Consider the following 54988-nt stretch of genomic DNA (forward strand, 5'->3'; position numbering starts at 1 on the left):
GGCTAGGGGTGGGAGTGGGGAGTTGCGCCTACTGTCCCAGGCGAACCGGAAACGCAGCGTGATGCCGGTACTCGCCCGGGTGACCGGGCAATCCCCGGCTTGCCGGCAAACCACCAGCAGATCAAATCATCAAGAGAATGGACTTCCTCTTCAGCGTGCCCAGGAGGCGACCAGGCCCTAAACTAGCCCCATGATTCGCTGGATGCTGGTGATTTTCCTGGCGCTGATCTTCATCAGCTGGTTCACGCCCTTGCTGCACAAGCTGGGCTTTGGCAAACTGCCGGGCGACTTGCGGTTCAGGTTGTTCGGGCGCGAATGGTTCATTCCGTTGACGACCACCATCGTCCTGAGCCTGGTGGCCAGCCTCATCAGCCAGTTGATTTGAACGGCCTGCCATGAACAGCCCTTCACCGGCACCCCCCTCTTTCCCCGGACCCGACATTCGCCTGCCTGCCGGTGCAGCCCCGGTGGCCTGCGTGGACATCGGTGGCACCAAGGTGTCGGTCGCCGTGGTTGATCAGCGCGGCATCGTTGGCCGGCGGGTGGAGCCGACAGCCAAGCAGGGCGCTTGCGATGCGCTGGCGCGGCAGGTGCTGCGGATGATAGAAGAAAGCAGCGCGACGGCGCAGATCCGCCGCGAGGACCTGGCGGCCGTTGGCGTGGCGTCCTGCGGGCCCTTTGTGCTGAACGATGGCCAGGTCGAACTCGCGGCGCCCAACATCTGCGGCGGCCTGGCCGGCGCGGCGCGCGGGTTGCCCAACCAATGGACCACGGCCTTGCTCGAAGCGCCGCTGCGCGAGGTGTTCGCCCAGGTGCGGGTCGAAAATGACGGCCTGGCTGCGCTCAAGGCCGAGCGCCGCTGGGGCGCGCTGCAGGGCATGGCCGATTGCGCTTACGTGACCTGGAGCACCGGCATTGGGGTTGGCCTGTGTGTCGACGGGCAGATGCTGCGCGGAAAAAATGGCAACGCCGGCCATGCCGGCCACATGTTCGTCAGCGACAACAACGACGCGCTGTGCGGCTGCGGCAACATCGGCGATGTCGAGGCCCTGGTGGCGGGCAATGCGATGCCGCGGCGTTTTGGCGCGCTCGGGTATGCCGACGCTGCTTCCATTTTGATAGCTGCTCGCGAAGGAGAGACGGGCGCTGCGACCATTATTGATGACATTTGCCGGGTGATGGGCCGGGCCCTGTACAACCTGGTCGTGACGCTGGACCTGCAGCGTATCAGCATCGGCGGCAGCGTGTTCTGGCACCACCGCGATTACCTGCTGCCGCGCCTGCAGGCCCACATCAGCGGCAGGCTGCCGGCGCTGACGGACGGGTTTGTGCTGGTGCCGGCCGGCCTGCAGGACCGGGTGGGCGACTACGCGGCGCTGGCGCTGGTGGTCTGAAACCGCTCGGGTTTCAGGGGATCAGCGTCCAGGGCTGGCCGCATTTGCGGCACTTGACGAGAATCTGGCCGCTGCGACGGTCTTCCTCGACAACATCGAGCCGGCCGTATTCGGCGCATTTCGGGCAATTGGCCTGGTCGGCCACGGTTTCGGCATGCAGCAGCAGGTACAGGTAGCGGCGCAAGGCCCACAGTCCCACCGCGCCGCTGATGATGAACAGGGCCACGTCCACCAGCTTTTCGGTGAGGGTGCCGCCCTGAAAAAGCTCCAGCGTGGCCATCAGGGCAATCGTGCACAGCAGGGCCAGCAGCATGTGGGCATGGCTGGACAGCAGCTCGCGTTCATACCATTTGCGAAAGCCGACCTTGCGGATGCCGTCGGCCAGGGAGCGGTTGAGGTAATTGCGTTTGACCATGTCAGTTCAATTCGTGACTGAATGGTTGCACATTTCCGGCTTGTCTGCCAGAAGCGCGCCAGAAGGCGATGGTTCTAGTCGGGGGTGGTGCCGGACAGGGTTTGCAGAAAGGTCTGGCGCCACCAGTGGACGTCCTGGCTGCGGATGCGCTCGAGCAGCGCCTGGTGCCGCCGCTGGCGCTCGTGCAGCGGCATCTGCAGTGCCAGCTGGATGCTCTCGGCCGTGCCGTGGGTGTCGTAGGGGTTGACCAGCAGCGCTTCCTTGAGCTGTTCGGCCGCGCCGGCAAAACGTGACAGCACCAGCACGCCGGGGTCGGCCGGATCCTGCGCCGCGATGAACTCCTTGGCGACCAGGTTCATGCCGTCGCGCAGCGGCGTGACCAGGGCCACGCTGGCCACGCGGTACAGGCCGGGCAGGCGCTTGCGCGCCACGTTGCGGTGGATGTAGCGCACCGGCATCCAGTCCAGCTCGCCGTAGTCGCCGTTGATGGCGCCGCACAAGCTCTCCAGCTCCTGGCGCAGGCCGCTGTAGGTGTCGAGGGCCTCGCGGCTGGGCGAGACAATCTGGATCAGCGTCGCGCTGTTGAGGTTTTCCGGGTACAGCTTCAGCAACTGCCTGAAGGCACGCAGGCGCTGCGGCAGGCCCTTGGAGTAGTCCAGCCGCTCCACCCCCAGCAGCAGGCGGCGCCGCGAGTACTCCACCTTCATGCGCTCATACATCTCGCGCGCTTCCTTGCCATGCGTCAGGGCCGCAAATTCATCGACATCGATGCCAATGGGAAAGGCCTGGGCGTGCACCGTGCGTCCGAAGGCGCGGAACTGGTGCCGGTCCAGGGCTTCTGCGCCCGCCTCCTGGCCGACATAACGCGAGAAGTGGTCCACATCCGCCTGGCTCTGGAAGCCCACCAGGTCATAGGCAAACAGCGAGCGGATCAGCCATTCATGCTGGGGCACGGCCGCGAGGATCAGCGGCGGTGGCAGCGGGATGTGCAGGAAGAAGCCGATGCGGTTCTTGCAGCCCATTGCACGCAGCTCGGCTGCCAGCGGGATCAGGTGGTAGTCGTGCACCCAGATGGTGTCGTCGGGCCGCAGCAGCGGCATCAGCTTGCGCGCCAGCATCTGGTTGACGCGGCGGTAGCCGCCGATGAAGCCGGCATCGAAGTCGGCCAGGTCGAGCCGGTAATGAAACACCGGCCAGAGCACGCCGTTGCTGTAGCCCAGGTAATAACTGTCGTGGTCTTCGCGGCACAGATCCACCGTGGTCAGCGTCACATTGCCGGCCTGCTGGGTGTGTATCTCGCCTTCACCGGGGGGGCCGCCTTCGACAATGGTCCCGCTCCAGCCGAACCACAGGCCACCGTTGGCGGCCAGCGCATCGCCCAAAGCCACCGCCAGCCCGCCCGCCGCCGCGGCCTTGCGCGGGTCGGCGACACGATTGGAAACGACGACCAGCCGGCTCATGATGAGGCCCCCACGCTTTTCACTTTGTGTAATGCGCTGCCCCCCGGGGGGGCCGCTGCGCCTGCGGCCCGGCAAAGCCGGTTCCGCGGCCCCTGCTTGAATGAAGAGCCCCTACGTTGGTTTTCGCCGACGGGCGTGTTCATACTTGACTGTCCCAGGGCGCCGACAGGCGTACGGCCGCGTTGATGAGGCCGACCATGGAGTAGGTCTGCGGGAAGTTGCCCCACATCTCGCCGGTCACCGGGTGGGTGTCCTCGGACAGCAGGCCGAGGTGGTTGCGCGCTGCCAGCATGGTCTCGAAGATCTCGCGCGCCTGTTCCTTGCGGCCAATGCGCGCCAGCGCGTCGATGCGCCAGAAGGTGCAGATGTTGAAGGCGGTTTCGGGCTTGCCGAAGTCATCGGAGGCTTCATAACGGCGCATGTAGGGGCCGTCGCACAGGTGTTTTTCCAGCGCGTCCACCGTCGCGACAAAACGCGGGTCTTTCGGGTCGATGAAGCCGACCTCGATCATCAGCAGCACGCTGGCGTCCAGGTCGCGCCCGCCGAAACTCTCGGCAAAGGCCTGGCGTTCCTCGCTCCAGGATTCGCGCAGGATGCGCTCGCGCATGACGTTGGCATGGCCGTGCCAGTAGCTGGCGCGGTCCGGCTGTTTCAGGGTGACGGCGATCTTGCCGAGACGGTCACAGGCCGCCCAGCACATCAGGGCCGAGGAGGTATGCACCCGGGCCCGCGTGCGCAGCTCCCACATGCCGGCGTCGGGCTGGTCGTAGTTGCGCACGGCCTGCTCGCCGACCGCCTCCAGTCGCAGGAATTCGGCCTCGCCGGCGCGGTGCAGCAGCCGGTGGTCGTGAAAGGCCTGGGCCGCGCCCAGCACCACGTTGCCGTAGACGTCGTGCTGGAAATGCTCCTGCGCCTGGTTGCCCACGCGCACCGGTCCCATGCCGCGGTAGCCGCCCAGGTGGCTGTACACCGCCTCGGGCAGCTCGCGCTCCAGGCCGATGCCGTACAGCGGCTGGATGTGGCCGCCACCGGCCTGCACCACCACGTTGCTGAGCCAGCGCAGGTAGTCTTCCATGGTGCCGACTTCGGACAGGCTGTTGAGCGCGCGCACCACAAAAAAGGCGTCACGCAGCCAGCAGTAGCGGTAGTCCCAGTTGCGCCCGCTGTTGGGCGCCTCGGGAATGCTGGTGGTCATGGCCGCCACGATGGCGCCGGTGTCTTCAAACAGCGAGAGCTTGAGCGTGATGGCGGCGCGTATCACGGCGTCCTGCCACTGCAGCGGAATGTGCAGGCGCTGGCTCCACTCGCGCCAGTAGGAGAGGGTTTCTTCCTCGAACAGGCGCGCGGTGTCGGCAATGCCGTCGGTCAGCGACTCGTCGGCGCCCAGCAGGAAGTTGTATTCGCGTGTCAGCACAAAGGGCTGCCGGGACTGCAGGTGCGCCAGCGGCGCGTCGGTGTTGAGCCGCAGGGTCAGCGCATCGCCGACATAACGCAGATGGTTGCTGCCCTGGGTCACGACCGGCTGGCTGCGGCCCCAGTCGTAACGCAGATCCAGCGAGACCCGGATACGCGGTGCGCCCTGAAGTGGCCGCACGCGCCGTACCATGGTCATGGGCTTGAAAAAACGGGAGCGCCGGTAAAAACGCGGTGCAAAGTCGGTGATTTCTATGCCCTGGCCGCTGTCGTCAAACAGCTGCGTGCGCAGCACGGCGGTGTTCGGTTCGTACCACTGTTTGCTGTGCGAAAAATTCTCAATCTCGATGGCAAAGGCGCTGCCGGTGTCGCCTGGCTCCAGCAAGGCGTTGAACACCGGGTCGCCGTCGAAACGCGGCAGGCAGCACCAGACGATGCGGCCCCGGGCATCCACCAGCGCGCTGAAGGCGCAGTTGCCGATCACGCCCAGCGACAGCGAGGGCGGCGCGGGCGCAGCGAAGCTGGAGGCAGGCGGCAGGGTGCTCATGCATGCCGCCGTTCAGGTCCGCTTTCGCGCGAGGGCGCCCGTGCCGACAGCAGCCATTGGGCCAGTTGCGCCACGCTGTCGCAGCGATGTTTCGCCAGCGTGGGTCCGGGGCCGACCTTGATCGCGTGGCCGCCCATGCGCAGCACCTGTTCGAAGCCGTCCTCGTCGGTGACGTCGTCGCCGGCAAACACCGGAACCCGGCCGGCAAACGGTGCTTCGCCCATGAAGGCCGCGATGGCCGTGCCCTTGCTGACCCCGGCCGGTTTCAGGTCGAGCACACATTTGCCGTGCATCAGTTGCAGCCCCGGGCTGCGCGCCACGGCCTCGCCCATCACCCGCAGGCACAGGTCTTCCAGGTCGGGGGCGTGCCGGTAGTGCAGGCTCAGCGCCAGGTTTTTCTGTTCGAGCTGCAGGCCGGGATGCTGCTGCAGCAGCCCTTCGGCGGCTTGCAGCGCAGCGCGCAGATCGATGGCCGGCGCGCTGATCAGGAGACCTGCGGCATTGCGGCGCTGCCCGCCATGTTCGACCGCTGCCGGCAACTGCAGCGGCGCCAGAAAACCGTCGAGGTCGCTCAGGCGGCGACCCGATACCAGCGCCAGCGCGCCGCCGAGTTGTCCATACAGCGCAGCCAGCGTGCTGGTCAGGGTGGGCGCAATGACCACGGCTTCGGGCCGGGCGGCCAGCTCAACCAGGGTTCCGTCAAAGTCCAGAAAAAGCGCCGTATCCTGCGCGATACGGGGGAGCGTGTCGTAAGGCATGTGCATCTCTTTCCACCTTAGCAGAATTTTTCTGCGACACCTGTAGGCCGGATTCCCTTTTGGAACAGGCCGCCGCAGGGTCGCCTGCGGTCGTCAGGCGGACGGGGCGACCGCATCGACGTGCGCCGCCGCAGTGTCGATCCACGCCTGGACGGCGTGTACCCGGGCGGCATGGATCATGTCGCCGATTTTGGGACCGCTCAGGCCTGCCGCCTGGGCTGCTTCTGCGATCGACGCCGTCACCACCGCTTGCGCCGCCTGCAAGGCCTGCGCCAGCCGCTGCCGCTGCGGGTAGGCCGTGTTCTGAAAGCCCAGGCGGCCGCGCGCATCACATTCGCAGGCCAGCAGGATGTCGTCAAAACGGTGCGGCTTGCGAAATGCGTCGCAACGTTCAAGCAGCCGCACCAGGGCGGCCGCACCGAATTCGGCGCTGCGGTGGATGTTGCCGTGTTCGCGCGCCACCACCTCGGCCAGTTCCCGGCAGTCGGTGGGCACGCGCAGCCGCGCACATACATCTTTGAGCAGGCGCACGCCGCGCTCCTCGTGGCCGATGTGTCTGGGCAGCAGCTCGACCGCTGTGCTGCCCTTGCCGAGGTCATGGCCGAGGCAGGCGAAACGCACGGGCAGGCTGGCCTGCAGCCGCGCCGACATGTCCAGCACCATCATCAGGTGCACCCCGGTGTCCACTTCGGGGTGGTACTCGGGACGTTGCGGCACGCCCCAGAGTTTTTCGACCTCGGGCAGCAGGTGCTGCAGTGCCCCGCATTCCCGCAGCACGTCAAACATGCGGGAGGGCGTGCGTTCCATCAGGCCGCGCGCCAGCTCCTGCCAGACACGTTCGGCCACCAGGGCATCGACCTCGCCATGGTTGACCATCTCCCGCATCAACGCCATGGTTTCTGGCGCCACGGTGAAATCGTCAAAACGTGCGGCAAAACGCGCCAGCCGCAGGATGCGCACCGGGTCCTCGCGGAAGGCGTCGGTGACGTGGCGCAGCACCTTGTCCCGGATGTCCCTTTGTCCGCCGTAAGGATCGATGAGGGCTGCAAAATCAGCTTCAAATCCGGCCCCATCCCTTTGGGGGCGGGCGGGAGCTGCTATTGAATTGATGGTCAGGTCGCGGCGTGCGAGATCTTCTTCCAAGGTCACGTCCGGCGCGGCGTGGATGGCAAAGCCGCGGTAGCCGCGCGCCGTGTTGCGTTCGGTGCGGGCCAGCGCATACTCTTCGCGCGTCTGCGGATGCAGGAAGACCGGGAAATCCTTGCCTACCGGCAGGTAGCCCAGGGCCGTCAATTCGTCGGGCGTTGCACCGACCACCACCCAGTCATGGTCCTGCACCGGCAGGCCCAGCAAGGCATCGCGCACCGCACCACCGACCATGAAAATTTCCATGGGGGCAGTTTAGCGGGTGGGTTGGCGCCACCCCGAAATGGGGATCAGGAAAAGACAGGGCGGAAAAAACTGCGCTCGTAGCTCAGAATGCAGCGCGTTTCTTCGGCGTACCGGAAGGCGGCCTGGCAGTCGGGATCGTCAAAAGACCGCTGCCGGTAGCTTTCGTAGGAGGCCAGACTGTCGAACGTGAACATGGCCAGTGCGATGTTGCTGGCACCTTCGCCGGGCATGAAGTAGCCGTGGTGTTTTCCGCCAAACTTTTCCACCAGTGGAATCCACAGCTTGCCGTAATGCTCGAATTCCTTGAGCCGGCGGGTGTCGAGGACGTAACGCAGGTAAATCGTGACCATGGTGCTTCTGGCCATGATCAGCGCGACAACCGGTACGGTTCCTCGAATTCCCGAAAGTCGTTCTCCGCGAGGGCGTCGTCCACCCAGGCCTTGACCCCGGGCAACGCGCTCAGGCGTTCGATGTAGGCGCTGATTTCCTGCGGCACCGGCAGGACATACCGGCTCAGGCGCATGGCGACCGGCGCGAAATAGGCGTCGGCAATGCTGAAGCGGCCGAACAGCAGAGGCCCCTGGTAGCTTGCCAGCAATTCCCCCCACATGGCCACGATGCGCGCGACATCGGCGCGCACCGCCGGTTTGTCGCGCCAGATCAGCCGGCCGGTGTCGCTCAGGTTGGCCTCGATGTTCATGGGGCAGGCGCTGCGCAGGGCGCCAAAGCCGCTGTGCATTTCGGCGCAGATGCTGCGTGCGCGTGCGCGCGCCTTGACGTCGGCGGGCCAGAGCTGTTTGTCCGGGTATTGTTCCGCCAGGTACTCGGCGATCGCCAGCGTGTCCCAGACCGCCAGGTTACCGTCCAGCAACACCGGCACCTTGCCGACGGGGGTGACGCTACGGATGGCCTGCTTGAAGGTGGACACGGCCTCGAACGAGTCGAAGCGGACCTTGACCTCCTCAAACGGAATGCCGGCCTGTTTGAGCAGCACCCAGGGGCGCATGGACCAGGACGAGTAATTTTTGTTGCCGATGTAGAGTTTGAGCATGGAGTCATCCAGGATGAAAAGGCATCATGCTACCGGGAGGACGCGGCTGCATTGATGCCAAAAGACCGCACCATTGATGCGGCCCGGGACCAGGAGCAAGTTCTAAAACCTAGAATCGTCCCGCGGTCTTGCGTTTGAGGGTCAGGTGGCTGCGCGGGCCCCAGCCGCCGCTGAGCGGGCCGAGATAAGTCGGCGCCACCGCTTCCACGGCCGCCGGCGTGATGCCCAGGGCTTCAAGCCCCGGCAGGTTGCCGCTGGCAATGTTGGGCAAACTCATGGAGTCCAGGTTGTCGCGGCTCATCAGGGGCTCGCCGGGCATCAGCTCCATCAGGCGCGCCTGCAGGCGGCCGAGTGCCGCCGGCAGCGGGATCACCGGGCGGCCGCGCCCCTCGTTGACGCCGCTCAACCGGCCGGCCAACTCGACGAGTTGCCGGAGCGTGAAGATGCCCGGACCGCAGGCCTCGAACGTCTGGTCGACCGTGGCATGGGTGTGGGCATCCTGCAGGCAATGCACGATGGCGCTGGCCACATCCTCGACCCACACCGGCTGGAACAGCGCGTGGCTGGCCGCCAGCGGAATGACCGGAAAGATTTTCTGCAGCCGCGCGAAAGTGTTGAGGAAGCGGTCGTCGGCGCCGAACATCACGCTGGGCCGCAGCACCGTCAACTCGAGGGCGGCCTGGTGCAGCGCCACCTCGCCGTGCCCCTTGCTGCGCAGGTACATGGACGGCGCCACATCCGGGTTGCGCATGTCGGCGCCCAGCGCACTGACGTGGACCAGGCGCTGCACACCCGTCGCGGCACAGGCGCGCGCCAGCTTTTCGGGCAACTGCACATGGGTCCGCTGGAAAGCCTCCTGCGTGCCGTGCAGAATGGCAATCAGGTTGACCACCGCGTCGTGCCCCGCCACCAGCCGGGTCAGGGCCGCCTCGTCATGCACATTGGCCTGCACCACATCCAGGGCGGGGAGCATCTGGATGTCCCTGGCGTTCGCTTCATGCCGGGTCGGCACGGTCGCCCGCCACTGCAGCTGCGTGAGTTTCTCGCAGACATGGCGGCCCACAAAACCGGTACCGCCCAGAATCAGTATTTTCTTCATAAGTTTGATTAGACGCTTTCACACGAGGAGATGCAAAACGCCCGCGCAAAAAGAGCCGGCATGTAGGCCCCGGCCTGAACCAGCCCCGGCCTCATGGCCTACACCGCTTTTTACAGGGCCTCAGGATAATCGACGAATGAATATTTTTGAAGCCCTGCGCACCAGCCACGACACCCAGCGCGAGTTGGCTAACAACCTCATCAAGACCTCCGGCGACAGCAAGGAACGCGACCTGCTGTTCAAGGAGCTGAAAACCGAACTGGCCGCCCACGCGGCGGCGGAAGAGCGGTTTTTTTACGTGCCGCTGATCGCCCATGACATGACGCAGGAGCCCTCGCGCCATGGCATTGCCGAGCACCACGAGATGGACGAGCTGGTCGAAAAACTGCAGGCCACGGACTTCAGTTCCCCGGTCTGGCTGGCCATTGCCAAGGAGCTGCACCACAAGGTCTTCCATCACCTGAAGGATGAAGAGCAGGGCATTTTCCAGCTCGCCGGCAAGGTGCTCAGCGAAGCCGAGAAGCTGTCGCTGGCCAGGGATTACGAAGGTGAATTTGTGTCGCAGCGCCTGAAAGCCTGACCCGGCAACTCAATGCTTCTTGGGGGATGGCGGTTCGTCCCCGGCCAACAAGGGCACAGGCTTTTCGCCGGACCTGACCACCAAGGGCACCACCGCCAGCACGGCCAGGGCCAGCACGGTGCCGAGCACGGCGGTGGATTCGCGTCCCATGCCGGCGGCCACGCCGACCGCCGCCGTCAGCCACAGCCCGGCGGCGGTGGTCAGCCCCTTCACGTCATCGAGCCGATCCCCTTTGAGAATGGTGCCCGCGCAGAGAAACCCCACGCCTGCGGTGATGCCCTGGATGACCCGGCTCAGGTCGTCGGCCGCCATGCCGGCTTGTTGTGACACCAGCACAAACAGGGCGGCGCCCATCGCCACCAGCATGTGGGTGCGCACACCCGCCGCCTTGCCCTGGTGCTCGCGCTCCCAGCCGAGCAGGCCGCCCAGCAGGGCCGCCACCAGCAGGCGCAGGACGGCGCGTGTCACGTGGGTCGGGTCGGTCAGGTCCGAGAATTCGGCAGCAATGGTGTTGCCGACTTGTTGCCACCATGGGTTCATCTAGGGCTCTCCTTGTTGGGATGAGCTGCCAATGTAGCCCGGCCGGGGTGGCCAGGAAATAGGCCAAAACCTACAAACGGCCCCTCATCCGCCGGGCCGGGTGGTTCAGGGCATCTTCTCGTCGGGCGGTGGTGCCGAGGCGTCGCGTGGCCCCACGCTGCCCAGCCTGGCCTTGAGCGACTGCGGCTGCCCGCTCAGCAGCGCCGCGTAGTTGGTGGTGTTGGACAGCACTTTCTTCACATAGTCGCGGGTTTCGCCAAAGGGCACGTTTTCGGCCCAGATCGCCGCCTCCAGCACCGGGCCGTTGCGCCAGTTGCGGGGCCGGCCGGGGCCGGCGTTGTAGGCCGCGGCGGCCAGCGCCATGGAACCGCCAAAGTCGTCGAGCGCGCGCTTGAGGTAAGCCGTGCCGATCACTATGTTGGTGTCGCGGTCGTTGATCTGGCCCGCAGTGAACCCCGTCAGGCCGATATAACGAGCCGTCTCGCGCGCGGTGGCGGGCATCACCTGCATCAGGCCCGACGCGCCAACGCCGGAGCGCGCATCCATGATGAAGCGCGACTCCTGGCGGATCAGGCCATACACATAGGCCGGGTCCAGGTTGATCTCGCGGCTGCGCTGGGTCACCGCGTCGCGAAACGGCGTGGGAAAGCGCTGTTCGAAGGCCATCACGGTCTGGGTGCGTTCGCTGGTGTTGATGCAGCGGTCCCAGATGGCGCGGTCGCAGGCGAACTGGGCGGCGGCCAGCAGCTCGCGCTCGCCCATGCCGCCGCGCTGGTGCAGGTTGGTGCTGTAGTTCCATTCGCGCACACCCTCGCTGCGCAGGCCGAGGGCGATCGCATACGCGGCGCGGTTCAGTCCGGGGTTGAGGCGCGCTGTTTCCTTTTCCTCCGGCGTCAGAGGGGCCGGCCGCGGCGGAACGGTGATTTTCTGGCCCAGTTCTTCGAGCGCCAGCTGTTCGTAAAACCCGCGCACCGAGGCGATCGATTGCAGCAGTGCCAGGGCTTCCGCCCGCTGTGGCGGCATCGGGGCACTGGCGACGGCGGCCGGCGCGTTGCTGAGCAGGGCGCGCGCTTTCCAGTAGACCCAGGTCGGGTCCTTGCGTGCGCCTTCGCTCATGGCGTTGATGGCGCCCAGCACCAGCGGCCAGCGTGGTGTGCTGCCCGCGCGCAGGGCGGCGCGGGCCTTCCAGCCCAGCATGTCGTCGCTCAGGTCGGTGTCCTTGCTGACCTTGGCGAAGTAGCCGAGCGCATCGCTGCTGAGCCGCGTCGCCGCCTGCTTGCCGATGGCGCCCCAGACCCAGTTGCGTTCTTCGCTTGTCAGCTGCAGGCCCCATTTGTCCTCGACGAAGCGAGCGGCACCGTCGGCATCGCTGGTGGCGAGCTTGACCAGGGCCAGCACGATGATTTCCTTGCGCACCTGCCGGATGGCAATCACCTTGCTGGCCAGGAATTTGGCCGGACTGCTGTTGAGTTCGGTCACCAGCCCCAGGGCTTCCGGCGCGATGATCTCCACCGCATCGCGGGCGGCACGCGGCCGGTTCGCCTCCATCGCCAGCCTGGCCTTGATCCACACGTCATGCGTGGTCAGGCTCTTGTTGCCGACCAGCCGCGAGGCCGCCGACGTGCAGCCGTCACTGGCCTCGCGCTGGGCGTACCAGTTCTTGCGGACTTCGTCGGCGTCGCGCGGGGCTGCGGCCGGGTTCGTCAGGCCGTCGACCAGCAGCGCGTAGCAGCGCACGTCCTTGTCGTCGCCCATGCGGTAGTTCGGGTATTCGGCGGCAAAGGCGGCCCAGTCGCGGCGCTGGCCCAGCAGCAGCAGCCAGTCGTTGCGCAGTCGGTCCTCCTGGTAGCTGCCGGCGTAACGCGCGAGGAAATCCTGCACCTCACGCGTGCTGGCTTCGTCCAGCCGCGCGCGCAGCTCCCAGTAGGCGGCCCAGGGCTCCAGCGCATGGCCCTGGGCCTGCGGCAGCAGCTGCGCCAGCCTGGCTTTATCGCCGCGCTTGAAAGCCTTGTTCATCTCCTGCAGCACATCGTCACCGCGGGAGGGCGTGCTGCCAGGGTTGGTTTGTGCCCAGGCCGGCGCCAGCAGCAGACAGGACGACAGGCCGGAAATCAGGGCCTTCAGAATAAATTTGGATAGCATCGGGTCATTATGGACAAATTAACTGCGCGAAGAGACTTGATCGAACAACGCCTGAACCTGCCCGACCGGCTCCAGCGCGCCGATCTGCTGCAACGGGTCATGCGGATATGGCTGGTGGGCCGCGAAGACGCAGTGATTGGGGCCTACTGGCCGATCAAGGGAGAGTTTGATCCGCTACCCGCGCTGTACCGCTGGCAGGAAGACGCCATTTTAAGCCAGGAATCCGAAGGAAATCAAGGTTTGGCCCTTGAGGGACGGGCGGAGGCAGCTACTGAAAACATAGCAAACCGGTCGCCGCGCAAGATCGGCCTGCCGGTGGTGAACAAGGTCCACAAAACCCTGACCTTCCATGCCTGGTACCCCGGCTGCCCGATGGAGGAAGACGCCTACGGCATTCCCAAACCAAAGGGCACCGAGATCATCGTGCCGACGCTGCTGTTTGTGCCCTGCGTCGGTTACGGGCCGGGCGGCTTTCGCCTCGGTTACGGCGGTGGTTTCTACGACCGCACGCTGGCGACGCTGCAGCCCAAACCCTTCACCGTGGGTCTGGGTTACAGCCACGGCTGGCTGCCCGACCTGGCGCCCGAACCGCACGATGTGGCGCTTGATGCGATCCTCAATGACAAAGGAGTGGTCTGGCCGGTGTGATGTGGCCCCCACGGTCGTTCACTGCGTGTAACTCCCTGCCCCACTAGGGGGCCGCTGCGCCTGCGGGCCGACGAAGCCGGTTCCGCGGCCCTTGGTGGGTTAAAGAGCCCCCGGGCGCTGGTTGCGCGTAGCGCTCAATCGATGTTGTCCACCGTGTCCGGGTCCGGCACGTCGCCGATCGCCTGGCGCGTCAGCGCACTCTGGGCCATCAGCCAGTCGCGGAAAGCCCTGACCTCGGGACGCAAGGCGCTGCGCGTGCCCACGATCAGCCAGTAGGCCATCGGCGACTCCAGCCGCAGATGCGGCAGGGGCTCGATCAGGTCGCCTGAGGCCAGGCTTTCGGCGATCAGCGGCAGGCGCGCCAGCACAATGCCCTGGCCGGTCAGGGCGGCCTGCACCATCTGGTAGGCATAGTTGAAGTAGAGCCAGCGCTTGCCCTCCAGCTTGGTGGTGCCGTGCACTTCGAGCCAGCGCCGCCAAGTTAGCCACTCCATGTGGGTGGAATGCGAATCGCCGGCCTCGATCAGCGCAAAGTTCACCAGGTCTTCGGGTTTTTTCAGGCGCGGGCCGCTTTTGAGCAGCCAGGGGCTGGCCACCGGCGTCAGCTGTTCACCGAACAGCCGCATCGCCCCGGCCGGCATGGAGGCCGCCGGGCCATAACGCAAGGCCATGTCCAGGTCCGAGGTGTCCAGCTCAATGGCGACGTCGGACGCATCAATGCGGATGTCCATGTCGGGGTTGTCGTACTGGAAGGCTTCGAGCCGCGGGATCAGCCACATCGAGGCGAACGACGCGAACGTGGTGAGGGACACACTTTTGCGGCCCGCGCTCTGGCGGATCTGCCGCACCGCGCCGTCGATGCGTTCGAGTGAAGGCGATACGGCACGCAGCAGCACGCCGCCGGCGCCTGTGAGCTCCACGGACCGGGTGTGGCGGTGAAACAGGCTCAGGCCGACTTCTTCTTCGAGCGCCTGGATCTGCCGGCTCACGGCCGACTGGGTCAGGGCCAGTTCCTCGGAGGCGGCGCGAAAGTTCAGGTGCCGGGCGACGGCCTCGAAGGCGCGAAGCTGGCCCGCCGAGATGGGGCGGGTGCGCAAATGGGTTTTTGAATGCAGCACGGGGGGTATCCGGTGATTGATGCGTTTCAGGAATGAATAGCGTAGCGCGAATTCATTGGACTGCCAAGGGCCGGGGCGCGATCATTCCTTCCCATCAACGAGTTTTGTCTTTCAGGAGAACAGCATGAACCACCTTCACCACCATGAGCTGCAATTATTCGCCGGCACAGACGCGGTGTCGGGCTGCTGGAAACTGGGCGACGGCCGGGCCTTGACCCTGCGGCCCACGCGGCCCGGGGTGTTGCGCATTGCGCATGGCCTGGTGTGGATCACCTTCGACCATGCGCAGCTGGACGACGGCGTTCGCGGCGGCGACCATGTCCTGGGCGCGGGAGACAGCCTCCAGTTGCTGCCCGGTCAGGCGCTGGTGATGGAGTCGTGGGACGCCGCGCAGAACACGGCAGCCTACTTCAGCTGGGATCCGCTGCCGGCCACGGCGGGGCTGGCCATCGCCGAGCGGCGGGCCAGGGCGCTTGCCCGCAACCCGCAGTGGCGCGCCGGTGTGCTTCAGCCGCTGCGTGATTTGCGGCTGGCTGCGGGCCTGGCCGCCACCGCGTCGGGCCGCCTGCTGGCCGGCCTGGCGGGCGCCTTGACGGCCACCTTGCTTGCGGTGGTGCCGCGTTTTGCTATTGATTTGGTAGCTGGTCGCGCCCGTACCGCCTTGGCTGCACGTGCTTTTAATGCGAAATCCAGCGAGAGCCGGGCCCACTGCGCCATCAGCTGAGGCGATTCCATCGCGTCTGCGGGCGCGCTGTAGTAATTCAGTTTCATGGCCTTGCCTTTGGCCTGGTAGACAAAAGGCGCACAGCCCGCGGCTTCGAAAAGGCCGCGGGTCTCGTCGTCGGCCTTGAGCCAGAGGGTGTCCCCCCGGCCGAGGTCGGCCAGCAGCGCGATGTTGAGCCCCCCGGTGCTGATGCCAAAGCCGCCAAACATGCGGCGTGCCGTGCACGGCCCGACGCTGGCGAGCAGCTCGCAGCAGTAGTGGGCAAAGGACAGGTCGGCAGGCATGACGCTACTTTAGCGCGACCTGCGTGCTTCACAATAGCGCATGGCCCGTCCCAAATCCGCTACCCACGAGCTCCAGCGCGAGGCCATCCTCGACGTGGCCGCCCAGTGTTTTGCACAGCGCAGCTACATGGCCGCCAGCATGAACGACATCGCCGCGGCCTGCGGCACCTCCAAGGCCAGGCTGTACCACTACTACGGCAGCAAGGAAGCCATCCTGTTTGACCTGCTGGACCGCTACACCCAGCACCTGCTGGCCATCATTGGCCAGACCGAGGCCAGCGCCCAGCGCAAGAACCTGGACGACCGCGCCGCCCTGCACGAACTGATCCGCAACTTCCTGGACCAGTACGAGACCTCGGCCACCCGCCACAGCGCCTTGCTGGGCGACACCAAGTTTCTCGGGGACGTGCAGCGCGAGCTGATCCTGGACCGGCAGCGCGACGTGGTCTCGGCCATGACGCGTTTTCTCAAGCGCGCTTACCCGCAGCGCATCACGCCCGCCAACCAGACGGCCGTGACCATGATGCTGTTCGGCATGATCAACTGGACCTTCACCTGGATGCGCCCCGACGGGCCCATGAGTTACCGCGACTATGCCCAGGAGGTGGTCGCCATGCTCGAACGCGGACTGTCCTGACTGTCGCAGCACAAGGGTGAGGGTCAAGGGTTGAAGGGTTGAAGGGTTTTGGGGTTTTGGGGTTTTACTATTCGTAATAAGTTACGTATAGTAAAATTACAACGATTCAGGCCGTGCTGTCGGCCCTTCCCCAACGGAGACTTTCCCCCATGTCCAAAGCCTTTGCCTCGCAGTCCGACCTCACGGACAAAAAAATCACCTTCGAGCAGCTCAGCGCCCACTGCTGGGCCTACACCGCCGAGGGCGACCCGAATTCCGGCGTGATCATTGGCGACAAGTTCATCATGGTCAGCGATGCGACGGCCACCCCGGCCATGGCGCAGGACCTGATTGCGCGCATCCGCGCCATCAGCGACAAGCCCATCAAGTACGTGCTGCTGACGCATTACCACGCAGTGCGGGTGCTGGGCGCCAGCGCCTATATCGCTGAAGGCGCGACCGAAGTCATCGCCAGCCAGGGCACCTACGAGCTGATCGTGGAGCGCGGCGCCCAGGACATGCAAAGCGAGATGGAGCGTTTCCCGCGCCTGTTCCGCAATGCCGAAAGCGTGCCCGGCCTGACCTGGCCGACCATGGTGATTGCCGGCGGCAACCCGGTCAAGGGCGAAGTCCCCGGCAAGCTGGTGATCGACCTCGGCGGCGTGCGGGTACAGATCTGGCATCCGGGCCCGGGCCACACGCGCGGCGACACGATTGCCTGGGTGGAGGAAGAAAAAGTGCTGTTCTCCGGCGACCTGGTGGAGTACAACGCCGGCGTTTACACCGGTGATGCCCAGCTCGAAGAGTGGCCCGCCACGCTGGAAGCGCTGCGCGCGCTCCGGGCCCAAGCCATCGTGCCCGGCCGCGGCGAGGCGATGAAAGGTGCTGCCGAGGTGAACAAGGCCATCGACTACACCAAACAGTGGGTCGAAACCCTGTTTCGTTGCGGCAAGGAAGCGGCTGCCGCGAAGATGGACCTGAAGGCGGCGATGGATCACACCCGCAAGAGCATGGACCCGATTTTTGGCCAGGTCTTCATTTACGAACACTGCCTGCCGTTCGACGTGAGCCGGGCTTACGACGAAGCCAGCGGGATCAAGAATCCGCGCATCTGGACGGCCGAGCGTGACAAGGACATGTGGGCCGCGCTGCAAGCCTGACACCGCACTGATTCCACTTTCACGCGGCGGTGTCAGGCGTCCAGGTCCAGGGTTGAAAGCAGGGCCAGGAAGGCGGTGATGGCGTCCTGGCCGGTCAGTGCTTCCAGCCGGCCCAGTGCATCGTCATCGTCCAGCGTGGTGTAACCCATGCTGAAGCGCCGGAACCTGCGTCCGGCCAGAGACCCTTGGTGCACGACCCGCAGGTTGATGTGACGCGTATCCTGCCGGATGCGCTCCAGTTGCGCCAGAACATCTTTTTGGCTGCCTTCCATCTGCTCGCAAAAACGCATGCCGTCAAAGATGAGCAGGCCGGTGATACCCATCCAGGGGTTGTGCAGGCGGGCTTTTCCGACAATGTCCGCCACGACGCTGGTGGGCGCGTCGGAGGCGAGGGTGCTGACGTAGATGACTTCGTGCAGGTCGGCGGTGTGATCGGTGTGAGGCATGGCTGCATGCGAATATAGCGGTATGCCGTGGTTGCGGCAATGTGACCAGCCGCCTGCGGTTTCAGCCGTCCAGATCCAGTGTCGATACCAGCGCCAGAAACTGTGCCAGTGCCGCTTCGGCGCCGACGTCCCGCAGCCGGGCCAGCACATCCACGTCCTCGACGGCGGTGTAACCGAGGCCAAAATGTCTGAAGCGGCGCTGTGCGAGCGGGCCGTGGTGCAGGATGTCGACGTCGACATGCCGCGGATCGTGGCGGATGCGTTCGGTCAGCGCGAGCACCGCCTTGCGGGGCCCCTCGATGTGCTGGCAAAACTGCATGCCGTCAAACACCAGCAGACCGGTGATGCCTGAGGTTTGGTTCGCCCGGCGTGCCCTGGCGGCGATGTCTGCGACGGTCTTGAGCGGTGCGCCAGGCGCGAGGGTGCTGAGGTACAGCACTTCATGCAATTCGGGTACTTTGTTCATGGATGGCGTGTAATGTAGCCAGCGGCCCCGGGCGCCACAATGTCAAAAGACACTGGGTTTCGGTATTAAAATTTTTCGGTGCACTTCATCCCCCTGTCGGGCGCCAGCCCCTGTCCCCACCGCTGCGCCAATTGCGGGCTGCGCGCCACCCAGGCCTTCACGCCGGTGTCGCCGCAGGAGCTGGCTTTTTTCGAGTCATTCCGAAGCGGTGCGGCCGTTGCCCTGGCCGGCAGCGCCATCATTTCGGAGCAGAACCCCAACGGCAAGCTGTTCACCCTGTATGCCGGCTGGGCCTTTCGCTACAAAACCCTGAGTGACGGGCGGCGGCAGATTCTCAACTTCCTGCTGCCCGGCGACTTCATCGGCCTGCAGCAGGAGTTTGCCGACGGGGCCTCGCATGGTGTGGAGGCGCTGACGGATACGGCCCTGTGCGTGTTTCCCAGAGACGGTTTGTGGGACCTGTTCCGGCAGTTTCCCAGCCTCGGGTATGACGTGACCTGGTTGTCGGCGCGCGAAGAGGGCATGGTCGATGAGGGCATGTTGACGACAGGCCGGCGCAATGCCACGGAGCGGGTGGCCATGCTGCTGATCCATCTTTACCGGCGGGCCGAGCGGGTGGGGCTGGTGCAGGACGGGACCATGGCTTTTCCCATCAACCAGCAGCACATTGCCGATGCGCTGGGCCTGTCGCTGGTGCACACCAACAAGACCCTGCGCCGCCTGCAGCAGCTGGGGCTGCATGAACTCAAGGGAGGGCAATTGTCCCTGCTCAACCCCAAGGCCCTGCACCGGATTGCCGACTATTACGACCTGCCGCTGCGCAAAGTGCCCATGCTCTAGGGCCTCTCCAGGGCCTGTGAATGCCCTTGTAGGCCGGGTCTGACAGCAAGCGGCTGGGCTTGATGACAGGGCTTGCCTGCTCACCTTTTTAGGCTAGGCCTTGAGGTGTGATCGATGTGTTGTTCTGACACATGGATTTCCCGCCTCGGGAGCTTTTCTTGAACATCAATCACATTTCCCCGCCACGCCGTCTGCAACAACAACCGCAGCACCCCGCGAACCGGCAGCAGCAGCAAAGCAGTGGCTCCGGCGAATTCCAGCCACGCCGCCTCAGGCAGGCGGGAGAACCCTCTTCTGCGTTCCTGGCCAACCGCAACCCCCTGCAGCGGTAACGGCCGCCGTGCCCCCCGCCGCTGGCAGCCCTGCCATCAAGGACCCACCATGAACAGCGAGGCAGCGGCCTTGGCACTCAGCGCCGGGCGACCAGAATGCCGAAGTCCTGCGCGTAGCCCTGCAGGGTTTGCACCGCCCTGGCGCGTTGCGCCGCCGTGGTGCTGTTGTGCAGGGCCGCAAAGGTTTTGCAGCTGTCGCGCGTCAGCCGCTCCTGGTAGCTGCGGAAAGCGGGGGCGGGCGAATTGACGGCTCGCTCGACGTAGGCCTGCATGAGCGGCCTGGCCTGCTCGGAGGTGGCGCGGCCGGCGATCAGTGGCCCCAGGCTCTGCAAGGCATCCCGCTGGCGGCGCTGGTATTCGGCCAGTGAAAGCCGGGCGTCAAACACCGACTGCGTGATCCGGTTGCGCAGCACCTCCAGTTGCTTGTCGTCCAGCGCACCGTACAGCATCTCGGCGCGGCTGACCGCCTTCTTCAGGCGCCGGTTGATCAGGTCTTCGGGGCTGCCCTCGAGAAAGTCGTCACGGTACTCCGCGTTGAGTTTTGAAAATTTCCGCTTCAGGGCGTCCAGCTGTTCCTGCCCCAGCGTGCCCACCACGCTACCCATGGCGGGCACGGCGCGGTCCGAAATGGCTTGCAGCCGGGTTTTCACCTCCTCAAAGATGCCGCAGGCACGCGTCTCGTCGATCTCGGCGGGCAGCCAGGCCGTCCATTTATCCAGTGTTTCGACATACGCCGGCAGCTGTGTCTGCCGGTGCCACTGATGGAGGCGCGCCAGTTCTTCCCGGACCAGGGGCTTTTGCGTGTCGTCGAATTCGAAGTAGCTGTTGAGCTGCCAGTAAGCCAGCTCGGTCGCCTGGTTGTAGGCCAATTTCACCGCACTGCAGGCCAGCAGTGTCCCGCTCAGCAGCAGCACACCGATAATCCGTTTCAGTTCCGGCCTGGCCGGACGCCACCTTCGAGACCCCCAATTCAAAGGAAACTTCATGGCCATTCCAGTTCCAGTTGATGTCGTCATCATGGCCGCGGGCAAGGGCACGCGGATGAAAAGCAAACTGCCCAAAGTGTTGCACCGTTTGGGCGGCCGTGCCTTGCTGGCGCATGTGATTGACTGCGCAACGCGGTTATCGGCCCGGCAGGCGGTGGTCATCACGGGCCACGGTGCCGACGAAGTGGAGTCCGCATGCAACAGTATGGCGCAGGCCGTCGCCGCCGTGAACTCCGTGCCCAAACTGCGGTTCGCGCGCCAGGAGCCCCAGCTGGGCACCGGCCACGCGGTGCAGCAGGCGCTGCCGCTGCTGGCGGACGACGGTGTCACGCTGGTGCTGTCGGGCGACGTGCCCCTGACGCAAGCCGCCACCCTGCAGGCCCTGCTGGCGCAGTGCGACGGCCAGCGCCTGGCCCTGCTCACGCTCAGCATGGCCGACCCGACGGGGTACGGTCGCATCGTCCGCGCCGGCGCAGAAGCCTCCGCCCAGGTGCGCGCCATCGTCGAGCACAAGGATGCGACGGACGCCCAGCGCGAGATTCGCGAAATCTACAGCGGCATCATGGCCGTGCCCACGCGCCTGCTGCGCAGCTGGCTGGCCCGGCTGGACAACAAAAACGCGCAGAACGAGTATTACCTGACCGACATCGTGAAGTTTGCCGTTGCCGATGGTGTGGCCGTGGTCGCGCACCAGATCACGGATGCTGCGCAGGTCGCCGGTGTCAACAGCCCGGTGCAGCTGGCAGAACTCGAACGTGTGCACCAGCTGCGCCAGGCCACGGCCCTGATGGAGCAGGGCGTGCGGCTCGCCGACCCGGCGCGTTTTGACGTGCGCGGCACGCTGGCCTGCGGACAGGACGTGGAGATTGATGTCAATTGTGTGTTCGACGGCGAGGTGGCGCTGGGCAACGGGGTGCGCATAGGCGCCAACTGCTGCATAGCCAACGCGACGATTGCCGCCGGCGCGGTGATCCACCCCTTCACGCACATCGACGGTGAAAAGCTCGGCGTGCAGGTTGGCGAAGGCGCGCTGATTGGCCCGTTTGCCCGCCTGCGCCCCGGTGCGCAGCTGGGCGCCGAGGTGCATATCGGCAACTTTGTTGAAGTGAAAAACTCCACGCTGGCCAAAGGCGCCAAGGCCAACCACCTGGCCTACCTCGGTGACGCCACGGTGGGGGAACGCGTCAACTACGGCGCCGGCAGCATCACGGCCAATTACGACGGCGCCAACAAGCACCGTACCGTGATCGAAGCCGACGTGCACATCGGCAGCAACTGCGTGCTGGTGGCCCCCGTCACGATTGGCGCAGGCGGCACCATTGGCGGCGGCTCGACGATCACCAAGGACACGCCGCCCGGCGCCCTGAGCGTGGCGCGCGGCAAGCAGGTCAACATTGCCAACTGGCAGCGGCCGGTCAAAAACAAGCCCAGCGCCTAGGTGCAGCAGGCGGAGCCGGCTCAGGCAGCGCGCCTGCCGGGGTGTGTGAGTTTGCTATTGAATAAATAGCTGGCGGCGTCCGAATCTATTGGGCTAGAAGCAGTTTTGTCTCAAACTTCGAGCGCTTCACGCTGAAAAATGCTTTCACATTGCGCACATTGGCGTCGCTGTTGAACAGCCGCTGCGCGAGCGCCAGGTAAGCCGGCATGTCGCGCACGTGCACCACCAGGATGAAGTCCGGGCCCGGCGATACGCGGTAACACTGCTGGACGGCGCCATCGAGCACCACCCGGGCTTCAAACACTTCTTGCTGCTCGGCGCCCTGCCGGTCAAGGGTGATTTCCACCAGCGCCGTCAGGCCGTGGCCCAGGGTGTCGGCCAGCTTGTCGGCGTGGAGGATGGCGATTTCGCGTTCGATCAGGCCGGCGTCACGCAGCCGCTTGATACGCCGCAGGCAGGTGGGCGGTGAGATATGGGCCCGTGCGGCCAGGGCCTGGTTGCTCTGCGAGGCATCGTCCTGCAAGGCTTCAAGCAGTTTGACGTCAATTCCATCGATGGAAATATTCATTTTTATTCCATAAATCCATTAATTAAGAAACATTATTCCATAACTGCATTTTTATGGAATTAAATTTCATTTAAATATAAATTTAGATGATTTTAAAAAGCAGGAAACGCCTAGCATCCGCCTATTGTTTTTTTCAGGAGCGGTTTATGTGCGGCATTGTGGCGTCGGTTTCGACAAGAAATATTGTTCCCATCCTCGTACAGGGCCTGCAAAGGCTGGAGTACCGGGGATATGACTCCTGCGGTGTGGCGGTTTATGCCGACGGCCTGAAGAGGGCGCGCAGCACATCCCGCGTGGCCGAGCTGATGGAGCAGGTGAGCGCTGACAAGCTCGAAAGCGGCACCGGCATTGCCCACACACGCTGGGCCACGCATGGCGCGCCCGCCGTGCACAACGCCCACCCCCACTTCAGCCATGGCACCGGGGACGCCGCGCACAAGCCAGGCAGGGTGGCGCTGGTGCACAACGGCATCATCGAAAACCACGACGAATTGCGTGCAGAGCTGCAGGCCAGGGGCTATGTGTTTGCCAGCCAGACCGACACCGAAGTGATCGTGCACCTGATGGACAGCCTCTACGACGGTGACCTGTTCGAGGCCCTGCAGGCCACCACCGCCCGCTTGCATGGCGCCTACGCGATTGCCGCTTTCTGCAAGGACGAGCCGCACCGCGTTGTGGGCGCCCGTTCGGGCTCGCCGCTGATCCTGGGGGTCGGCAAGGACGGCAGCGAGACCTTTCTGGCCAGCGACGCGATGGCCCTGGCCGGCGTGACCGACCAGATCCTCTACCTGGAAGAAGGCGACATGGTCGACATCCAGCTGGGCAAATACTGGGTCATTGACCGTGACCACAAGGCCGTCCAGCGCGAGGTCAAAACCGTGCAGGCGCACAGCGGCGCGGCCGAACTCGGCCCTTACCGCCACTACATGCAAAAGGAAATCTTCGAGCAGCCGCGCGCCATTGCCGACACGCTCGAAGGCGTTGAAGGCATCGTTCCCGAACTCTTCGGCGACGACGCCTACCGCGTGTTCAAGGACATCGACTCCGTGCTCATCCTGGCCTGCGGCACCAGCTACTACAGCGGCTGCGCCGCCAAGTACTGGCTCGAATCCATCGCCCGGATTCCGACGCAGGTGGAAGTGGCCAGTGAATACCGCTACCGCAGTTCGGTGCCCAACCCCAAAACGCTGGTGGTCACCATCACGCAAAGCGGCGAAACCGCCGACACACTGGCCGCGTTGCGCCACGCGCAATCACTGGGCATGACGCAGTCGCTGACCATTTGCAACGTGTCCACCTCTGCCATGGTGCGCGAGTGCAAGCTGGCCTACATCACCCGCGCCGGCGTTGAAATCGGTGTGGCATCGACGAAAGCCTTCACGACCCAGCTAGCGGGCCTGTTCCTTCTCACGCTGGCGCTGGCGCAAAGCAGGGGCCTGCTGAGCGAGCAGGAGGAAGAGGGCCACCTCAAGGCCATGCGCCATCTGCCGGCCGCCCTGCAAGCCGTGCTCGCGCTGGAGCCGCAGGTCATCAGCTGGGCCGAAGATTTTGCAAAGATGGAAAACGCCCTGTTCCTGGGGCGCGGCCTGCATTACCCGATTGCGCTCGAAGGCGCGCTCAAGCTCAAGGAAATCAGCTACATCCACGCCGAGGCCTACCCGGCCGGTGAACTCAAACACGGCCCGCTGGCGCTCGTCACCAGCGCCATGCCGGTGGTCACCGTCGCGCCCAACGACGCCTTGCTGGAAAAACTCAAAAGCAACATGCAGGAAGTGCGTGCGCGCGGCGGCGTGCTGTATGTGCTGGCCGATGCGGACACCAAAATCGAGAGCGGCGACGGCATCCACGTCATTCGCATGCCCGAGCATTACGGCGCCCTGAGTCCGCTGTTGCATGTGGTGCCGCTGCAGCTGCTGGCGTATCACACGGCCGTGGCCCGCGGCACGGATGTGGACAAACCAAGAAACCTGGCGAAATCCGTCACCGTAGAGTGACGGATTTGCGGCGGCATGAAATGCCGCCCGGCGCAGCCGCCAGGTTTTTGGTTTGGGGGAGCACTCATGTCGCGCAGCGACGTGATGTGATCACCACAAGCCGCGCAACCTCGCCAAAAGCGTGACGGTGGAGTGACCATGCCCAATACACCGGCCTGTCCCCACTGCGCCCAAGAAAATACCTACCCTGATGGCGACAACTTTGTGTGCGCCGACTGCGGCCACGAATGGCCGATGGTCGAAAGTGCGGCTGCCGACGACGATACAAACGCCGTGGTCAGGGACAGCACTGGCAAGGTGCTGGCCGACGGCGATGCCGTGGTGCTGATCAAGGACCTCAAGGTCAAGGGGTCGTCCATCACCCTCAAGATGGGCACCAAGGTCAAGAGCATCCGCCTGGTCGGCGGCGACCATGAGGTGGACTGCAAGATGGACGCCGGCAGCTTCATGCTCAAGGCGTGTTACCTCAGGAAGGCCTGAGGCGGCCTGCCGGACCCGGCGCCTCAACGTTCAGTTCAGTGATGGTGCCCGTGTTCGCCATGCACATGGCGATGCGCAATTTCCTCGTCGCTGGCCTTGCGCACATCGGTGACCGTCAGGCTGAAACGCAGGGCCTTGCCGGCCAGCGGGTGGTTGCCGTCCATCATGACGGTGTCGCCCTTGATTTTTGTCACGGTAAAGGCATGCGTCTTGCCATCGTTGTCCCGGCCTTCGAGTTGGCCGCCGACTTTCACGCCGGGCGGGAACTGGCTTTTTGGAATGGTCCGCAGCAGCGCTTCATCACGCAGGCCAAAGGCGTCTTCGGGTTGCAGTTCCAGCGTGGTCTGGTAGCCGCGCGTTTTTCCTTCCAGTGCTTCCTCGATCTTGGGCAAGGTGTTGCCATAACCTCCGTGCAGGTAAACCATGGGCTCCTTGCTTTCTTCAATCAGCTTGCCCCCGATTTCGGAGACCTTGAAGCGCAGGGTCACGGCGGTGTCTTTTTCGATGTTCATGGCGGGTCTTGGTGGAATGACAAACCGCCATTTTCGCGCAAAGACGGCCGAGCTCAGAGGCTGAGAGTTTTTTGGTCGTGCCCGAGTGGCGCGTCAAAACGTGCCCAATCGAGGCGAAAAGCACAGCCATAGCTCGGGCTATGGCGCGCATTTGCAACGACGAGTGGGTGCGTTTTGGCGTGATAAACGGGTATGAATAAAGGACTCTCAGCCTCTCAGTGCAGCAGCTTGTCGGCTTCGGAGGTCAGGGCGGCGGAAATCGAGTCCAGCACGGCCGATTCCAGGTTCCAGCAGTGCCAGAACAGCTGCACCGGCAGCGTGTGCTGGGGCGCGACATTGACCAGCTCGCCGTCGTCGATCAAGCCGCGCACCAGCAGTTCCGGCAACACGCTGACCCCCCATCCAGCCAGGGCGGCGCGCAGCTGCCCCTCGGAGCTGGGAACAAACAACTGGCTCAGCGAGACCCGCTTGAGGCCGACGGCCCGGGCGACAAACTCGCTTTGCATGTCGTCCTTGCGGTTAAACGCCACGTAGGTGAGGGCGCGAAAATTCGACGCGTCCAGTCCGCCGGGCAGATGCTGTTTCGCATAACCAGGCTCGGCCACGGCGATGTAGTTCATGGCACCGAGCTGGGCCACCTTGCAGCCGCGCAGCGCCTGCTTCAGGGTGGTAACGCAGCCCAGCACATGGCCCTGGCGCAGCCAGTCGTGCGTGAAGTCCTGGTCGTCGACGATGATCTCGACGGGCAGGCCCTGTCTGACCAGGCCGGTCAGGGCGTCCAGCGCCCAGCTTGCAATGCTGTCCGCATTGACCGCAATCGAGATGCGTTCTTCCTCGCGCACGCCGCCCGACAAGCCCGGCGCCAGCTCCTTGAGGTCGCGTTCCAGGTCGGCGCGTATCAGGCGCAGCTGCCGCGTGTGTTTGAGCAGCAGCTTGCCGGCCGAGGTGGCCTTCAGTGGCCGGCTGCGCACGATCAGGATGGCGCCGACCTGGCCCTCCAGCACCCGCAGGCGCTGCGAGATGGCCGATTGCGTGACGTTCAGGCGCTGGGCGGCACGCTCAAAACCGCCTTCTTCAACAATGGCGGCCAGGCATTCGAGGGCAAGGGGATCGTACATAGGCGTATTAGCCTTCCTAATGATTTGCCAAAGAGTTTAACGAGGCTGTTAATTTGCGGCAAGCTGATCCAGACTAGCGCCCATGAAAATTATTGTCATGGGCGCGGGAATCATCGGTGTCAGCACGGCCTGGCATCTGGCCCAGCGCGGGCACGAGGTCACGGTGGTCGACCGCCAGAGCGGCGCTGCCATGGAAACCAGCTTTGCCAATGCCGCGCAGATCTCCGTCAGCTACTGCGAGCCCTGGGCCAACCCGGAGGCGCCGGCCAAGCTGCTGAAATGGATGTTTCGCAAGGACGCGCCGCTGTTGTTCCGGCCCCGGCTGGACTGGCGCCAGTGGCGCTGGGGCCTGCAGTTTTTAAGCCAGTGCACTGACGCGGCCTTTCGCCGCAATGTCGAGCAGATCGTGGCGCTGGGCGCCTACAGCCATGTGGCGCTCAAGGACATCGTGCAGGGCACCGGCATTGTCTACAACCGGCTGGAGCGCGGCATCGCGCATTACTACACCGACCAGAAATCGTTCGACGCGGCAGCGCAGGCCGCCGCGCTGATGCGGGGTTTTGGCGTGGACCGCCAGGTGATCAGCCCAAGCGAGCTGTTTGCCATCGAACCGGCCTACCGCTCGTTTGCCGATCACATCGTGGGCGCCACCTACACCGCCAGCGACGAAAGCGGTGACGCGCGGGTGTTCACCCAGGAGCTGGCGTGTCGGTGCGCAGCGGCCGGCGTGCAGTTTGTCTACGAACATGACATCGTGCGGCTGGAGAAAACCGGCGGCGAGATCAGCGCGGTCAAGCTCCGGAAGCGCAGCACCGGCGAGTTGCTGTCGTGGCGTGCCGACGCCTTCGTGGTGGCCTGCGGTTCCTGGTCGGCCCCCTTGCTGCGCACGGCCGGTGTGGACCTGTCCATTTATCCGGGCAAGGGCTACAGCGCCACCTTCAAGCTGCTCAAGCCCGAGCTCGCGCCCTGGGTCAGCACCATCGATGACGAGGTCAAGTGCGCGATCAGCCGTCTGGGGGACACCCTGCGTGTCGCCGGCACCATCGAGGTGGCGGGTTACGGTCTGTCGCTGGACACCCCGCTGGCCAGGGCGCGTTGCCAGATGCTGGCCGACCGCATCGAGCAGGTGCTGCCCGGCGTGTGCGACACCCGCAATGAAGCGCAGGGCGGCCAGCCCAACTTCTGGGCAGGCCTGCGCCCCGCGACGCCAACCAACATTCCCTGCATCGGCAGGACAAAGGTAGGCAAGCTCTGGGTGAACGCCGGCCACGGAACGCTGGGCTGGACCCACGGCGCCGGGTCGGGCAAGGCCATCGCCGAGCTCATTGACGGAGAGCGTCCCCGGCTGCGCTTTGGGTTCTTGGGGAATTGATAAGCCTCCCGCCTTGCGAGGGAAGGCAGGCAGGCGTGGCGTCACGCAGGTGAACGGGCGTTTGGGTGCAAGCGTGTCGGCTGCGTCAGAGAAATTGATAATTAGTCTCATTTTGAAACACTGAACTAGGGTTAATGCTTAGGCGAAATTGCAAAACGCGCGCGCACCTGCTTGCCAAAAAAACACGGCCCCAATAGCATCTTCGTGAGCATTGCGCGGGCGAATGTTCGTCTGCGACAACTCAGTGCTTGTTTACTTCGAGGAGACTGTTGTGCGCACAAAAATAAGACACGTGTTACTTGCGATCACCGGGATGGGCGTGGCTGGTCTTGCCGCGGCACAAGTCGCGCCGCCTGCCAATATCGACAAACTCAAGCAGATGAAGGTCGCCACGACGGACTTGAATATTCCAGTCGTACCGCAAACCGGTCCCAACGCGGAGGCGATCAAGGAAAACCTCAAGCGCGTCAAGTTGCCGCCCGGGTTCAAGATTGCACTTTATGCCATCGTGCCGGACGCCCGACATATGGCGGTGGCACCATCCACCAACATGCTCTTCGTGGGCACGCGCAAAACCACCGTCTGGGCCGTGACCAACCGCAACAGCGGTGAAACGGCCACCGAGGTGAAGTCCTTCGCACCCTCGCTCAAGTTCATCAACCCGAATGGCGTCTGCTGGACCAAAGACGGTTTTCTTGTTGTCGCGGAACATAACCGTGTGCTCAATTTTCCTGCCGCCGAGTTTTTCTATGAGGGCCCGGACGTGGCGGTCATCGAAGTGGTGGGGCAGGGCAAGCTGATTCCACCTGAAGAAGAAAGCTACAACCACGGCGCCCGTACCTGCCGCGTCGGCAAGGACGGCATGCTCTACATCACCCTGGGCCAGCCGCACAACGTGCAGCCACGCGACAAGCTCAAGCTGTACAACGATGCCGGCATTGGTGGCATCGTGCGCATGAATGCGTTCGACGGCAGCAAGCGTGAGGTCTATGCGCGTGGCATCCGCAATTCCGTGGGCATGGAGTTCAATCCGAAAAACAACGACCTGTGGTTCACCGACAACCAGACCGACGGCATGGGCGACCTGATTCCCGCCGGTGAAATCAACCGCGCGACCAAGGCCGGCCAGTTCTTCGGTTACCCCTGGATCCAGGGCAAGACCCGCATTACCGAGCATGGTTACGACAAGGACCCGCTGCCGGCCAACATCACCCATCCCGAAGTGATGACTGACGCGCACGCCGCCGACCTGGGCCTGGTGTTCTACACCGGCAAGAAATTCCCGGCCAAGTACCAGGGCGGCATCTTCTCGGCCCAGCATGGCTCATGGAACCGCACCGATCCGATCGGCGCGCGCATCATGTTCACCAGCCTGAAAGCCGATGGTTCCGCCGACAAGACCGAGGTGTTCGCCGATGGCTGGCTCGACCCTGAAACCCGCCAGTACCGCGGCCGTCCGGTCGATGTGGCCAACCTGCCGGATGGCTCCATCCTGGTGTCGGACGACTTCGCCGGTGCGCTCTATCGCATCAGCTACACGGGCCAGTAAGCGCCGTTCAACGCCGCATCCTGCGTGACGCTCGCGGGGTGCGGCCCTGTCTTCACATGCAGCCGGCCCGGGCGGGTGCGCGGGGCAGCTGCTTTTTCTGGAAATTTTCATGAACAGTCCTCAGACATCCTCCTCGATGGTTGTGGCGCTGCTGTTGCTCGGCCTGGCGCTGTTGTCGGCCGGGCAAGCGCAGGCGCGTGATCCCGTGGCAGGAAAAATACGCGCCGGCATGTGTGCCACCTGCCATGGGCCGCTGGGGCTCAGCCAGATGCCCAATGCGCCTAATCTGGCGGGGCAGCCCGCCATCTATCTGGTGGAGCAACTCAAAAACTACCGCAGCGGCAAACGCCAGAACGAGGTGATGAGCGTGATCGCCAAGCCCCTGACAGACCAGGAGATCGACGACCTGGCGGCCTGGTACGAATCGATCCAGATTTCGGTGACAGTGAAGTAATCTGTCGTCAATAACCCTTCATCCCGGGCAAGCCGGTTCTTGCACCCTTGGCATCTGCTTGCCTCCATTTGTCATCGGCCTTGGACCATGGCATAGAAAGAAAAAAATGAATTCGCGCCGTTCTCGCCGTTCCCGTCGCATTGCTTCCCCTGGCCTCGCTACCGCCCTGGTGGTGGCGTGCGCGCTGCATTCCCCGGCCAGCGCCCAGACGCTGGCACCCATCAGCGTCACTGCCACCCGCACCGAGCTGCCGCCTTTTGACGTGCCCGCCTCGGTCGATGTGGTCGATGGCGAACGCATTCGCGGCGATGGGCGTGCCCAGGTCAACCTCTCGGAGAGCCTGGCCATGGTGCCCGGCCTGCTGGCGCGCGACCGGCAGAACCAGGCGCAGGACCTGCAACTGTCGGTGCGCGGGTTTGGCGCGCGTTCCACCTTCGGCGTGCGCGGCGTGCGCCTGTATGTGGACGGCATTCCCGCGACCATGCCCGATGGCCAGGGCCAGCTCTCGCACATTGACCTGGCGTCGGTTGGTCGCATCGAGGTGCTGCGTGGGCCTTTTTCGGTGTTGTACGGCAACTCGTCGGGGGGTGTCATGCAGGTCTTCACCGAAGAAGGCCAGGGCAGCCCGGTGGTGAGCAGCAGCGCGGCGACGGGCTCCCATGGCCTCAGGCGTTTCGACATCAAGGCCAGCGGTGCCGCCGGCGCCCTGGGGTATGTGCTGAGCGCCGGGCGCCTGAGCACCGATGGTTATCGTGCGCACAGCGCCGCCGAACGCGAGGGGGCCAACCTGCGGCTGGACTGGGCGCTGGACAGCGATCGCAAGCTGACCCTGCTGGCCAATACCGTGTCGGTGGAGGCGCAGGATCCGCTGGGCCTGAGCCGCGCGCAGTTCGATGTCGCGCCGCGCAGTGCCGATGCCTCGGCGACCACTTTCAACACCCGCAAGACCGTGCGCCAGAGCCAGCTCGGCGCGGTGTACGAGCATCGGGTCAATGCCGACAACCAGCTGCGGCTGATGATGTATGGCGGCGAGCGCGCCACCACGCAGTTCCAGGCCATTCCGACGGGGCCTCAAAACAACCCCTTACACCCCGGCGGCGTGATCGGGCTGGACCGTAACTACGGCGGTCTCGATGCGCGCTGGATCACACGCACGACGTTGGCGCAGCGACCGCTGGAGATTGTCGGCGGCCTGGCTTATGACACGATGAACGAAACGCGGCGCGGCTGGCAGAATTTTCAGGGCGCCACGCTGGGCGTGCAGGGCGCCTTGCGGCGCGAGGAAGACAACCGCGTGACCAGCCTCGACCCCTATGTTCAGGCGACCTGGAAGCCGGACGCGCGCTGGACCGTGAACGCCGGGGTGCGCCACAGCCTGGTGCGCTTCAGTTCCGCGGACCGCTACATCGTCGGGACCAATCGCGACGACAGCGGCAGCGTGCGCTACAGCGCCACCCTGCCGGCCGCCGGCGTGACCTTTGCGCCGTCGGAACAGTGGCGGGTGTACGCGGCGGCGGGGCGTGGTTTTGAAACGCCGACCTTCAACGAGCTGGCTTACCGGCCGGTCGGCACCGGGCTGAACTTTGCGCTGCGCCCGTCACGCAGCGACAACCTCGAGGCGGGCGTCAAATGGCGCAGTGTCGCCGGTACCCTGCCCCGCCTCGAATCCACGCTGGCGGTTTTTCACACCGCGACCCGGGACGAAATTGTCACGCAGAGCAACGTCGGCGGACGCAGCACCTTCCAGAACGCCGGTGCCACGCGCCGCCGCGGGCTGGAGCTGGCAGGCAGCATCGCGCCGGCACGCCACTGGCTGGCGCAGCTGTCCTACACGCTGCTCGATGCCCGCTACCGTGACGCTTCCTCCTGCGTGGTCAATGTCAACCTCTGTCCTGCCGGTGTGGTGCCGGCCGGCAACCGCATTCCGGGTACGGCGCGCAATGCCCTGGCTGGCGAGATTGGCTGGCGGCCACCGACCGGCTGGCGCGCCGGACTGGATGCGCGTTACCTGAGCAGCGTTGCCGTGAACGATGTCAACAGCGACGCGGCGGCATCCTTCGTCACGCTGGGCGCCCATGTCGGTTACGTCGCCGAGGTCAACCGCTGGAGCCTGGCCGCGACTGCCCGCATTGACAACCTGACCGACCGCAAATACGCCGGCTCGGTCATCGTCAACGAAGGCAATGGCCGCTATTTCGAGCCGGCCGCCGGCCGCAACCATGTGTTGAGCGTGTCCGCCAGTTACCGCTTCTAATGATCTTTCCCAATCACACGTCAGTGAATTGGGCCGCTTTCACCCTCGCCCTCCGGCAGAGGGCCGGGGTGAGGGATTGAGCGTTCGAAGGGTATGAATTTTGAGGCGCTCAATAAGCGCGGGGCACAATAGCCGCTCCCGCACAACGCCCTGACTGTTTTTCCCATGCACACCACCGCCCTCGTCCTGTTCTCCGGTGGGCAGGACTCCACCACCTGCCTGGCCCAGGCGTTTTCCAAATATGAACGTGTGGAAACCGTGGGTTTCGACTACGGCCAGCGCCACAGCGTCGAGCTGCAGGCGCGCCTGGTGGTGCTGCGCGAGATCCGGTCGCAGTTTCCGCAGTGGGCGCACAAGCTCGGGCAAGACCACCTGCTGGACCTCGCCGTGCTGGGCCAGGTCAGCGAAACCTCACTCACGCGCGACACGGCGTTCAAGATGGAGAGTTCGGGCCTGCCCAACACCTTTGTGCCCGGGCGCAACCTGCTGTTCCTGACCCTGGCGGCGGCGCTGGCCTACCGGCGCGACCTGCAGGTGCTGGTCACCGGGGTCTGCGAGACCGATTTTTCAGGCTACCCCGACTGCCGCGACGACACCATGAAAGCCATGCAGCTCGCCTTGTCGCTGGGCATGGACAAACGTTTCCTGATCGAAACGCCGCTGATGTGGATAGACAAGGCGGCGACCTGGTCGCTGGCCGAGGCGCTGGGCGGCCAGGCGCTGGTTCAACTCATCATCGAACACACCCACACCTGCTACCTCGGTGACCGCACGCACCGCCAGGCCTGGGGCTATGGCTGCGGCCAGTGCCCGGCCTGCGAGCTGCGCTTGCGCGGTTATGCGGCCTATGCGGCCGGGTTGCCGACAACACCACCCCGTTCGCCCTGAGCCTGTCGAAGGGCCCTTCGTCAAGCTCAGGACAGGCCAAGCTCAGGGCGAACGGAGAAAAAAACCATGCTCAGGCGCGGGTCTCCGTCAGCCGGTATAGCGCCGGTGCGCCTTCAGGCAGTTTTTCAAGCTCCCAGCGCTTGCCGTGAAACGCTGCGACCGTGGGTCGATGTGCTATTGAAACAATAGCGCCTCCCGCTTGTCGGGTCTGGGCCAGCAGCCGTTCGTACAGTATTTTTTCGGCGTCCTCGTCGAGTGCGCTGGTCGCTTCGTCGGCAAACAGCCAGGCCGGTTTTTTCAGCAGCACGCGGGCAATCGCCAGGCGCTGCTGCTCCCCTCCCGAGAGTTTCTGGCTCCAGGCGTCTTCGTCATCGAGGCGCTGCGTCAGTTTGGGCAGCAGGGCGTCTTCCAGCGCCTGCCGCAGTTGTGCATCGCTGTAGCTGGCGGCCGGTTGCGGGTAGGCCAGCGCATCGCGCAGGCTGCCGTTCGGAAAGTAGGGGCGCTGCGGAATGAACATGGTGTTGGCCGGCAGCACGGTGCGGCCGCGGCTGAAGGGCCAGATGCCGGCCAGCGCGCGAAACAGCGTCGATTTGCCGCTGCCCGACGGGCCCTTGATCAACACGTTCTCGCCCGCTTCGGCATGCAGCGAGACGCCTTCCAGCAGCACCGCCCCGGTGGGCAACGCCAGTGTCAGGTCCTGCGTGTCCAGGCTGGTGGCAGATTCGCTGGTTGCTACTGAATTCATAGCTGTCTGCGCTTGTCGTGCCTGGGCCAGAGCCGTAAAACTCTCTTCAAAACTGGTCAGCCGGTCGGTCGTGGCGCGCCAGGCGGCCAGGCTGCTGTAGTTGTCGACAAACCAGCTCAGCGAGTCCTGCACGCGGCCGAAAGCCGACGAGATCTGCATCAGCTGGCCGAGCTGGATGGCGCCGCTGAAAAAGCGCGGGGCGGCCACGACAAAGGGGAACACCACGGCGGCCTGGCCAAAGAAGTTGGTGAACCAGATCAGGTTTTTCTGCTTCTTGATCAGGGTCAGGTAGTTGCCCAGCACGGTGGAAAAGCGGCTTTCCAGGTGCACGCGTTCGACCGCCTCGCCCTTGTCGAGCGCAATCGATTCGCTGTACTCGCGCACCCGCACGAGGTGGTGGCGGAAGTCGGCCTCGTAACGCTGCTGCAGGAAATTGAGTCGGATCTGCGGCCGGCCGATGTAGTGCGTGATGATGCTGCCGGCCGCGCAGTACAACACCGCCATCCAGACCATGAAGCCGGGAATGTTGAAGCTGGTGCCGCCCAGCGTGAAGCCAAACGGCCCCGACAGGCTCCACAGGATGCCGACAAAACTCAGCAGCGTCACCACGGCGTTGAGCAGGCCCATGCTCAGGGAGATGGTGTAGGTGGTGAACAGGTTGAGGTCTTCCTGGATGCGCTGGTCGGGGTTGTCCGGCGCGGCCGTGCCGTTGGTGCCATGGTTCGCATAACGGGCCAGCTCCATGCGGTAGAAGGCGTGGTTGGCCAGCCAGCGCTGCAGGTAGTGGGCCGTCATCCAGGCGCGCCAGCGGATCTCCAGCAACTGCGTCAGGTAAAAGCGGTAGACCGCGATGATGATGAAGGCAAAGGCCAGGTAGGTGAAGCGCCCGAGCTGCTCCCAGAACACCGGCTGGTTCTTGTCCTGCAGCGCGTCGTAAAACACCCGGTTCCATTCATTGATCAGCACCAGCATGTAGACCGCGCCGAGGTTGAGCAGCACGATGGCGACCAGCAGCCCGCGCGCCTTCCATTTGTCGTCGGACTCGAAGTAGGGCCGTGTCAGCGCCCAGGCCTTGCGGCAGAAGTCCTTGAAGGCGGCGTACTTGCCGTACACGGTGGGGACCAGGGGCGTCAGGGGCATGAGGGTCATCCTTGGAGGCGGAAATGAGAGCCAGTGTAGTGCCGCGACCTGTCGCGCGAGTGCATGGCCGCGACGCGGGAATTCGCTAGGATGGCAGGATGAACACCTCCACGTCCCCTTCCCCCGAAGGCAGCATCGACTGCACCGTGCGCGGCCCCCTGCTGCTGATCGCCATCAACCGCCCGGCCAAGCGCAACGGCTTCACGCCGAAGATGTTCCGCGAGCTGGGCCAGGCTTACACGCGCCTCGATGACGACCCTGCCTTGCGTGTGGGCGTGCTGCACGCGCTGGGCGACCACTTCACCGCCGGGCTGGACCTGCCGACGATGGCGCCGCTGATGCAGCGCGGGGAGAAAGCCGTTCCCTTGGGGTTGGTTGATCCCTTGGATCTGGGCATGGAGGGTTACCGGCGCCGCAGCAAACCCATGATGGTGGCGGTGCAGGGCATCACCTACACCCTGGGCATCGAGCTGATGCTGGCGGCCGACATCGTGGTGGCCGCCGACGACTGCCGGTTTTCGCAGCCAGGGGTGCCCTGCCCAACTCGCGCCGTGCGCGGCGGGGCTTTTGCGGGATGAGCCGCGAGGCGCAAAACCCAAGGCAAGGCTGTACGCCTTGCCTGGTTTTGCAACGCTGCGGATCGCCCGCAAAACCACGCCCCTTCGGGTTCGGCCCAAAACGGGCGCTTTGCCCACCAAACCCCTTGCGTGTGCTTCAGCACACGCTGCATGGTGTTGGCGAGCAAATCATCCCGTTTTGGACCCGAACGCGCATGGCGGGAGTTGGGCAGGGCACCCCTAGGTCAAGCGCGGCATCATGGCCACCGGCGGCGCCACGCTGCGCATGGCCGAACGCGCCGGCCTGGGCAATGCGTTGCTGCACCTGCTGACCGGCGACGAGTTCGGCAGCGCGGAGGCCCTGCGGCTGAACTTTGTGCAGAAGGTGGTGCCCGCCGGGCAGGCGCTGGACGAGGCCCTGCGGATTGCCGACGCCATTGCCGCCCAGGCGCCGCTGGCGGTGGTGGCCACGCGAAAAAATGCACTCAAGGCGGTGGAACACGGCCCGGTGCTGGCCATGCAGGACTTCATCGCGGTGCAGCAAGGCCTGTCGCGCAGTGAAGACGCGGCGGAGGGGGTGCGTTCGTTTGTTGAAAAACGCGCGGCGAAGTTTCAGGGGCGTTAAGTTCCATACCTCATGACCGCCACCTGTTGCCGTTCGCCCTGAGCTTGTCGAAGGGAAACAGGCTTCGACCCTTCGACAAGCTCAGGACAGGCCAAGCTCAGCCCGAACGGTGTTGACGAGAAGCCGCGGTTGATGTCCTACGACAACTGATTCGACACGCCGCTGACCACATGGCCGGATGGCACATGTTGCGAGGCCGAATCAACATGGCCGGTCTGGTCGTCGAAGAAGAAGTCGGGCTCGAACTCGCGCAGGAATTCCCCCTTGGCCAGGCCGCCGAGAAACATGGCTTCATCGACCTCGATGTTCCAGTCCATCAGCGTGCGGATCGCTCGCTCGTGCGCCGGCGCGCTGCGCGCGGTGACCAGCGCCGTACGTATGCGCATGCGCGAGGTGCCGACCTGCTGCAGGCGGTGCAGCGCTTCGAGCAGCGGCTTGAAAGGGCCAGCAAGCAGCGGCTGGGTGGCCTTGTCGCGTTCATGCGCCTGGAAGGCCGACAGGCCCTGCGACTGGAACACGCGTTCGGCCTCGTCGGAAAAAATCACCGCGTCGCCGTCAAACGCGATGCGCACTTCATGGGGGTGCTGGTCGCTGGCGTGGGCCGACTGCGGATAGACCTGCGCGGCAGGCACGCCGGCCGCCAGCGCCTCGCGCACATCGCTGAGGTGGGTCGACAAAAACAGGTTGGCATGCAGGGGTTTCAAGTAGCGCCACGGTGGCTCCCCGCGGTTGAAGGTGCCGCGCTGGATGGCCAGGCCGTAGTGCTGGGCCGAGCGGAACACCCGCATGCCCGAGACCGGGTCGTTGCGCGAGAGGATCACGACCTCGACGCGCTGGGCCAGCTTGGCCGAAGGGGATGCGTCGTCCAGGCTGTCGGGCGCATCGTTGAAAGCCAGCAGCTTTTTGACCAGCGAAAAGGCTACGCCGGGTTTGGCCGGCACGTCGAGCCGGTCCAGCTGCAGCTGCATGTAGGCGGCATCGCGCTTGGTGCCGGGCGCGGGCGGCTGGCCCAAGCCGTCCTCGAACACCCGGTTTTCTTCCTCGAAATCAAACAGTGCGCGCGATGAAATCGCCACCACCAGTTGTCCGTCCAGAGTTGCTGCCATGGGGTTTACCTGTTTACTGCGGGGGTGGAATCAACGATAGCTCAAGTGTGCGCCATTGTCCGCAGGCCACCCCCTCGGGCGGCCACTGGTCGGCACGCGTGACCTCGCGGATGCCGCCGGCCAGCAGCTGCGCGGCCCGGATGATGCCCGCGTGGGTGATCCAGACGGTGTTCGGCCCGGCCGGCAGTTCATCGAAAGCCTGGGCCACGCGCGCCATCACGGCGCGCACGCTTTCGCCATGGCCGCCGACGGCGTGGCCGGCAAAGTCGGCTGTCCAGGCGTCGAACTCGCTGCGCGCGATGTCGCTCCAGCGCCGGCCTTCCCAGGCGCCGAAGTTCATCTCCTGCAGCCGGGTGTCGGTTTGAAGGGTTAAATCGGGTCGGAGCCCAAGCAAAGCCTGCGCAAGCTGCTCACATCTTTGTAGCGGTGAGGTGCTGATGCGGGCACCGGCGGGCAGCACCGCGGCCAGGGACGCGGCGCTGTGTTGCGTCGCCTCCCGGTCCGCCGCCACATTCAGCGCGCCGTAACAGGTGCCCGGCGCCAGCAGGACCTGCGCGTGGCGCACCAGCCAGAGGGTCATGCCGTTACACCGTTCGGGCTGAGCTTGGCCTGCCCTGAGCTTGTCGAAGGGCCCTTCGACAAGCTCAGGGCGAACGGGAAAAGTGCCTGCCAACCTGACTACAAGGCGACGGCCAGGCCGAGGTAAAAAGCGATCTCACAGACCTGCTGCGTGGCGCCCAGGCAGTCGCCGGTGAAGCCCTGCAGGCGGCGCGTGAACAGGCGGCCCATCCACAGCAGGGCGAGCACGGAGAAGCTGCACGCCACTATCAAAGTCATAGCAGGAAGCGCATAACTGGCAAGGGCCAGGGCCGAAAATGACCATATAAGCGCAACCCCCAGGCTGGTCAGCGTGATCTGGTCGGCCAGGGGTTTGGACTTGGAGCTGGCGGCGTCGCCGACATGCGGCAGCACGCGGATCAGAAGCAGCGGCAGGGTGCGTGAGACCACATGCGCGGTAAACAGGGCCGTGGCGACCAGCCAGCCATTCAGGGGCAGGTCGGCAGGCGCTTCCTCCACGCTGGACAGGGCGCTTTCGACCGAGCCGAGCAGGCCCAGCAGTGCCACCTTGCCCAGCAGCGCGAGCACCAGCGCCATCGCGCCAAAAGCGCCGACGCGCGAGTCCTTCATGATCTCCAGGGCGCGGTCCCGGTCGTGGCTGCCACCGAGCCCGTCCGTCACGTCGGCCAGCCCGTCTTCGTGAAAGCCGCCGGTCAGCAGCACCGTCGCCACCGTGGACAGGACGGCGGCCACCAGCGGCGCAAAGTCGGTGGCCGGCAGCAGCGCCATCAGCAGGCTGTATACACCGGCCGCCACGGCGCCGACCAGCCAGCCGATGCCGGGGAAGTGCGCGGCACTGGCGCGCAGCATGGCCGGGCTGTAGCCGGTCCACGCCGCCAGCGCGCCGGTCACCGGAATGCGGGTGAAAAACTGCACGGCGAGCAGGTAGTGGCGAATGAATTTCAGCATGCTTTCCCGTTCAGGTTTCGCCGCCGGGCCGCCCCAAGGCGAAAAGCGCCCCCTCGGGGGGCAGCGCAGTACACGTAGTGACGAGCGTGGGGGCTTTGGTGTTGCCGCTGACCCCGGCCGAATCAAAACTCGCCATCTCGGCCATGAACAGGGCCGCCGATTGCAGCAGTGGCCAGGCGAGCAGGGCGCCCGTGCCCTCGCCCAGCCGCATGTCCAGGTTGAGCAGCGGCACGGCCTTCAGGTGGGCCAGCAGCAGGTGGTGGCCGCGCTCGGCCGAGCGGTGGCAAAACACCAGGTAGTCCTGCACCTGCGGCACGAGGGTGCGTGCCACCATCGCGGCGGCACCGGCAATGAAGCCGTCGACCAGCACCACGCGGCGCTCGCTGGCGGCCTGCAGCATGGCACCGCTCATCATGGCGATTTCGAAGCCGCCCAGCGCCGCCAGCACGGCCAGCGGCTCATGCACATCGGCGTGGCGGGCCAGGGCGCGCGTGAGGACTGCCTGTTTGCGAGCCAGTTGCGCATCGTCCAGACCGGTGCCGCGCCCGACCACGTCGCTGATCGGCAGGCCGGCCAGCCGGGCCAGCAGCAGCGCGGCGGGCGAGGTGTTGGCAATGCCCATCTCGCCAAAGGCCACGACGTTGCCGGGCAGGCCCCGCATGACGTCCATGCCGGCCTGCAGCGCGGCGTGGGCCTGTGCCAGTGACATGGCGGGTTCTTCGCAAATGTTCTGGGTGGCCGGGGCTATTTTTCGCTGCTGTAGCTGCGGGTGGTCGGCCAGGTCGGCGGCCACGCCGGCGTCCACCACCTGCAGGGCGAAACCGTGCTGGCGCGCAAACACATTGATGGCAGCACCGCCGGCCAGCATGTTGCCCACCATCTGCACCGTCACGGCCTGCGGAAAGGCCGACACGCCCTCGCTGGCGATGCCGTGGTCGGCGGCAAACACCACCATTTGCGGCGACTCGAAGGTGATCGCCTCGCTGCGCTGGATCAGGCCGAGCTGCCGCGCCAGCGTTTCAAGCTGGCCGAGCGCGCCCAGCGGCTTGGTTTTCTGGTCGATCTTGTGCTGCAGGCGCGCCGAGAGCGCGACGTCGGCAGTGGGCTCAATTGCGGGCAGGTGAAGCGTGGTGTTGTTGGTCATGGTGATTTCTTGGAGGCAGGCGGGACAAAAGCAGGAGGCTCCCGCTGTGCTATGGATGTTTTCGTCATTCACGACACCATACCGTTCGGGCTGAGCTTGTCGAAGCCCTTCGACAAGCTCAGGGCGAACGGTAGTAAGTTGCCGGTCATGATTTTTGGAGTTCTCAACAATTGTGGACGGTGAGGCGGGCGGCACCGGCATGATGTGAGGCAGCGTGACGCACCAGCATTCGGCGTCCCCTCCCACCATGCCACAGCGAAAAGTCGCGCCGCAACGCGGACACGATGAATTGGAGGGAACGGATGCGCCTGCCGCAGTCATGGCAAGGCCCGTCAACTCTGCAGAAACAGCCGGTAGACCGGGTTGTCGGTCTCTTCCACATGCGGGTAGCCCAGGGTGTCGAGAAAGGCCTTGAAAGCCTTGTTGTCGGCCTTGGGGACCTGCAGCCCGACCAGGATGCGGCCGTAGTCGGCGCCCTGGTTGCGGTAGTGGAAAAGGCTGATGTTCCAGCCCGGCTTCATGGCGCCGAGGAACTTCATGAGCGCCCCAGGCCGCTCGGGAAACACAAAACGCAGCAGCCGCTCGTCTTTGGACAGCGCCGTGTGCCCGCCCACCATGTGGCGGATATGTTCCTTGGCCAGGTCGTCATGGGTCAGGTCGAGCGACTTGAAGCCGTGTTTGCTGAAGTTGCTGGCGATTTTTGTGCTCTCGCCTTTGCCGTGGGTGGTCAGGCCGACAAACACATGGGCCTGGCTCGCGTCGCTGATGCGGTAGTTGAACTCGGTCACGCTGCGCGGGCCGCCCGGCAGCCCGCCGATCAGCTCGCAAAAGCGCCGGAAGCTGCCGCGTTCCTCGGGAATCGTCACCGCAAACAGCGCTTCGCGCTCTTCGCCGACTTCCGCCCGCTCGGCGACAAAACGCAGGCGGTCGAAATTCATGTTCGCGCCGCACAGAATGGCCGCGTAGGTCTCGCCTTTGGTTCTGTGCGTGGCCACATACTGCTTGATGGCGGCCACACTCATCGCGCCCGAGGGTTCGACAATGCTGCGCGTGTCGATGAACACGTCCTTGATCGCCGCGCAGACCGCGTCGGTGTCCACCGTGATGAATTCATCGACCAGTTCACGGCTGATGCGGAAGGTTTCCTCGCCCACCAGCTTGACGGCGGTGCCGTCGGCGAACAGGCCCACATCGGGCAAGGTGACGCGTTTTCCGGCGCCGACCGACTGGGCCATCGCGTTGGAATCGTTCATCTGCACGCCGATGATCCTGACCTCGGGACGCACCGCCTTGATGTAGTTGGCCACGCCGGAAATCAGCCCGCCGCCACCTATGGCCACAAATACCGCGTCGAGTGAGCCTTTGCCGATGCTCTGGATCTGGCGCAGGATTTCCATGGCGATCGTGCCCTGGCCGGCAATCACGTCCGGGTCGTCAAACGGGTGCACAAAGGTCAGGCCGTTCTTTTTTTCCAGCGTGACGGCATGCAGGTGCGCGTCGGAGTAGCTGTCGCCGTGCAGGATCACCTCGCCACCCAAGGCCCGGACGGCATCGACCTTGACCTGCGGCGTGGTCACCGGCATCACGATCACCGCGCGCGTCCCGAGCTTGTGCGCGCCGAGGGCCACGCCCTGCGCATGGTTGCCGGCCGAGGCACAGATCACGCCTTTCTTGAGCTGGGCGGGACTCAGGTGCACCATCTTGTTGTAGGCGCCGCGCAGCTTGAAGCTGAACACCGGCTGCTGGTCTTCGCGCTTGAGCAGCACGGTGTTGTGCACCCGGCGGCTGAGGTTTTTCGCCGGCTCCAGCGGGGACTCCACCGCCACGTCATAGACGCGTGCAGTCAGGATTTTTTTCAGGTAGTCGGCGGGCGTGAGTGCCCCGGCAGCGGATGGCCGGGGGGTGCCGGGTGAACGGCGGGGAGCGGGTTTGGGGGAAGTGGGCATGTGTTTTTCTCGCAACCCGACATCATAGTAGGCAAGAAAAAAGGCCCAGACCTTGCGGTCTGGGCCTGTAAATCCACCCTTTCAGGGATGGAGGAGACAACCATTGCATGAAAACAAAGCTGTCTTCATGCGATGATTTCAGTATAGCGGAGGCATGTTGCGCTGCAACAATGTTTTGTTGCGAAAAATAAACACTCGCCGCTACTTTTGACAACTATTTCTGACTTTTGAGGATGGTATTTCATGGAATGCACAGTGAGCTGGACCGGCCCCCACACCGCCACGGGGACAACAACAACTTCTGGCTCGGCCATGAGTTTTCTGGCAACAACGGGCAGTGGCCACACCCTGGTGATGGATGGCGCGCCCGACGCCACCAAGCCGGAAAACGGCGGCGCCAACCTGGCGCCGCGCCCGATGGAAACCGTGCTGGCCGGCACCGGCGGCTGCACGGCCTACGATGTGGTGCTGATCCTCAAGCGAGGCCGCCACGATGTGCGCGGCTGCACGGTCAGGCTGACATCCGAACGGGCCGAGACCGACCCCAAGGTGTTCACCAAAATCCACATGCATTTTGTCGTGACGGGACGCGGCATCGCGGCCAGCGCGGTGGAACGCGCGATTGCCATGAGCCATGACAAATACTGCTCGGCCACCATCATGCTCGGAAAAACGGCCGCGATCACGACCGGTTTTGAGCTGGTCGAGGCCTGAGCTTTAGTAACTACCCAGGTAGTTTGGGCTGGTTTTACTCCCTCTCCCCCTGGGAGAGGGCGGGGGTGAGGGCAAACGGCGTGTGCGTAGAGCTATCGTCTGTTGTGGCTTGCTGGCCCTCACCCCAACCCTCTCCCAGAGGGCGAGGGGGCAAGAAAAGCGCGCTGCATGCGGCGACCTGAGTAGTTACGAGCTTTAAGCAAAATCGGGCCGCAGCCTATGTTTATAAAGCGTTGTAAGCTATCGAAAAGATAGCATCTAGAGATAGTGCGCGGTTGTCGTCATGACTTTGGCGGAGGCCCGCATCAACGCCTTGACGGGCGCGGGCAGCGCCAGCGCACCGGCGCCTTGTGCTTCCCGCGCATGGCGCGCCTCGTCGTCCTTCATCTGCGCCACGATGGCGCGCGAGGCATGGTCGCCTTCCGGCAGGCGCTCCAGGTGGCTGGCCAAATGGGCTTCGACCTGCCGCTCGGTCTCCACCACAAACCCCAGGCTGACCCGGTCACCGAGACGGCCCGCCAGCAGGCCCAGCCCGAAAGCCCCGGCGTACCACAGCGGGTTCAGCAAGGAGGGGCGGGCGCCGAGTTCATCGAGCCGCTCACGCGTCCAGGCCAGGTGGTCGCCTTCCTCCTTGCTGGCCTCCAGGAACTGCTGGCGCAAAACCGGGTTGCGCGTGCTCAGGGCCTGCGAGGCGTAAAGCGCCTGCGCACAGACCTCACCGACATGGTTGACCCGCATCAGCGCGCCGGCCAGCGCCTTGTCCGGGGCGCTCAGCTCGGTGTCCTGTGCGGGCACCGTCGGGCATGTCCGGCTGGCACGGGGCTTGGCAAACAGGGTGCGCAGGGCGCTGTCGGCGGCGTTGATAAGGGCGTCCATTTCAATGATCCTCGCGCGTGTGCCACAAGCGCAGCACGTAAATGGTCGACGCCTGAATTTCGTAGCGCATTTCGTAATGACCGACGAGCATTCGGCGTACCTCTCGCGGTTCGAATTCTTCGAGCCTTTTGCCTAGATGCGGATTCTCCAGCAGCTTGACCGGCGCACCAGCAAGGGACTGCACAGTGCGCGCCGCCGCTACCTTGTTCACCGGGGCCAGAAACTCATGCAGCCGCGTCAGATCGGACAGCGCCTTGCTCGTCCACTTCAACTTCATCAACGAGGCACCGGCAACGGGGTAGCTGCGCTCAGGCTGTCGGCCCACGCTTGCACCGCCTGATGGTCGAGGATGCGCCCGGAGTCCACATCGGCCAAGGCCTCCAGCGTCAGACGACTGCGCTCTTCTTCCTGATCGATCCAGGCCGATAGCGCCTGCTTCATGATCCAGCCGCGCGACCGGTCAAAACGAGCCGCCATCTGATCGACCTTGTTGGCCAGGGGCAGTGGAATGTGGGCGGTCAGCACTTTGGTTTCTGCCTGTGTCATAACGGGTCTCTACTCCTTGAATCAACTCGGTAACAACGAACAACGAAAAGTGCGCCCTTTCCGGGCACTGCTTACAGTAGTTAATCATATTGATTAACAATGATTGCGTCAAGCTGTGCCAAGCCAAGAAAGTGTGAGGCGGGACCCGCACAAGCACTTCCCCATGCGTCGGGTGTTTGTTGTAGACGTGCAACGAAAATGCATTTATCGGGCTAATTCCTTTGCGAAAGATCGCGGCCTCTGGTGCAATAGCTACAACTTCCTAAATGGAGGTTGGCCCGGGGATCCAAAATCCTGGAGCCCTATGTTTAACCTTGGAGAAACTCGCAATGAAAAAATCCCTAGTCGCTTTGGCTATCTTGGCTGCTGCTGGCGTGGCTTCGGCCCAGTCTTCCGTGACCCTGTTCGGTGTTGTTGACGCGGTTTACGCTCACGGCTCTGGTTCCGGCGTCGGTTCTTCCAGCAAGAGCCAGTTGACTGACTCTGGTTACAACTCCAGCCGTCTGGGCTTCCGTGGTACGGAAGACCTCGGCGGTGGCATGTCTGCTTCTTTCTGGCTCGAAGCCGGCATGAACAATGACAATGGTTCTGGCGATCTGACCAGCCTGAACAACCAAACCGGCGGCACTACCGGTGGTGGTGGTCTGACGTTCAACCGTCGTTCGACGGTCAGCTTGGCCAGCGGCCTGGGTGAACTGCGTCTGGGTCGTGACTACACGCCACAGTTCTGGAACCAGACCGTGTTTGATCCGTTCGGCACCAACGGCGTGGGCACCACCCAGACCCTGAACTCCAGCCTCGGCGGCAACACTGCAGTTCGCGCTTCGAACAGCATTGGTTATTTCTTGCCAGGCAACCTGGGCGGTTTCTACGGCCAGTTCCAAGCCTACATGGGTGAGAACAACAAGACCGGTGCAGCGACTGAAAAAGACGGCAACGGTTCTGCCATCCGTCTCGGCTACGCCAACGGCCCGATCAACGTCGCCATGGCAACGTCCAGCACCAAGTTTGCTGCGACCGCCACCACTGGCAAGATCCGCTCCACCAACCTCGGTGGTTCGTATGACTTCGGCGTCGCCCAAGCCATGGCTTTGGTGACCCGTGACAAGGTTTCCTCTACCCCCACCTCGGTGACGGGCAAAGGTGCTTTGATCGGTGCTTTGGTCCCAATGGGTGCCGGCCAGATCCGTGTGGCTTACTCCACCTACAAAACCGACGCTGCTGGTACCCCTAAATCCAAAAAATGGGCTCTGGGTTATGTGCACAACCTGTCCAAGCGTACGGCTCTGTACACCACGTTCGCTCGCGTGACGAACAGCGGCGGTGCATCCCAGGCTCTGAACGGTGCCGTGACTGCAGTGAACGCACGTTCGACCGGTTACGACTTCGGTATCAAGCACTCCTTCTAATTGGCAGCTGGTCTTGTGCCAGCTTCAATCAAGAGAGTTTAAAAAGCCGCCTTCGGGCGGCTTTTTTCATGGAAAATGCAAATGCATGCCGTTATGGGGAGATGCTGATGACGCAGGTTGACGGGGCGCGATGGTGGGGTAGGTCGGGTGGTGGCGTGGTGTTGTTGGTCTTGCTGCAACTGGCGGGCTGTGCATCGTTCATGCCGCCGGCTGCCCCGGCTGATCCAGCAAAGCTCAGTTCGACCCCCTGGGTGGTCGCGTCCACCAGCAACCGGGTCACGCCAGACTGGCGGCACTACCCTTTTCCGGGCAAGAAGCCCAGCCACTTCCGTTATGAACGCAAGGACGGGCGTGAGGCGATGGCTGCCACTTCCAGCTCATCGGCCAGCATGGTGCGCCAGGTGTTGCGCGTGGAACCGGATGAACTGGCCAGTGTGCGTTTTTCGTGGAAAGTGCCTGAGCTGATTGCGCAAGCCGACATGGCGCTGCGCGACGCTGATGATTCACCGGTACGCGTGGTGCTGGTTTTTGAAGGCGACCGCGGCAAATTTTCCAGCAAGAACGCCATGTTGTCCGAACTGGCGCGTGCGTTGACCGGCGAGGAGTTGCCTTATGCAACGCTGATGTATGTGTGGTGCAACACCCGACCGCCGGGCACCGTGATTGTCAATCCGCGTACCGACCGGATACGCAAACTCGTCGTGGAATCCGGCGCTGGCAAGCTGCGCCAGTGGGTCGACTACGAGCGCAATATTCGCGCTGACTATGAAAAAACCTTCGGCGAAGCGCCGGGCGCGCTGGTGGGTATAGGCATCATGACCGACAGCGACAACACACGTTCGAATACCCAGGCCTGGTACGGGCCGGTCACGCTGCCGGCCACGCCGGTGAATGCTGCGGTAGCCAATGCCGCCTTGATCGCACCCGCGGAGAGTTTGCTGAAGCGGTGAGATGCAATGAATACATGTATTCAACGAGGCTGCACCATGGCGACATCCATCAGGCTTGACCCCATCACGGAACAGCGGCTGGGCAACCTGGCTGCCAAGACGGGCCGCACCAAGGCTTTTTACCTGCGTGAATTGGTGACCAATGGTCTCGAAGACCTGGAAGACTACTACCTGGCCGCGGCCACCATGGAGCGCGTCCGCAAGGGTGAAGAGAAAGTCTATTCCGCCGCTGAAGTGAGAAAAGACCTTGGCCTGGACGATTGAGTACACCGAATCGGCCAGGAGGCAGCTTCGCAAGCTTGACCAGCAGACTGCACGGCGCATCGTCGATTTCATGGACGAGCGCATAGCCGGACAAGAGAACCCGCGCAGCACAGGCAAGGCGCTAACCGGCCCCTTGCTATTGATCCGGCCCTATGAAATATGAACCGTTCGCCCTGAGCTTGTCGAAGGGTTTCGACAAGCTCAACCCGAACGGAAATTAATACATCATCGGGCCGGATCAATAGGTACTTAGGATATGGGAAATAACAACTTCCTGTCCGTCATACCCGCGAAGGCGGGTATCCAGACTCGTTGTAGCTTTCAACCCGGTTGCTGGATTCCCGCCTACGCGGGAATGACGGGAAGTTATTGTTTGCCAGACCCTTACTGGCGCTACCGCGTGGGCGACTGCCGGGTCATCTGCGACATGCAGGACCACGCGCTGCGTGTGCTTGTGATTGAGGTCGGAAATCGGCGCGACGTTTACCGGTGACTGCACCCCCCCAATGCGCAGTGGGCCGCTGGGCCTGCGCCAGCGCCTGATCAGACAGCGTGGCGGCAACTGCAAAACGACATGGTGGCCCACCCCCGTTGCCTGTCGCGCCAGTCACCCGCATTGAAGGAAACCCCTTATGACGCTGCAGGGGTTCCTGTTGCATAGTAGGCATCTTTCAACTGAAGAGGTGTTCTATGAAGTTCAAAATGGCACTGTGGTCTACCACTGCGCTCGCGGTTCTCGCGGCTGCGCCGGCTGTTCATGCCAAACCCTTCAAATGGTCGAGCGCGAGCGATATCCCCACGTTTGACATCCACTCGCAGAACAATGCGCTTGGCAATGGCGTCCACGCAGCCGTTTACGATTCGCTGGTCTACTACAACAGCCGCACTTTCAAGGTGGAACCCCAGCTCGCCGCCTCCTGGCGCGACGTCTCGCCGACGCAGGTTCGCTTTACGTTGCGTTCCGGAGTCAAGTTCAGTGACGGCACACCACTCACGGCGGACGACGTGGTTTTCTCGTTGACTCGCGCGACGGCCAAAACATCCAACTATGCGGTGTATACCCAGGGCATCGACAAGGTGGTCAAGGTCAACGATTCGACCGTGGACATCATGATGAAAGGCCCGAACCCGGTGCTGCTCAACCAGTTGACCGAACTGCGCATCATGAGCAAGGCGTGGGCCGAGAAAAACAAGTCGACCGAGCCGAAAGACATACGTGCCAAGGACGAGACCTTTGCACACCGCAATGCCATGGGCACCGGCCCTTTCATGGTCAAGGAGTGGCAGCCTGACCAGAAGCTGGTTCTTGTTTCAAACCCCAACTACTGGGGCAAGAACGAGTCCAACGTAACCGAAGTCGTCTACACACCGATCAAGTCGGAAGCCACCCGGGTTGCTGCCCTGCTGTCGGGCGAAGTCGATTTTGTCCTTGACCCCAGCATTCAGGATCTGGGCCGGCTGCGCAGCACCGGCAACCTCAAGGTCATCGATGGCATCGAGAACCGCACCATCTTCTTCGGCATGGACCAGTCTCGCGACGAGTTGCCGGGTTCCAACATCAAGGGCAAGAACCCGCTGAAGGACCAGCGCGTGCGTATGGCGTTGTACCAGGCTATAGACATCAACGCCATCCAGCGCGTCACCATGCGCGGCCTGAGCCAGCCGACGGGAGCGATCGTGGCGCCACAGGTCAATGGCTGGACCGAAGGTGTCCACAAGCGCCATCCTCATGACCCCGAAGCCGCCAAGAAGCTGCTCGCCCAGGCCGGTTATCCCAATGGGTTCGAGGTGGATTTTGCCTGCCCGAACAACCGCTATATCAACGACGAGGAAATCTGCCAGGCCGTCACCGCGATGTGGGCCCGGGCCGGTGTGAAGGCGAAGCTGCGCACCTTGCCGCTGGTCACCTATTTCCCGATGATCCAGCGCTACGAGGCCAGCATCTACATGCTGGGCTGGGGTGTGCCGACCTTTGATGGGCTTTACAGCCTGCAGTCATTGACGCGCAGTGTGGGTACGGGCGGTGATGGCAACTACAACGTGGGCCGCTACAGCAACCCGCGCATGGACTACATCGTGGACCGCGTGAAACTGGAAACCGATTTGCCGGTGCGCAACCGCCTGCTGACCGAGGCCCTGCAGCTGTCGAATGACACGGTCTCGCATATTCCGCTGCACAACCAGATCATTCCCTGGGCGATGAAGAAAAACATTGATGTCGTGCACCGCGCCGACAACCGGCTCGACTGGAGACTGATCAAGGTCAACTGAGCGAGCCGTCAAAGAGGGCCTTCCGGGGCCCTTTTTTGTAGTTCTTTTCTTTAGGCCTAAAGGAAATCCCGGTGTCGGCACAGTGCTTGCTCTGCTAGCATTGTCTTTCGCTCAAAACCATACTCCCGAATGTTTGCATTTATTCTCCGTCGCCTGCTCCAGGCAGTGATCGTGATGGTCGCTGTGGCTTTTATTGCATTCATGCTGTTCCAGTATGTTGGCGACCCGGTGGTGTTTCTGCTTGGGCAGGATGCGCAGCCTGACCAGATTGCGCAGCTGCGCGCCGATCTGGGGCTGGACAAGCCCTTTTTCGTGCAGTTCGGCCACTTTCTGGTCAATGCCGTGCAGGGCGAGTTCGGTCTCAGCCTGCGCCAGGGGGCCAAGGTCTCGCGCCTGATCGCAGAGCGTTTCCCCGCGACGCTGGAACTGGCTCTGGTGGCCGCCGTCATGGCCCTGGCGATTGGTGTCCCGATGGGTGTGTATGCGGCCCTGCGCCGCGGAACCTTTCTGAGCCAGCTGCTCATGACGGTGTCGCTGGTAGGCGTGTCGCTCCCGACCTTCCTGATCGGAATCCTGCTGATTCTGGGTTTCTCCGTGGGTCTCGGCTGGTTCCCCAGCTTCGGGCGTGGCGACGTGGTGCAGATGGGCTGGTGGAGCAGCGGCCTGCTGACGGCCAAGGGCTGGCACCATATCGTGCTTCCGGCCGTGACGCTGGCGGTTTTCCAGCTCACGCTGATCATGCGGCTGGTCCGCGCCGAAATGCTCGAAGTGCTGCGCACCGACTACATCAAGTTTGCGCGCGCGCGCGGCCTGTCCAACCGCGCCATCCATTTTGGGCACGCGCTCAAAAACACCCTGGTGCCGGTCATGACCATCACCGGCCTGCAACTGGGCGGGCTGATCGCTTTTGCCATCATCACTGAAACCGTTTTCCAGTGGCCAGGCATGGGCCTGCTCTTCATCCAGGCGGTGACTTTTGCCGACATCCCCGTGATGGCCGCCTACCTGTGCCTGATTGCACTGATTTTTGTCGTGATCAACCTGGTGGTTGACCTGCTGTATTTTGTGGTGGACCCACGCTTGCGTGTCGGCACGGCAGGGGGCCACTGATGTTGTCGCCCCGGCCTGCTCCGGTGCTCAAGGCCAACGGCCGCGCCTTCGCGCAAATCAGCGAGTTCCATCCCGAAATCACGGCCTTTCGCCGCGACCTGCATGCCCATCCGGAGCTCGGCTTCGAAGAGGTCTACACCAGCGCCCGCGTGAAGGAAGCGCTGCAGCGCTGTGGCGTGGACGAGGTGCATACCGGCATCGGCAAGACCGGGCTGGTGGCCGTCATCAAGGGCCAGCAGAGTGACAGCGGAAAAATGATCGGCCTGCGTGCCGACATGGACGCGTTGCCGATGACGGAACACAACGACTTTGCCTGGAAATCCTCGCGGACCGGCATGATGCACGGTTGCGGCCATGACGGGCATGTTGCCATGCTGGTGGGCGCAGCCCGTTACCTGGCGGCCACGCGCAATTTTGACGGGACGGCCGTGCTGATTTTTCAGCCCGGCGAAGAGGGCTTTGCCGGCGCGCGGGTCATGATTGAAGACGGCCTGTTTGACCGGTTTCCGGTGCAGGCGGTTTACGGCATGCACAACTGGCCGTCCATGAAGCCGGGCACGGTGGGCATCAACCCGGGGCCCATGATGGCAGCCGCTGACCGCATCACCATCGACATCACCGGCCGCGGCGGGCATGGCGCCCACGCCTACATGACGGTCGACCCGGTGCTGGTGGCGGGGCACATCATCACGGCGGTGCAAAGCATTGTCTCGCGCAACGTCAAGCCGATTGACAGCGCCGTGATCAGCCTGTGCGCAATGCACGCCGGCGACATGGGCGCCTTCAGCGTGGTGCCGGGCAAGGCCACCCTGGTGGGCACGGTCCGCACCTTCAACCCGGACGTGCAGGACCTGATAGAGCGTCGTCTCAACGAACTCTGCACCGCAGTCGCGCTCGGCTTTGGTGCCACCGCCGCCGTGCATTACGAGCGCATTTATCCGGCCACCATCAACGCGTTCGATGAAGCCATGTTTGCCGCCGATGTGGCGGAAACCTTGCTGGGCGAGGACCACGTCGTGCGCGGCATGGAGCCCAGCATGGGCGCCGAAGACTTTTCCTTCATGCTGCAGGTCAAACCCGGCGCGTACATGCGCATCGGCCAGGGGGCCGAAAACGGTGTCGGCAGCTGTTTTCTGCACAACAGCCGTTACGATTTCAACGACGACATCCTGCCGCTGGGTGCCGCCCTGCATGCCGGGCTGGTGGAGCAATCCATGCCTTTGTCCGTGCCGCGCTGATTATTTTTTTGTTCAACAGGAGAGTCCCATGAATTTCACGAAAAAAGCCGCTTTTGCCCTTGTGGGTACAGCGCTGGCAGCTACAACTTTTGTAGCGTCCGCAGTGACCCTGCGGGTCGGAAACCAGGGTGATGCCCTCTCGCTGGATCCGCATTCGCTCAACGAATCGCTGCAACTGACGGTGGTGGGCAATGTGTACGAACCGCTGGTCACGCGCGATCGCAGCTACAAGCTGGCCCCCTCGCTGGCAACCGACTGGAAGCAGACCTCGCCGACGGTCTGGCGCTTCAATCTGCGCAAGGGCGTGCAGTTCCATGACGGCTCGCCGTTCACCGCGGACGATGTGATCTTCAGCTATGAACGCGCCAAGGGTGACGGCTCCGACATGAAGAGTTATGTCGGCCAGATCAAGGAAATCAAGAAGATCAACGATCACACGATCGACTTCGTGCTGAACAACCCCTTTCCGATCCTGCCCGAGCTGTTCACGCAGTGGCACATCATGAGCAAGAAGTGGTGCGAAACGAACCAGGCCACCAAGCCAGTGGACCGCCGCAAAGGCATTGAAAACGCCGCGTCTTTCCGTGCCAACGGCACCGGCCCCTTCCGCGTGCGTGAGCGCCAGCCCAATGTCCGCACCACCTTTATCCGCAACGGCAGCTACTGGGGCAAGATCGACGGCAATGTGGACGAAGTGGTCTTCAACGTCATCGGCAACAACAGCACCCGCGTCGCGGCACTTCTGTCCGGCGAAATTGACGTGATGGAGCCGGTGCCGGTGCAGGACGTGGCCCGCATCAAGGCCAATGCCGAGCTCAAGGTGCTGCAAGGCCCCGAGCTGCGCATCATTTTCCTCGGCATGGACCAGAAGCGCGACGAACTGCAGTTTTCCAGCGTCAAGGGCAAAAACCCGTTCAAGGACAAGCGCGTCCGCCAGGCTTTCTACCAGGCCATCGACATCGAAGCCATCAAGAACCGTGTGATGCGCGGTGCGGCCACGCCGGTGGCCACACTGCTGGCACCCGAGATCAAGGGTTACGCCCCCGACCTCGCCAAACGCCTGCCGTTTGACGTGGAAGCCGCCAAGAAGCTGATGGCTGACGCCGGTTATGGGGCAGGGTTCGAGTTGAAGATGAACTGCCCGAACGACCGTTATGTCAACGACGGTGAAATCTGCCAGGCCGTGGCCGCAAATCTGTCGCGCATCGGGGTCAAGATCAATCTGGAAGCCGAAACCAAGGGCACCTACTTTCCGAAGATCTTGCGCCGTGACACCAGCTTCTACATGCTGGGCTGGACGCCGAGCACGGTGGACGCCCACAACGTGCTTTACCCCATCCTATCCACGCCAGGTGAGGGTGGCCGCGGCCAGTTCAATCTGGGCGCTTACAGCAATGCGCGGATTGACCAGCTGACCGACCTGGTGGCCTCCGAGACCGATGACAAAAAGCGCAACGAGATGATCCATGAAGCGCTGAAGATCCATCAGGATGACGTCGGCCATCTGCCGCTGCACCAACAGGCGCTGAACTGGGCGTCCAGGAAGAACATCGAAATGGTTCAGTGGCCCGATAACGGCATGCCCTGGAAATACGTCAAAGTCAACAAGTAACACGGGTTGATGAAAAGCGCGCTATTCCGATGGTGGGATGGCGACATCGGCTACAGCTTTCGCACCTCTCCGGTAGCGATGGCTGCGGCTGCAGTCGCCCTCATCTGCATCTTCTGTTCGGTGTTTGCGGGCTTCGTGGCACCGCACAACCCGTTTGACCTGACGACGCTCGAACTGAGCGATGCCCGCCTGCCACCGGCCTGGTCGGCCGAGGGCTCGGCCAAGTACCTGCTGGGCACCGATGACCAGGGGCGGGACATCCTGTCTGCCCTGATGTACGGTGCCCGCGTTTCCCTGGCGGTGGGTTTTGCCTCGGTGATCCTGTCGGTCGTGTTCGGCGTGGGCATGGGTCTGCTGGCCGGTTTTTATGGCGGCTGGATCGACTCTGCCCTGATGCGCCTGTGCGACGTGATGCTGTCTTTCCCGGCCATTCTGGTGGCCCTGCTGATTGCCGGGGTGGGACGGGCCCTGTTTCCCAACGCCCAGGACTCCCTGGCGCTGGGGGTGCTCATCATTTCGATCACGCTCACCGGATGGGTGCAGTACGCCAGAACGGTGCGTGGCTCGACCCTGGTCGAGCGCAACAAGGAGTACGTGCAGGCGGCACGTGTGACCGGTGTGACACCGATGCGCATCATGCGCCGCCACGTGTTGCCGAATGTGATGGGGCCGGTGCTGGTGCTGGCGACCATCCAGGTGGCCACGGCCATCATCACCGAAGCCACCCTGTCCTTCCTGGGCGTGGGCGCGCCGCCCACCTCGCCTTCGCTGGGCACGCTGATCCGCATCGGCAACGACTACCTGTTTTCCGGGGAGTGGTGGATCACGGTGTTTCCCGGCCTGATGCTAGTGTTGATTTCGCTGAGCGTGAACCTGCTGGGTGACTGGCTGCGCGATGCGCTGAACCCCAGACTACGATGACACTCCCGAAGCAGCCTGCGGCCGCCTCCCTCTCAGGGAGGTGCCACCAGTGGCCCGGCAAAGCCGGTTCCGCGGTGACTGCTCGAACAGAACCTACACCCGTCCAATCAATGAGCCTATTACAAGTCAAGAACCTGATCGTCGAGTTTCCCGGCCGGCGCGGCACGCTGCGGGCGCTGGACGACATTTCGTTTGATATCGCCCCCGGTGAAATTCTGGGTGTGGTCGGCGAGTCGGGTGCCGGCAAGTCGCTGACCGGCGCTGCCATCATCGGACTGCTGGAGCCGCCCGGCCGCATCGGCGGCGGGCAGATCCTGCTTGAAGGCGAGCGCATCGATAACCTGCCCTATGAGCAGATGCGTCACATTCGCGGCCGCAAGATAGGCGCAATTTTCCAGGACCCTTTGACCTCGCTGAACCCGCTGTACACCGTGGGCCGGCAATTGATCGAGACGATACAGGCGCATCTGCCGGTCAGCAACGCCGAAGCGCGCCAGCGCGCCATTTCCCTGCTGCAGGACACCGGCATTCCGGCGGCCGAACAGCGCATCGAACATTTTCCACACCAGTTCTCGGGCGGCATGCGTCAGCGCGTGGTGATTGCCCTGGCGCTGGCCGCCGAGCCCAAGCTGATTGTTGCCGACGAACCAACCACGGCGCTCGATGTGTCGATCCAGGCGCAGATCATCATGCTGCTCAAAAGCATCTGCAAGAAGCGCGGTGCCGCCGTGATGCTGATCACCCACGACATGGGGGTGATTGCCGAAACCTGCGACCGCGTGGCCGTGATGTACGCCGGCCGCATTGCCGAAATTGGCCCGGTGCATGAGGTGATCAACCACCCCTCGCATCCTTATACCGCCGGCTTGATGGAGGCCATCCCCGACATCACGCTGGACCGCGAACGGCTCAACCAGATCGACGGCGCCATGCCGCGTCTGAACGCCATTCCGCAAGGCTGCGCCTTCAATCCGCGTTGTCCCCGGGTGTTTGACCGCTGCACGCAGGACAGGCCGGACCTGCTGCCAGCAGGTGCCACACGTGCCGCCTGCTGGCTGCACGCTGCCACGGTGGGAGTGACCGCATGAGCAACAGCGAAACGACGACAAGCGCGGGCGACCGTTTTTCCGCAGGGCCGCCCCAAGGGAAAACAGCCCCCTCGGGGGGCAGCGACGTACGCGCAGCGACAAGCGTGGGGGCTCCTCTGGTTCAGGCTTTTGACTTGGCCAAGACGTTTGATGTGTCCCCG

55 protein-coding genes and 4 pseudogenes (1 of these 59 cut by a window edge) are annotated in these 54988 nt (G+C 63.8%); 31 read left to right on the forward strand and 28 right to left on the reverse strand.

The features are described from left to right. Positions 1-190: 190 nt before the first annotated feature. Positions 191-385 (forward strand): DUF2905 domain-containing protein, encoded by a 195-nt coding sequence (locus tag B7G52_RS14965; RefSeq protein ID WP_096698356.1) that lies wholly within the window; start codon positions 191-193, stop codon positions 383-385. Positions 386-395: 10 nt separating this feature from the next. After that, entirely contained in the window at positions 396-1394 is a 999-nt protein-coding gene (locus tag B7G52_RS14970) for an ROK family protein (protein ID WP_096698357.1), read from the forward strand. A 13-nt stretch (positions 1395-1407) separates the two neighbouring features. Here the strand turns inward: B7G52_RS14970 and B7G52_RS14975 are convergent, their stop codons facing one another. From B7G52_RS14975 to B7G52_RS15015, 8 genes are all read right to left on the reverse strand, one after another. Continuing rightward, complete coding sequence (locus B7G52_RS14975; RefSeq protein ID WP_096698358.1) at positions 1408-1809, reverse strand: hypothetical protein; 402 nt, start codon at positions 1807-1809, stop codon at positions 1408-1410. 74 nt (positions 1810-1883) lie between these two features. Continuing rightward, positions 1884-3269, reverse strand: coding sequence for an alpha,alpha-trehalose-phosphate synthase (UDP-forming) (gene otsA, locus B7G52_RS14980; RefSeq protein WP_096698359.1), 1386 nt, complete (start codon positions 3267-3269; stop codon positions 1884-1886). Positions 3270-3408: 139 nt separating this feature from the next. After that, positions 3409-5229, reverse strand: coding sequence for a glycoside hydrolase family 15 protein (locus B7G52_RS14990; RefSeq protein ID WP_096698360.1), 1821 nt, complete (start codon positions 5227-5229; stop codon positions 3409-3411). After that, a complete protein-coding gene (otsB, locus tag B7G52_RS14995) occupies positions 5226-5987 on the reverse strand; it encodes a trehalose-phosphatase (protein ID WP_240523470.1) in 762 nt (253 codons plus the stop codon). The genes B7G52_RS14990 and otsB overlap by 4 nt, the downstream gene beginning before the upstream one ends. A 93-nt stretch (positions 5988-6080) precedes the next feature. After that, positions 6081-7379 carry a multifunctional CCA addition/repair protein gene (locus B7G52_RS15000; RefSeq protein ID WP_096698362.1) on the reverse strand — a complete coding sequence of 433 codons (1299 nt, stop codon included), beginning with the start codon at positions 7377-7379 and terminating at the stop codon, positions 6081-6083. 44 nt (positions 7380-7423) lie between these two features. Continuing rightward, positions 7424-7729, reverse strand: coding sequence for an NIPSNAP family protein (locus B7G52_RS15005; RefSeq protein ID WP_096698405.1), 306 nt, complete (start codon positions 7727-7729; stop codon positions 7424-7426). Between the two features lie 17 nt (positions 7730-7746). Beyond that, the gene (locus B7G52_RS15010) at positions 7747-8430 is read right to left on the reverse strand and encodes a glutathione S-transferase family protein (RefSeq protein WP_096698363.1); all 684 of its coding nucleotides are present in this window, start codon (positions 8428-8430) and stop codon (positions 7747-7749) included. 109 nt (positions 8431-8539) lie between these two features. Continuing rightward, a complete protein-coding gene (locus B7G52_RS15015) occupies positions 8540-9529 on the reverse strand; it encodes a complex I NDUFA9 subunit family protein (RefSeq protein ID WP_096698364.1) in 990 nt (329 codons plus the stop codon). 136 nt (positions 9530-9665) lie between these two features. Between B7G52_RS15015 and B7G52_RS15020 the strand changes: the two genes are divergently transcribed. Further along, positions 9666-10109, forward strand: a complete 444-nt coding sequence (locus B7G52_RS15020; RefSeq protein WP_096698365.1) for a hemerythrin domain-containing protein — start codon at positions 9666-9668, stop codon at positions 10107-10109. A gap of 9 nt (positions 10110-10118) precedes the next feature. Here B7G52_RS15020 and B7G52_RS15025 read toward each other — a convergent pair whose 3' ends face one another. Both B7G52_RS15025 and B7G52_RS15030 read right to left on the reverse strand, forming a co-directional pair. Next, positions 10119-10649, reverse strand: coding sequence for an MgtC/SapB family protein (locus B7G52_RS15025; RefSeq protein ID WP_096698366.1), 531 nt, complete (start codon positions 10647-10649; stop codon positions 10119-10121). 105 nt (positions 10650-10754) lie between these two features. Continuing rightward, positions 10755-12791 carry a lytic transglycosylase domain-containing protein gene (locus B7G52_RS15030; RefSeq protein ID WP_096698367.1) on the reverse strand — a complete coding sequence of 679 codons (2037 nt, stop codon included), beginning with the start codon at positions 12789-12791 and terminating at the stop codon, positions 10755-10757. A 9-nt stretch (positions 12792-12800) separates the two neighbouring features. Here B7G52_RS15030 and B7G52_RS15035 point away from each other — a divergent pair, with 9 nt between their 5' ends. After that, a complete protein-coding gene (locus B7G52_RS15035) occupies positions 12801-13439 on the forward strand; it encodes a 5-formyltetrahydrofolate cyclo-ligase (RefSeq protein WP_096698368.1) in 639 nt (212 codons plus the stop codon). Positions 13440-13573: 134 nt separating this feature from the next. Here B7G52_RS15035 and B7G52_RS15040 read toward each other — a convergent pair whose 3' ends face one another. Next, on the reverse strand, positions 13574-14557 hold the full coding sequence (locus tag B7G52_RS15040) for a LysR substrate-binding domain-containing protein (RefSeq protein ID WP_096698369.1): 984 nt from the start codon (positions 14555-14557) through the stop codon (positions 13574-13576). A 124-nt stretch (positions 14558-14681) separates the two neighbouring features. On the opposite strand from B7G52_RS15040, the gene B7G52_RS24150 reads away from it, so the two are divergent. Next, positions 14682-15281 carry a DUF2917 domain-containing protein gene (locus tag B7G52_RS24150; RefSeq protein ID WP_096698370.1) on the forward strand — a complete coding sequence of 200 codons (600 nt, stop codon included), beginning with the start codon at positions 14682-14684 and terminating at the stop codon, positions 15279-15281. Between the two features lie 17 nt (positions 15282-15298). Here B7G52_RS24150 and B7G52_RS24155 read toward each other — a convergent pair. Beyond that, positions 15299-15565 (reverse strand): annotated as a pseudogene (locus B7G52_RS24155) (TfoX/Sxy family protein); the annotation flags it as partial. 40 nt (positions 15566-15605) lie between these two features. Here B7G52_RS24155 and B7G52_RS15055 point away from each other — a divergent pair. Both B7G52_RS15055 and B7G52_RS15060 read left to right on the forward strand, forming a co-directional pair. Next, positions 15606-16202, forward strand: a complete 597-nt coding sequence (locus B7G52_RS15055; protein ID WP_096670746.1) for a TetR/AcrR family transcriptional regulator — start codon at positions 15606-15608, stop codon at positions 16200-16202. A gap of 149 nt (positions 16203-16351) precedes the next feature. Next, entirely contained in the window at positions 16352-17341 is a 990-nt protein-coding gene (locus B7G52_RS15060; RefSeq protein WP_096698372.1) for an MBL fold metallo-hydrolase, read from the forward strand. 32 nt (positions 17342-17373) lie between these two features. Here B7G52_RS15060 and B7G52_RS15065 read toward each other — a convergent pair whose 3' ends face one another. Together B7G52_RS15065 and B7G52_RS15070 are read right to left on the reverse strand one after the other, a co-directional pair. Next, on the reverse strand, positions 17374-17787 hold the full coding sequence (locus B7G52_RS15065; RefSeq protein ID WP_096698373.1) for a BLUF domain-containing protein: 414 nt from the start codon (positions 17785-17787) through the stop codon (positions 17374-17376). Positions 17788-17848: 61 nt separating this feature from the next. Beyond that, the gene (locus tag B7G52_RS15070; protein ID WP_096698374.1) at positions 17849-18253 is read right to left on the reverse strand and encodes a BLUF domain-containing protein; all 405 of its coding nucleotides are present in this window, start codon (positions 18251-18253) and stop codon (positions 17849-17851) included. Between the two features lie 78 nt (positions 18254-18331). On the opposite strand from B7G52_RS15070, the gene B7G52_RS15075 reads away from it, so the two are divergent. Then, a complete protein-coding gene (locus B7G52_RS15075; protein ID WP_240523471.1) occupies positions 18332-19093 on the forward strand; it encodes a Crp/Fnr family transcriptional regulator in 762 nt (253 codons plus the stop codon). Between the two features lie 409 nt (positions 19094-19502). On the opposite strand, the gene B7G52_RS15080 is transcribed toward B7G52_RS15075, so the two are convergent. Beyond that, the gene (locus B7G52_RS15080; RefSeq protein ID WP_096698375.1) at positions 19503-20339 is read right to left on the reverse strand and encodes a DUF6279 family lipoprotein; all 837 of its coding nucleotides are present in this window, start codon (positions 20337-20339) and stop codon (positions 19503-19505) included. A 70-nt stretch (positions 20340-20409) separates the two neighbouring features. On the opposite strand from B7G52_RS15080, the gene glmU reads away from it, so the two are divergent. Next, complete coding sequence (gene glmU, locus B7G52_RS15085) at positions 20410-21849, forward strand: bifunctional UDP-N-acetylglucosamine diphosphorylase/glucosamine-1-phosphate N-acetyltransferase GlmU (RefSeq protein WP_096698376.1); 1440 nt, start codon at positions 20410-20412, stop codon at positions 21847-21849. Positions 21850-21934: 85 nt separating this feature from the next. Here the strand turns inward: glmU and B7G52_RS15090 are convergent, their stop codons facing one another. Next, the gene (locus B7G52_RS15090) at positions 21935-22417 is read right to left on the reverse strand and encodes an Lrp/AsnC family transcriptional regulator (protein WP_096698377.1); all 483 of its coding nucleotides are present in this window, start codon (positions 22415-22417) and stop codon (positions 21935-21937) included. Positions 22418-22563: 146 nt separating this feature from the next. Here B7G52_RS15090 and glmS point away from each other — a divergent pair, with 146 nt between their 5' ends. Together glmS and B7G52_RS15100 are read left to right on the forward strand one after the other, a co-directional pair. Next, entirely contained in the window at positions 22564-24411 is a 1848-nt protein-coding gene (gene glmS / locus B7G52_RS15095) for a glutamine--fructose-6-phosphate transaminase (isomerizing) (protein WP_096698378.1), read from the forward strand. A 138-nt stretch (positions 24412-24549) separates the two neighbouring features. Beyond that, positions 24550-24891: a zinc ribbon domain-containing protein YjdM gene (locus tag B7G52_RS15100; RefSeq protein WP_096698379.1), complete on the forward strand. Its 342-nt coding sequence runs from the start codon at positions 24550-24552 to the stop codon at positions 24889-24891. A gap of 35 nt (positions 24892-24926) precedes the next feature. On the opposite strand, the gene B7G52_RS15105 is transcribed toward B7G52_RS15100, so the two are convergent. Beyond that, positions 24927-25403, reverse strand: a complete 477-nt coding sequence (locus tag B7G52_RS15105) for a peptidylprolyl isomerase (RefSeq protein ID WP_096670716.1) — start codon at positions 25401-25403, stop codon at positions 24927-24929. 215 nt (positions 25404-25618) lie between these two features. Next, positions 25619-26521 carry a LysR family transcriptional regulator ArgP gene (locus B7G52_RS15110; protein WP_096698380.1) on the reverse strand — a complete coding sequence of 301 codons (903 nt, stop codon included), beginning with the start codon at positions 26519-26521 and terminating at the stop codon, positions 25619-25621. A gap of 82 nt (positions 26522-26603) precedes the next feature. Between B7G52_RS15110 and B7G52_RS15115 the strand changes: the two genes are divergently transcribed. The 5 genes from B7G52_RS15115 to queC all read left to right on the forward strand — a co-directional run bounded on the left by B7G52_RS15115 (position 26604) and on the right by queC (position 33038). Continuing rightward, positions 26604-27893 (forward strand): D-amino acid dehydrogenase, encoded by a 1290-nt coding sequence (locus tag B7G52_RS15115; RefSeq protein WP_096698381.1) that lies wholly within the window; start codon positions 26604-26606, stop codon positions 27891-27893. Between the two features lie 313 nt (positions 27894-28206). Further along, complete coding sequence (locus B7G52_RS15120; RefSeq protein ID WP_096698382.1) at positions 28207-29442, forward strand: sorbosone dehydrogenase family protein; 1236 nt, start codon at positions 28207-28209, stop codon at positions 29440-29442. A 109-nt stretch (positions 29443-29551) separates the two neighbouring features. Further along, the gene (locus tag B7G52_RS15125; protein ID WP_205853069.1) at positions 29552-29896 is read left to right on the forward strand and encodes a cytochrome c; all 345 of its coding nucleotides are present in this window, start codon (positions 29552-29554) and stop codon (positions 29894-29896) included. Positions 29897-30002: 106 nt separating this feature from the next. Further along, positions 30003-32150 carry a TonB-dependent receptor gene (locus tag B7G52_RS15130; protein WP_096698384.1) on the forward strand — a complete coding sequence of 716 codons (2148 nt, stop codon included), beginning with the start codon at positions 30003-30005 and terminating at the stop codon, positions 32148-32150. A gap of 165 nt (positions 32151-32315) precedes the next feature. Beyond that, positions 32316-33038, forward strand: coding sequence for a 7-cyano-7-deazaguanine synthase QueC (gene queC, locus B7G52_RS15135; protein ID WP_096698385.1), 723 nt, complete (start codon positions 32316-32318; stop codon positions 33036-33038). 70 nt (positions 33039-33108) lie between these two features. Here the strand turns inward: queC and B7G52_RS15140 are convergent, their stop codons facing one another. Then, on the reverse strand, positions 33109-34923 hold the full coding sequence (locus B7G52_RS15140; protein ID WP_096698407.1) for an ABC transporter ATP-binding protein/permease: 1815 nt from the start codon (positions 34921-34923) through the stop codon (positions 33109-33111). Positions 34924-35021: 98 nt separating this feature from the next. Here B7G52_RS15140 and B7G52_RS15145 point away from each other — a divergent pair. Both B7G52_RS15145 and B7G52_RS15150 read left to right on the forward strand, forming a co-directional pair. Next, positions 35022-35451, forward strand: a pseudogene (locus B7G52_RS15145) (enoyl-CoA hydratase-related protein); the annotation flags it as partial. A gap of 273 nt (positions 35452-35724) precedes the next feature. After that, a pseudogene (locus tag B7G52_RS15150) lies at positions 35725-36105 on the forward strand (enoyl-CoA hydratase-related protein); the annotation flags it as partial. A 137-nt stretch (positions 36106-36242) separates the two neighbouring features. On the opposite strand, the gene B7G52_RS15155 reads toward B7G52_RS15150, so the two are convergent. The 6 genes and pseudogenes from B7G52_RS15155 to ilvA all read right to left on the reverse strand — a co-directional run bounded on the left by B7G52_RS15155 (position 36243) and on the right by ilvA (position 41828). Continuing rightward, on the reverse strand, positions 36243-37211 hold the full coding sequence (locus B7G52_RS15155) for a 5'-nucleotidase (protein ID WP_096698386.1): 969 nt from the start codon (positions 37209-37211) through the stop codon (positions 36243-36245). A gap of 13 nt (positions 37212-37224) precedes the next feature. Beyond that, positions 37225-37791, reverse strand: coding sequence for a histidine phosphatase family protein (locus B7G52_RS15160; protein WP_096698387.1), 567 nt, complete (start codon positions 37789-37791; stop codon positions 37225-37227). Between the two features lie 98 nt (positions 37792-37889). Further along, entirely contained in the window at positions 37890-38738 is an 849-nt protein-coding gene (locus B7G52_RS15165) for an adenosylcobinamide-GDP ribazoletransferase (protein WP_096698388.1), read from the reverse strand. A gap of 10 nt (positions 38739-38748) precedes the next feature. Continuing rightward, the gene (gene cobT / locus B7G52_RS15170; RefSeq protein ID WP_240523472.1) at positions 38749-39882 is read right to left on the reverse strand and encodes a nicotinate-nucleotide--dimethylbenzimidazole phosphoribosyltransferase; all 1134 of its coding nucleotides are present in this window, start codon (positions 39880-39882) and stop codon (positions 38749-38751) included. Between the two features lie 195 nt (positions 39883-40077). Next, positions 40078-40203: pseudogene (locus tag B7G52_RS24470) on the reverse strand (cysteine-rich CWC family protein); the annotation flags it as partial. An 11-nt stretch (positions 40204-40214) separates the two neighbouring features. Then, the gene (ilvA, locus tag B7G52_RS15175; RefSeq protein WP_096698390.1) at positions 40215-41828 is read right to left on the reverse strand and encodes a threonine ammonia-lyase, biosynthetic; all 1614 of its coding nucleotides are present in this window, start codon (positions 41826-41828) and stop codon (positions 40215-40217) included. A 243-nt stretch (positions 41829-42071) separates the two neighbouring features. Here ilvA and B7G52_RS15180 point away from each other — a divergent pair, with 243 nt between their 5' ends. Beyond that, a complete protein-coding gene (locus B7G52_RS15180; protein WP_096698391.1) occupies positions 42072-42542 on the forward strand; it encodes an OsmC family protein in 471 nt (156 codons plus the stop codon). Between the two features lie 258 nt (positions 42543-42800). On the opposite strand, the gene coq7 is transcribed toward B7G52_RS15180, so the two are convergent. Genes coq7 through B7G52_RS15195 form a run of 3 tightly spaced genes read right to left on the reverse strand, consistent with a single transcriptional unit; the run spans position 42801 to position 43964 of the window. Beyond that, the gene (coq7, locus tag B7G52_RS15185) at positions 42801-43418 is read right to left on the reverse strand and encodes a 2-polyprenyl-3-methyl-6-methoxy-1,4-benzoquinone monooxygenase (protein WP_096698392.1); all 618 of its coding nucleotides are present in this window, start codon (positions 43416-43418) and stop codon (positions 42801-42803) included. Position 43419: 1 nt separating this feature from the next. Next, on the reverse strand, positions 43420-43695 hold the full coding sequence (locus B7G52_RS15190) for a type II toxin-antitoxin system RelE/ParE family toxin (protein WP_096698393.1): 276 nt from the start codon (positions 43693-43695) through the stop codon (positions 43420-43422). Next, the gene (locus B7G52_RS15195; RefSeq protein WP_096698394.1) at positions 43695-43964 is read right to left on the reverse strand and encodes a CopG family ribbon-helix-helix protein; all 270 of its coding nucleotides are present in this window, start codon (positions 43962-43964) and stop codon (positions 43695-43697) included. The genes B7G52_RS15190 and B7G52_RS15195 overlap by 1 nt, the downstream gene beginning before the upstream one ends. A gap of 329 nt (positions 43965-44293) precedes the next feature. On the opposite strand from B7G52_RS15195, the gene B7G52_RS15200 reads away from it, so the two are divergent. The 12 genes from B7G52_RS15200 to B7G52_RS15250 form a co-directional block, all read left to right on the forward strand. Beyond that, positions 44294-45373 carry a porin gene (locus tag B7G52_RS15200; protein ID WP_096698395.1) on the forward strand — a complete coding sequence of 360 codons (1080 nt, stop codon included), beginning with the start codon at positions 44294-44296 and terminating at the stop codon, positions 45371-45373. 107 nt (positions 45374-45480) lie between these two features. Continuing rightward, positions 45481-46323, forward strand: coding sequence for a DUF3047 domain-containing protein (locus B7G52_RS15205; RefSeq protein WP_240523473.1), 843 nt, complete (start codon positions 45481-45483; stop codon positions 46321-46323). A 36-nt stretch (positions 46324-46359) separates the two neighbouring features. Next, a complete protein-coding gene (locus B7G52_RS15210; protein WP_096698397.1) occupies positions 46360-46587 on the forward strand; it encodes a DUF6290 family protein in 228 nt (75 codons plus the stop codon). After that, entirely contained in the window at positions 46571-46750 is a 180-nt protein-coding gene (locus B7G52_RS15215; protein WP_205853071.1) for a type II toxin-antitoxin system RelE/ParE family toxin, read from the forward strand. Before B7G52_RS15210 ends, B7G52_RS15215 begins: the two co-directional genes overlap by 17 nt. A gap of 192 nt (positions 46751-46942) precedes the next feature. Further along, the gene (locus tag B7G52_RS24475) at positions 46943-47080 is read left to right on the forward strand and encodes a type II toxin-antitoxin system RelE/ParE family toxin (RefSeq protein ID WP_371329025.1); all 138 of its coding nucleotides are present in this window, start codon (positions 46943-46945) and stop codon (positions 47078-47080) included. A 209-nt stretch (positions 47081-47289) separates the two neighbouring features. Continuing rightward, on the forward strand, positions 47290-48858 hold the full coding sequence (locus B7G52_RS15220; RefSeq protein ID WP_371329026.1) for an ABC transporter substrate-binding protein: 1569 nt from the start codon (positions 47290-47292) through the stop codon (positions 48856-48858). A gap of 129 nt (positions 48859-48987) precedes the next feature. Beyond that, positions 48988-49968, forward strand: coding sequence for an ABC transporter permease (locus B7G52_RS15225; protein WP_096698399.1), 981 nt, complete (start codon positions 48988-48990; stop codon positions 49966-49968). Next, entirely contained in the window at positions 49968-51206 is a 1239-nt protein-coding gene (locus tag B7G52_RS15230; protein ID WP_096698400.1) for a M20 aminoacylase family protein, read from the forward strand. Before B7G52_RS15225 ends, B7G52_RS15230 begins: the two co-directional genes overlap by 1 nt. 28 nt (positions 51207-51234) lie before the next feature. Continuing rightward, positions 51235-52818 (forward strand): ABC transporter substrate-binding protein, encoded by a 1584-nt coding sequence (locus tag B7G52_RS15235; RefSeq protein ID WP_096698401.1) that lies wholly within the window; start codon positions 51235-51237, stop codon positions 52816-52818. Positions 52819-52827: 9 nt separating this feature from the next. Then, entirely contained in the window at positions 52828-53739 is a 912-nt protein-coding gene (locus B7G52_RS15240) for an ABC transporter permease (protein ID WP_096698402.1), read from the forward strand. A gap of 110 nt (positions 53740-53849) precedes the next feature. Continuing rightward, positions 53850-54827 (forward strand): ABC transporter ATP-binding protein, encoded by a 978-nt coding sequence (locus B7G52_RS15245; RefSeq protein WP_096698403.1) that lies wholly within the window; start codon positions 53850-53852, stop codon positions 54825-54827. A 104-nt stretch (positions 54828-54931) separates the two neighbouring features. After that, a protein-coding gene (locus B7G52_RS15250) for an ABC transporter ATP-binding protein (RefSeq protein ID WP_096698404.1) crosses the window boundary here: on the forward strand, positions 54932-54988 show its 5' portion. The gene runs 939 nt beyond the window's last position; the window shows 57 of its 996 coding nt (coding positions 1-57); the start codon lies at positions 54932-54934; the stop codon falls past the right edge of the window.

Origin of the sequence: Polaromonas sp. AER18D-145, assembly GCF_002379095.1 — a bacterium.
In the GTDB taxonomy this organism is placed as follows: Bacteria; Pseudomonadota; Gammaproteobacteria; order Burkholderiales; family Burkholderiaceae_C; genus Polaromonas.

Excerpts from the sequence above, each read along its gene's own strand:
- B7G52_RS14965 (WP_096698356.1), top strand. The coding sequence starts at position 191 with ATGATTCGCTGGATGCTGGTGATTTTCCTGGCGCTGATCTTCATCAGC.
- B7G52_RS14970 (WP_096698357.1), top strand. The coding sequence starts at position 396 with ATGAACAGCCCTTCACCGGCACCCCCCTCTTTCCCCGGACCCGACATT.
- B7G52_RS14975 (WP_096698358.1), bottom strand. The coding sequence starts at position 1,809 with ATGGTCAAACGCAATTACCTCAACCGCTCCCTGGCCGACGGCATCCGC.
- otsA (WP_096698359.1), bottom strand. The coding sequence starts at position 3,269 with ATGAGCCGGCTGGTCGTCGTTTCCAATCGTGTCGCCGACCCGCGCAAG.
- B7G52_RS14990 (WP_096698360.1), bottom strand. The coding sequence starts at position 5,229 with ATGAGCACCCTGCCGCCTGCCTCCAGCTTCGCTGCGCCCGCGCCGCCC.
- otsB (WP_240523470.1), bottom strand. The coding sequence starts at position 5,987 with ATGCCTTACGACACGCTCCCCCGTATCGCGCAGGATACGGCGCTTTTT.
- B7G52_RS15000 (WP_096698362.1), bottom strand. The coding sequence starts at position 7,379 with ATGGAAATTTTCATGGTCGGTGGTGCGGTGCGCGATGCCTTGCTGGGC.
- B7G52_RS15005 (WP_096698405.1), bottom strand. The coding sequence starts at position 7,729 with ATGGTCACGATTTACCTGCGTTACGTCCTCGACACCCGCCGGCTCAAG.
- B7G52_RS15010 (WP_096698363.1), bottom strand. The coding sequence starts at position 8,430 with ATGCTCAAACTCTACATCGGCAACAAAAATTACTCGTCCTGGTCCATG.
- B7G52_RS15015 (WP_096698364.1), bottom strand. The coding sequence starts at position 9,529 with ATGAAGAAAATACTGATTCTGGGCGGTACCGGTTTTGTGGGCCGCCAT.
- B7G52_RS15020 (WP_096698365.1), top strand. The coding sequence starts at position 9,666 with ATGAATATTTTTGAAGCCCTGCGCACCAGCCACGACACCCAGCGCGAG.
- B7G52_RS15025 (WP_096698366.1), bottom strand. The coding sequence starts at position 10,649 with ATGAACCCATGGTGGCAACAAGTCGGCAACACCATTGCTGCCGAATTC.
- B7G52_RS15030 (WP_096698367.1), bottom strand. The coding sequence starts at position 12,791 with ATGCTATCCAAATTTATTCTGAAGGCCCTGATTTCCGGCCTGTCGTCC.
- B7G52_RS15035 (WP_096698368.1), top strand. The coding sequence starts at position 12,801 with ATGGACAAATTAACTGCGCGAAGAGACTTGATCGAACAACGCCTGAAC.
- B7G52_RS24150 (WP_096698370.1), top strand. The coding sequence starts at position 14,682 with ATGAACCACCTTCACCACCATGAGCTGCAATTATTCGCCGGCACAGAC.
- B7G52_RS15055 (WP_096670746.1), top strand. The coding sequence starts at position 15,606 with ATGGCCCGTCCCAAATCCGCTACCCACGAGCTCCAGCGCGAGGCCATC.
- B7G52_RS15060 (WP_096698372.1), top strand. The coding sequence starts at position 16,352 with ATGTCCAAAGCCTTTGCCTCGCAGTCCGACCTCACGGACAAAAAAATC.
- B7G52_RS15065 (WP_096698373.1), bottom strand. The coding sequence starts at position 17,787 with ATGCCTCACACCGATCACACCGCCGACCTGCACGAAGTCATCTACGTC.
- B7G52_RS15070 (WP_096698374.1), bottom strand. The coding sequence starts at position 18,253 with ATGAACAAAGTACCCGAATTGCATGAAGTGCTGTACCTCAGCACCCTC.
- glmU (WP_096698376.1), top strand. The coding sequence starts at position 20,410 with ATGGCCATTCCAGTTCCAGTTGATGTCGTCATCATGGCCGCGGGCAAG.
- B7G52_RS15090 (WP_096698377.1), bottom strand. The coding sequence starts at position 22,417 with ATGAATATTTCCATCGATGGAATTGACGTCAAACTGCTTGAAGCCTTG.
- glmS (WP_096698378.1), top strand. The coding sequence starts at position 22,564 with ATGTGCGGCATTGTGGCGTCGGTTTCGACAAGAAATATTGTTCCCATC.
- B7G52_RS15100 (WP_096698379.1), top strand. The coding sequence starts at position 24,550 with ATGCCCAATACACCGGCCTGTCCCCACTGCGCCCAAGAAAATACCTAC.
- B7G52_RS15105 (WP_096670716.1), bottom strand. The coding sequence starts at position 25,403 with ATGAACATCGAAAAAGACACCGCCGTGACCCTGCGCTTCAAGGTCTCC.
- B7G52_RS15110 (WP_096698380.1), bottom strand. The coding sequence starts at position 26,521 with ATGTACGATCCCCTTGCCCTCGAATGCCTGGCCGCCATTGTTGAAGAA.
- B7G52_RS15115 (WP_096698381.1), top strand. The coding sequence starts at position 26,604 with ATGAAAATTATTGTCATGGGCGCGGGAATCATCGGTGTCAGCACGGCC.
- B7G52_RS15120 (WP_096698382.1), top strand. The coding sequence starts at position 28,207 with ATGGGCGTGGCTGGTCTTGCCGCGGCACAAGTCGCGCCGCCTGCCAAT.
- B7G52_RS15125 (WP_205853069.1), top strand. The coding sequence starts at position 29,552 with ATGAACAGTCCTCAGACATCCTCCTCGATGGTTGTGGCGCTGCTGTTG.
- B7G52_RS15130 (WP_096698384.1), top strand. The coding sequence starts at position 30,003 with ATGAATTCGCGCCGTTCTCGCCGTTCCCGTCGCATTGCTTCCCCTGGC.
- queC (WP_096698385.1), top strand. The coding sequence starts at position 32,316 with ATGCACACCACCGCCCTCGTCCTGTTCTCCGGTGGGCAGGACTCCACC.
- B7G52_RS15140 (WP_096698407.1), bottom strand. The coding sequence starts at position 34,923 with ATGCCCCTGACGCCCCTGGTCCCCACCGTGTACGGCAAGTACGCCGCC.
- B7G52_RS15155 (WP_096698386.1), bottom strand. The coding sequence starts at position 37,211 with ATGGCAGCAACTCTGGACGGACAACTGGTGGTGGCGATTTCATCGCGC.
- B7G52_RS15160 (WP_096698387.1), bottom strand. The coding sequence starts at position 37,791 with ATGACCCTCTGGCTGGTGCGCCACGCGCAGGTCCTGCTGGCGCCGGGC.
- B7G52_RS15165 (WP_096698388.1), bottom strand. The coding sequence starts at position 38,738 with ATGCTGAAATTCATTCGCCACTACCTGCTCGCCGTGCAGTTTTTCACC.
- cobT (WP_240523472.1), bottom strand. The coding sequence starts at position 39,882 with ATGACCAACAACACCACGCTTCACCTGCCCGCAATTGAGCCCACTGCC.
- ilvA (WP_096698390.1), bottom strand. The coding sequence starts at position 41,828 with ATGCCCACTTCCCCCAAACCCGCTCCCCGCCGTTCACCCGGCACCCCC.
- B7G52_RS15180 (WP_096698391.1), top strand. The coding sequence starts at position 42,072 with ATGGAATGCACAGTGAGCTGGACCGGCCCCCACACCGCCACGGGGACA.
- coq7 (WP_096698392.1), bottom strand. The coding sequence starts at position 43,418 with ATGGACGCCCTTATCAACGCCGCCGACAGCGCCCTGCGCACCCTGTTT.
- B7G52_RS15190 (WP_096698393.1), bottom strand. The coding sequence starts at position 43,695 with ATGAAGTTGAAGTGGACGAGCAAGGCGCTGTCCGATCTGACGCGGCTG.
- B7G52_RS15195 (WP_096698394.1), bottom strand. The coding sequence starts at position 43,964 with ATGACACAGGCAGAAACCAAAGTGCTGACCGCCCACATTCCACTGCCC.
- B7G52_RS15200 (WP_096698395.1), top strand. The coding sequence starts at position 44,294 with ATGAAAAAATCCCTAGTCGCTTTGGCTATCTTGGCTGCTGCTGGCGTG.
- B7G52_RS15205 (WP_240523473.1), top strand. The coding sequence starts at position 45,481 with ATGACGCAGGTTGACGGGGCGCGATGGTGGGGTAGGTCGGGTGGTGGC.
- B7G52_RS15210 (WP_096698397.1), top strand. The coding sequence starts at position 46,360 with ATGGCGACATCCATCAGGCTTGACCCCATCACGGAACAGCGGCTGGGC.
- B7G52_RS24475 (WP_371329025.1), top strand. The coding sequence starts at position 46,943 with ATGACGGGAAGTTATTGTTTGCCAGACCCTTACTGGCGCTACCGCGTG.
- B7G52_RS15220 (WP_371329026.1), top strand. The coding sequence starts at position 47,290 with ATGGCACTGTGGTCTACCACTGCGCTCGCGGTTCTCGCGGCTGCGCCG.
- B7G52_RS15225 (WP_096698399.1), top strand. The coding sequence starts at position 48,988 with ATGTTTGCATTTATTCTCCGTCGCCTGCTCCAGGCAGTGATCGTGATG.
- B7G52_RS15230 (WP_096698400.1), top strand. The coding sequence starts at position 49,968 with ATGTTGTCGCCCCGGCCTGCTCCGGTGCTCAAGGCCAACGGCCGCGCC.
- B7G52_RS15235 (WP_096698401.1), top strand. The coding sequence starts at position 51,235 with ATGAATTTCACGAAAAAAGCCGCTTTTGCCCTTGTGGGTACAGCGCTG.
- B7G52_RS15240 (WP_096698402.1), top strand. The coding sequence starts at position 52,828 with ATGAAAAGCGCGCTATTCCGATGGTGGGATGGCGACATCGGCTACAGC.
- B7G52_RS15245 (WP_096698403.1), top strand. The coding sequence starts at position 53,850 with ATGAGCCTATTACAAGTCAAGAACCTGATCGTCGAGTTTCCCGGCCGG.